This window comes from Lachnospira hominis (ex Hitch et al. 2025) (assembly GCF_040096395.1).
Classification (GTDB): Bacteria; Bacillota; Clostridia; order Lachnospirales; family Lachnospiraceae; genus Lachnospira; species Lachnospira hominis.
On the sequence record NZ_JBBMES010000003.1, the window covers coordinates 230686 to 288356 of the forward strand.

The window sequence follows — 57671 nt, forward strand, 5'->3', positions numbered from 1 at the left end:
AGGATTTTTATTATGTTTGAAAAGATTAGAGATTTAGTAGCAGAGCAGCTTGGAGTAAATAAGGATGACATTAAGCCGGAAAGCAGATTCAAAGAAGATCTTAATGCAGATTCACTTGATTTATTTGAGCTTATCATGAGCCTTGAGGAGGAATATTCAACAGAAATTCCTACAGACGAACTTGAAAATCTCACAACAATACAGTCAGTAATCGATTATCTTGGAGCAAAAGGAATAGCATAATGGAAACAAGAGTAACAAAGCTTCTTGGCATAGAATATCCGATAATTCAAGGCGGAATGGCATGGGTTGCCAATGCAAATCTTGCGGCTAATGTGAGTAAGGCTGGCGGAATCGGATTCATCGGTGCTGCCAATGCACCGGGAGAATGGGTGAGAAGTGAAATAAGAAAAACAAGAGAAATAACAGATAAACCAGTCGGAGTAAATATTATGCTTTTAAGCGAGCATATAGATGAAGTTGCACAGGTTGTTGTTGAAGAGAAAGTATCTGTTGTATCAACAGGAGCAGGAAATCCCGGAAAATACATGAAAATGTGGAAAGATGCAGGAATTAAAGTTATGCCGGTTGTAGCATCAGTTGCACTTGCAAAACTTATGGAGAGAGCAGGTGCTGATATGGTTATAGCTGAAGGAATGGAATCAGGTGGGCATATCGGTGAGCAGACTACAATGACACTTGTTCCACAGGTGGCTGATGCAGTTTCAATTCCTGTAGTAGCAGCTGGTGGAATTGCAGATGCAAGAGGATTCTGTGCAGCATTTATGCTTGGTGCCGAGGCTGTACAGATGGGAACACGTTTTGTTGTTGCCAAAGAATCAGATGTTCATCAGCTTTACAAAGACAGAATAATAGCAGCAAGGGATATAGATTCTGTTGTTACAGGAAGAAGTACGGGACATCCGGTCAGGTCTTTAAGAAATGAAATGACCAGGCAGTATCTTAATATGGAAAAAGAAAATGTATCATTTGAAGAACTTGAACATCTTACACTAGGCGCTTTACGTAAAGCAGTTGTCGATGGTGATGTAAAAATGGGAACTGTAATGGCCGGTCAGGTTGCGGGAATGGTAAAAAAAGAACAGACATGCAAAGAGATAATTACAGAAATAATGGATGATGCACATAAAGTGTTTAACAGTGTAAAATTTTAGAGGAGTTTCGTATGGGAAAGACAGTCATTATGTTTCCGGGACAGGGAGCACAAAAGATTGGAATGTCACAGGAATTTTATGAAAAATATAAAGTGAGCCGTGATTGCTTTGAAAAGGCTGAAAATGTAACGGGATTAGACATGACTAATCTGATTTTTAAAGAAAATGAAAATCTTGATAAGACAGAATATACGCAGATAGCATTGTATACAGCTGAAATGGCAGCTTTTTATGCAGGAGTGGAGGAAGGTCTGACATTTGACTGTGCAATCGGGCTTTCCCTTGGGGAGTACAGTGCAATGACAGCCTGTGGTGCAATAGATTTTGAAGATTGTGCGTCTCTTGTGAGAAACCGTGGAATTTATATGGAAACAGCGGTTCCTGACGGACATGGAGCTATGGCAGCCGTTATCGGACTGGACTCCGGTAAAATAGAAGAAGTTATATGTCGCAGCGGATTAGATAATGTAGGGATTGCAAACTATAACTGTCCGGGACAGATTGTTATTTCAGGTGAGGCTGAAAATATAACAAAAATTATGGAAGACTTAAAAAATGCGGGAGCAAAAAGAGTCCTAAAGCTTAATGTAAGCGGACCGTTTCATTCACCTATGCTTGCACAGGCAGGAGAAAAATTAAAAAAGGATTTGGAAAAGGTAAATATTAAAAATCCACATATTCCATATTATGCCAATTATACGGCGGAACTTATTGATAAAAATACATCTACTGAATATATAAAGAGCATTCTTTCAAAACAGGTCAGCGGTTCTGTCAGATTCGAGCAGTCGGTAAGAAAGCTGATTGAATCGGGATTTGACAGATTTATAGAAATCGGTCCGGGTGATACACTCACAGGATTTGTTAAAAGAATTGCAAAGGACATGAAAGTTGAAGGATTGGTATATGAAAAGATTTGAAAATAAAATTGTGCTGGTAACAGGGGCAGGACGTGGAATCGGTGCGTCAATAGCCAAGCGTTTTGCATCAGAAGGTGCAGAAGTAATAGTTAATTACAGCGGAAATGACGAGGCAGCACAAAAGACTGTTGATGAGATAACAGCGACAGGCGGACAGGCACAAAAATATAAGTGCAGTGTGAATGACAGTGAAAGTGTCAAAGTCATGATAGATGAAATAATTAAAAAATTTGGAAGAATTGATATTCTTGTTAATAATGCCGGAATAACAAAAGACGGACTTATGCTCAGAATGACTGATGAAGATTTTGACAGGGTAATAGATGTCAATCTGAAAGGAACATTTAACTGCACTAAATATGTATCAAAATACATGTTAAAACAAAAGTCAGGAAAAATTATCAATATTTCTTCTGTGGTGGGACTTTCCGGAAATGCTGGACAGGTAAATTACAGTGCCTCAAAGGCTGGAATTATTGGTATTACGAAATCAGCGGCAAAAGAACTTTCAAGCAGGGGAATTACTGTAAATGCAGTTGCACCCGGATATGTTGACACTGACATGACAAAAGTGCTTTCAGACAATATCAGAAATGAAATTCTTAAAAATATACCATTACAAAGAATGGGCAATGTGGAAGACATAAGTAATTGCGTTGCATTTCTTGCATCTGAAGATGCTTCATATATAACAGGACAGGTAATATCTGTAGACGGAGGTATGCATATATAATGAGAAGAGTAGTAGTTACAGGACTTGGTGCAGTCACACCAATTGGACTTAATACAGATGATTTCTGGGATGCGATAAAGAAAAATACAGTTGGTATAGACACAATAACTTCTTTTGATTCATCAGAATATAAAGCACATCTTGCAGCTGAAGTAAAAGGATTTAATGCAGCTGACTGTATGGATTTCAAGGCTTCAAGGAGAATGGAAAAGTTCAGCCAGTATGCAGTAGCAGCTGCATTTGAAGCTTTAAAGGATTCAGGACTTAATATTGAAAATGAAGATGCATATATGGCAGGTGTTTCAGTAGGTTCAGGAATTGGCAGTTTATCAGCAATGGAAAACAGCCACAAAAAACTTCTCGAAAAGGGACCATCAAGAATCAACCCGCTTCTTGTTCCTATGATGATAACTAATATGGCAGCAGGAAATGTATCAATACAGCTTGGGTTGAAAGGTAAAAGCATAAATGTTGTAACTGCTTGTGCAACAGGTACTAATTCAATAGGTGAGGCGTACAGAAGCATACAGCATGGGGAAGCCGATATTATGTTCGCAGGAGGTACAGAAAGTGCGGTTACACCTATTGGCATAGGCGGATTTGCAGCACTTACGGCATTGTCTGAATCAACAGACCCGTTAAAAGCATCTCTTCCGTTTGACAAAAATAGAAATGGATTTGTTATGGGAGAGGGAGCCGGTGTAGTTGTTCTTGAAGAACTTGAGCATGCATTGAAGAGAAACGCACATATCTATGCAGAAGTAGCAGGATATGGATGTACATCTGATGCTTATCATATCACTTCGCCGATGGAAGACGGAAGTGCTGCTGCCCACGCAATGGAACTTGCAATGAAAGAGGCAGGGCTTGCACCGGAGGATATAGATTATATTAATGCACACGGAACAGGCACACATCACAATGACTTATTTGAGACAAGAGCGATAAAATCAGCATTTAAAGAAGATGCAAAAAGAGTTCCGATAAGTTCAACAAAATCTATGATAGGCCATCTTCTTGGTGCGGCAGGTGCAGTCGAGTTTATCGCATGTGTAAAATCAATACAGGATGGATATATACATCCGAATGTCGGACTGACTGAAACGGAAGAAGAGATGAACCTTAATTATGTCAGGGATAAAGGAATTAATTGCGATGTAAATGCAGTGATATCCAATTCACTCGGATTCGGAGGACATAATGCCTCAATACTTATAAAAAAATATATTGCTTAAAGGAGGGCTTATATCATGGAATTAGACAGTGTGCTTAAACTTATTAATGCCGTGTCGGATTCATCGCTTACAAGCTTTACGCTCGATGACGGCAATACCAAACTATCTTTTGCGGCAGACAGGGCCGAGGTTATAAAGAATAATGAATTTTCAATTGTAAGAAATACAAAAGAAGAACAAAACAGTTCTTATGAACATCATGAGAATGATAATATTGCGGTAGACAGTACAAATGTAGTTTCATCACCGCTTGTAGGAATTTTTTACAGTGCCGCATCACCTGATGAAAAAGATTTTGTCAGTGTCGGTGATACAGTGAAAAAAGGGCAGGTTTTAGGAATTGTTGAGGCAATGAAGCTTATGAATGAAATAGAAAGTGAGTATGACGGAGTTGTCAAAGAAATACTTGTAGATAATGAACAGATGGTTGAGTACGGTCAGCCGATGTTTGTTATTGAATAAAATGTAATAGGCAGTCAGTTTATAAAAATATTTAAGGAGTCAGAAATGTTACTTAATACAAAACAGATTATGGAAATCATTCCACATCGTCATCCTTTTCTGCTTGTCGATACAATTGAAAGCATGATTCCGGGAAAAAGTGCTGTTGGATATAAATGCGTCACATATGACGAGCCGTTTTTCAGCGGACATTTTCCTGATGAACCTGTAATGCCTGGAGTTTTACAGATTGAAGCATGTGCACAGGTAGGGGCAGTTGCGATACTTTCGCTTGAAGAAAACAGGGGAAAGACAGCATATTTTGGTGCAATAAACAATGCAAGATTTAAAAGAAAGGTAGTTCCGGGAGACCGTCTTCGCATGGAATGTGAAATCATAAAACAGAAAGGACCTCTCGGTATAGGAAAGGCAGTTGCAACAGTTGATGGGGAAACAGCACTTACAGCTGAACTTACATTTATGATTCAATAAGTGATGTGCAGAATTTCCGTAAAAGCCTGCAGCATTGTGTTGTTGTTTTACAGAATTTACAAAAATGGAGATATATTATGTTTAGTAAGGTTTTAATTGCAAACAGAGGCGAAATTGCAGTAAGAATAATCCGTGCATGCAGGGAAATGGGAATAAGAACAGTGGCAGTTTATTCTGAAGCAGATAAAGATGCACTGCATACACAGCTGGCGGATGAAAGTGTCTGCATAGGAAAGGCACAGGCTCTTGACAGTTACCTTAACATGGAAAGGATACTCAGTGCGACAGTTGCTTCGGGAGCTGAGGCAATTCACCCCGGATTCGGATTTTTGTCTGAAAACAGTAAATTTGCAGAGCTTTGTGATAAATGTAATATAACATTTATCGGACCGTCAGCTGAAGTAATTGAAAAAACAGGTAATAAACAGGAAGCAAGAAATACTATGATAAAAGCAGGTGTTCCGGTTATTCCGGGAACTAAAGAACCTGTAATGGATGCCGGAAGGGGAAAAGAGATTGCCGCTTCAATCGGGTATCCTGTTATGATAAAAGCTGCTCTAGGTGGTGGTGGCAAGGGCATGCGTGCTGTATATGATGAAAAAGATTTTGAAAAAGAGTTTAATAATGCACAGCGTGAAGCCATAAATGGATTTGCCGATGGTACTATGTATATTGAGAAGTATATAGAGAATCCACGTCATATAGAATTTCAGATACTTGCTGATAATTATGGAAATGTAATTCATCTTGGGGAGAGGGATTGTTCGATACAGAGAAATCATCAGAAAATGGTTGAAGAATCACCATCTGCTGCTCTTGACGAAAAAACGAGGCAGCAAATGGGCGAGATGGCAGTAAAAGCAGCGAGAGCAGTAGGATATACTAATGCCGGAACTGTAGAATTTCTGCTTGATAAAAATAAAAATTTTTATTTTATGGAAGTAAATACGAGAATTCAGGTTGAGCACGGCGTCACAGAGATGATGACAGGCGTTGACCTTATAAAAGAACAGATAAAAATAGCATCCGGGGAGCATCTTGCAATAAAGCAGCAGGATGTAAAGCTTTCAGGTGCTGCAATAGAAATGAGGATTAATGCAGAAAATCCTTATAAAAAATTTGCTCCATGTCCTGGAAAAATCAGTGATTTGCATATTCCGGGAGGAAATGAAGTGCGGGTTGATACGGCAGTGTATACAGGATATACAATTCCACCGTTTTACGACTCAATGATTATGAAAATTATAGTTCACGATAAAGATCGCAGACAGGCAATCAATAAAATGAAAAGCGTTCTGGGTGAAGTAGTTATAGATGGTATTACAACAAATCGTGATTTTCAATATGAAATCTGCAATAATAAGCGGTTTGAGACAGGTGATATAACAACTGACTTTATTGCACAGGAATTTCCTGACTTTATATAATATATATCAGTATTATTTTATACTGGTATATTGTGTACATGAATTTTGATGTTGTGAAAAGGAGAGAACATCATGCATCTTAATTTTTTATTTAAAAAAGATAATGATAATATATCAAAAAAAGGAAAAGTTAATGTTCCGGACGGGCTGTTTACCAAATGTCCGAAATGCTCAAAGATGATACTTACAGAGGAGCTTTTCCTTGATAATTGTGTGTGCCATTCATGCGGATATTACTTTAAAATAGATGCGAAAACAAGAATATCAATGGTTATAGACAAAGACACGTTTGAAGAATGGGACACAGGCATAGAAGAAAAAAATCCGTGTGATTTTGAAGGATATATACAAAAAACGGCTGATTTAAAGTCTAAAACAGGGCTTGACGAAGCAATAGTTACAGGAAAAGGGAAAATAGACGGAAAAGATACAGTAATAGGGGTCTGCGACACACGTTTTCTTATGGGAAGCATGGGAAAAGTTGTCGGTGAGAAGCTTACAAGGGCGTTTGAAAAGGCTACACAATTAAAACTTCCTGTTATTGTATTTACATGTTCAGGCGGCGCAAGGATGCAGGAGGGCATAATTTCTCTTATGCAGATGGCAAAGACAAGTGCTGCAATAAAAAAACATGATGAGGCAGGACTTTTGTATACAGTGGTGCTTACTGACCCGACAACCGGCGGCGTTACGGCAAGCTTTGCAATGCTTGGAGATATCATTCTTGCGGAACCAGGGGCTCTTATTGGGTTCGCAGGACCGCGTGTAATAAGACAGACAATAGGACAGGAACTTCCTAAGGGATTTCAGCGTGCGGAATTTCTTCTTGAACACGGAATTATTGACAATATTGTTGAAAGAAAAGATTTGAAGCAGACACTGTCGCTTATAATAAAGCTTCACAGTAAATGCGACAATAAAATGGAAGATTATAAAAAATATCTCAGTGATAAGATGAATGAACTGAAATATAAATATGAATATGAATATGATGAAGATAAAAATCATTTGAATTCATGGGAGAAAGTGCAGGCGGCAAGAAGCAGCATGCGTCCTACGGCTCTTGAATATATAGACAGGCTCACAAAGAATTTTTACGAACTTCACGGAGATAGATTATATGGAGATGATAAGTCTATAATTGGAGGAATTGCAATGTTCGGCAAGCAGCCCGTTACCGTTGTCGGACTCCAGAAAGGTATGGATACAAAGGATAATATATACAGAAATTTTGGAATGCCACAACCGGAGGGGTATAGAAAATCACTGCGTCTGATTAAACAGGCGGAAAAATTCCACAGACCTGTAATATGTTTCGTTGATACACCGGGTGCATATCCGGGAATGGGAGCAGAAGAACGTGGACAGGGTCGTGCAATTGCTGATAATCTATTTGAAATGTCAGATATAAAAACGCCTGTACTTACAATTGTGACAGGCGAAGGCGGAAGCGGTGGTGCATTGGCACTGGCTGTTGCTGATGAAGTATGGATGATGGAAAATTCCATTTATTCAATACTATCGCCTGAAGGATTTGCAAGTATTCTTTATAAAGATGCAAAAATGGCAGAAAAAGCAAGCGAAGATATGAAAATCACAGCAAAAGACCTGTTGGACATGGGCGTGATAGAAAAGATAATTCCCGAATATGGAATCATGACAAGAGAAAAATTAGGTTTTATTGGATTATATATGAAAACCGCTATAGCGGATTTTCTTATAAAAACACAGAAAATGATGCCGGAGGAGCTTATTTGTAAAAGATATGACAGATTTAGAAAGTTTTAATAAACATATTTTACTAAAAGAAAAAAATATTATTCCGCTTATGCAGGGCGGGATGGGTGTAGGAGTAAGTTTTTCGGGGCTTGCAGGAGCCGTTGCATCATGTAATGCCATAGGAATTATATCAACTGCACAGGCCGGTTTTGCAGAACCTGATTTTGAGACAAATACGCTTCAAAGCTGCCTTAGGGCAATAGACAGACAGATAAAAAGAGCAAAAGAAATAGCACAGGGACGTGGACTTGTAGGTGTGAATGTGATGACTGCGTTAAGACATTACAAAGAGCATGTAGCACAGGCAGTAAGAAGCGGTGCGGACATTATTGTATGCGGAGCCGGGCTTCCGCTTGATTTGCCGGGAATTGTCCGTGACGAATGTGAAATGTCGGGTGTTAAAAAGCCTCTTATAGCACCTATTGTATCATCTCAGCGTGCGGCTAAGCTTATATTGAAGCACTGGAGTGCAAAATATAATGACAGTCCGGATATTGTGGTTGTCGAAGGCCCTCTTGCGGGAGGACATCTAGGTTATACAAAGGATGAAGCACAGAATCCAGCAGCAGTTGATTTTTATAAGATAATAAAAGATGTAGCGGAATGTGTAAAAGAATATAGTGAAAAATTTTCAAAAAAAATTCTTATAGCAGCAGGAGGCGGCATTTACACAAAAGAAGATGCACAGAAAGTATTAGAGAGTGGGGCGGATATGATTCAGGTTGCAAGCCGTTTTGTTGCCACATACGAGTGTGATGCTGCACCAGAATATAAAAATGCTTATATAAATGCCACTCAAAAAGATATTCAGATTATAAAAAGTCCGGTTGGCATGCCGGGCAGGGCGATAAGAAATAAATTTGTCCAAAGAATCGAAAAAGAAAATATACCTGTAAAAAAATGTCTTTCGTGTCTTTCACACTGTAACCCATCGCAGATACCATATTGCATAACCAATGCACTTATCAATGCGGTAAAAGGTGATGTGGATAACGGACTTATTTTCTGCGGAGGCAGAGTCGGAAGCATTGGCAGGCTTCAGACGGTAAAAGATGTAATTGAGGAACTTGGGATAAATGTATCACAGTAAATATGCGGGTTGATACATATGTCACCTGTTATAAATCTTCCTTTTTTTGTAATATTCTATTGTAAAAATTACAACAAAAGGAGGATTTTTTATGTGTGCAAAAAACAAAAAATTAAAAAAATTTCTTTGCTTGTCTGCGGCGGCCATGCTGGCATTTTTAATGTGTGCAGCATGTCTGTTAGTTCCGGCAAAGGGAGAAAATGGTCCGTGTGATACGGGTGATTGGGCATTTGCTTATATTTCAGTCGGAAACGATGGTGATTCGAGCAATCCGCAGGGAGAATACAAGACTATATATTCTGCCAACTCAAAAGATATTTCAACAGTGGAAGGAATATCTTACGACAGAGCTTCAAACACCCTTACAATCGAAAATTACAATAATACAAAAAACAGAATTGCAATGAATATGATGGGTGATGATTTCAAAATCAACATAAAAGGTGAAAATCATATCGGAGAACTTACTTCATACGGTGATGGCTGGGGCGGAAGCATAACACTTACCGGAAACGGTACGCTGTACATTAACGAAAACAAGTCCTATGAAATGGGCATTTATATGAATGCCGAGAATACAAAATCAGTGATTACTGTCGGACCTGAATGTAGTGTATATGTATATTCGGGACGGAATGCCATCGTATCTTCATCAAATACTACAAGCGATATAATAAAAGCAGAAAGCAAAATTAGTACACAGCTTCAGACAGAAGTAACTCATCCTGTAAAAATGACAATGATATTTGCAGGTTATTTCAGCGATACATTAGAACCTTGGGAAGGTAATGTGTATACAAAGGAAGGCGACAGTGCAAAATATGACTGTTTAAAATCAACAAAATCTGACGGAACAGTAACTTATTGTTATTATGAGTTAAAGAAATACGACGGTTTCGACAAAGGCTATATAGGCGTTAAAAAAGAAGAGTTAAGCGAAAAGTCATCTGATTATAAGATGACAGACGAGATTGTAAAATGGTATAGTGCAGATTCTCTCAGCGGTTCTACTTCAGCTCTCGTAAAAGATACAAAGACAGGCGAAGAAGCATATGCCGTAGTATCAAAATATGAAAATTCTAAGGGCTATCTTTGCAAGATAATCGCAAATTTCGGTATTGATGAATATAATCAGGAGACATGTCTTGTTGATATTGATAATCCTGTTGCTGATATTGAAAATCCTAACGAATATTATGTTAAGCTTCCTGACGGTTACGAGGCTGTCGGCGAGGAGATGACCAATATTTATAATGTGTCTGTAAAGAATGAAAAGGTAGAGTTTATCGGTTCATCTGCAGCTCCGGATGATAAAAATAACGATGTCAAAAAAGATGAAGAAGTAATTGAAATTCCGTCAGATGACAAGACTGTCGAAGCGGACGATTTCAACGAGATAATCAACAAAAATCAGGATTCTGATGTAATTATCAATTCTAATAACGATATTTCGTTTAAGTTTGAAAAAGGTACTATGAATCAGGTTGATGGTGTTGATAAATACGATTTTACAACAGAAGTTGTAAAGGAAGTTGAAAATGCCGGAAAGCTCCCTGCCGGGGTAACATCAGAAAACTTTATTCAGAAAATTGATTTCGCATATTCGGGACAGCTTCCTGCAAAGGCGGAAATCAAGATACCTGTAGGAACACAGTATGCAGGTCGTACACTTTATTACAGCAGACTTTACGATGACGGCACAATCGAAAATATTATGTCGGCAGCAGTTGATGAAAATGGTGTTATAACAGTTGAACAGGACCACTGTTCTGTATATCTTCTTACAACAACAAAGCTTACACAGACTCACGTGAGCGGTTCAGGTACGCAGGCAGCTGCACCTAATACGGGGGACAGTGCACCTTTAGCGTTTATGTTACTCGCAGTTGTTATCAGCAGCTTTGTATTAACTGTTATTGGTATTGTAAAGAAACATAAAAATTCAGTTTTTTATTAAAAACATTGTCTGATTCAGTTTTAGCATACAAAAATATATGATATACTCTGATTAAAGCGACAACAGTGTTAAAGTGCGTGTATGTACGGACTGTGCGGCTGTTGCCGACTATGTAAAACTGAAAGGGACAATAATTAATGGAAAATAAAGAGATAAAAGGTATCATTCATTCAATTGAAAGTTTTGGCTCCGTAGATGGACCGGGTGTGAGGTATATCGTATTTTTGCAGGGCTGCCGTATGCGTTGCAGATACTGCCACAATCCCGACACATGGGCTTTAAATGACAAGAACTCCTATGAGGAAACTCCGGCCGAGACATTAAAGAAGGCTATGAGATTCAAGGCTTATTGGAAGGAAACAGGCGGAATAACTGTGAGCGGCGGAGAGGCACTTTTACAGATTGATTATGTGACAGAGCTTTTCAGGCTTGCAAAAGAACAGGGAGTTCATACGACACTTGACACATCAGGTAATCCGTTTACAAGGGAAGAGCCGTTCTTTAGCAAATTTAACGAACTTTTAAAATATACAGATTTATTCCTTCTTGATATTAAGCATATTGATCCTGTTAAGCACAAGGATTTAACACAGTGGGATAACTCTAATATTCTTGATATGGCAAAATATCTTTCTGATAACGGCAAGAAGATGTGGATTAGAAATGTATTAGTTCCGGGTTATACTGATGGTGAAGAGGATTTACAGAAATTAAGCGACTTTATCTCTTCGTTAAAGACAATTGACCGTGTTGAGGTACTTCCATATCATACACTTGGCGTATTTAAGTGGAAAGAATTAGGAATCGATTATACACTGGAAGGTGTCAGTCCACCTGATGGTGAGCTTATCAAAAAAGCAAATGATATTTTAAAAACAAGTGAATACAAGGGCTACCTTAACAGACAGTAAAATTATTAGCCCATTTTTAGCTTCCCGGTCATTTCATATGGCCGGGAAGTTGATTTATATCGGTAAAAAATGTATAATATAAATATTATAACCTGATACAGAATTTTTTAACAATATATTGAGCAGGAGTGCAAAAGTTATGGAGAGATTAGTGGATTTACATGTGCATCTTGATGGCTCGCTCTCACTTGAAACTGTAAAGGAGCTTGCCGCAAGACAAGGAATTGAGATTCAAAACGATGACATACTTATTAAAAAACTTCAGGTTTCAAAAGATTGCCGTGATTTGAATGAATATCTTACAAAATTTGAATATCCGCTTATGCTGTTACAGACCATTGATTCGATAGAATATGCGGTTTATTCGCTTATGAAAAGGCAGTCGGAACAGAATCTTTTGTACAGTGAGATTCGCTTTGCACCTCAGCTTCACACAAAAAAAGGACTTTCACAGGAAGAAGTTGTAACAGCTTCCCTGAAAGGAAGACAAAAATATTTCGATGAATTAAGGCAGAAAGAAAATATAAAAGAAGGTGACATCCCCTCTTTTTACAGCAATATTATATTGTGCTGCATGAGAGGAAACGGCAACGAGAGGGAAAATGAGGAGACAATAAGGATAGCCGCAGAGTTTCTCAGTGATTCGGATGGGGTTGTTGCAGTTGACCTTGCGGGGGCAGAAGCCCTGTTTCCCACATCGGATTATGAAAAGCTATTTGCACATGCGAGAGCTGAGGGGATTCCTTTTACAATACATGCGGGTGAGGCGGCAGGACCCGAAAGTATCAGACAGGCTGTTGATTACGGCACAGCAAGGATAGGTCATGGGGTAAATTGTATACATGATAAAAATTTGATGAATATTATTGCAGAAAAAGGCATAACATTGGAGTTGTGTCCGACAAGCAATCTCAATACCAAAATTGTCAATGATATAAAAGACTATCCTATAGATAAAATTATAAATAATAAAATTAAAGCTACAATAAACACAGACAACATGACAGTTTCGGGAACTGATGAGGCATCGGAGATGAAGCTTATATGCGATACGTTCGGTTACGATGGGAATATGAGAAGAATATTTGTAAATAATGCGATAGATGCCGCATTTTTATCAGATGAAATGAAAGAGAAATTAAGGGGTAATTTATAAAATGAAGGTAAATGAACTTTTTTGCAGGGAGTGTGTTGAGCAGATATATGTACCTGATGTAGTCAGAGTTGATTTATTAAGTATTATTGAAGAAAAGTTAAAAAAAGCTGGATTTTACTACAGAATTGCTTACAGGGTGAAAGCGGTAGATTCTACAGTTGATAAATTGCAGTTTAAAGATTACAGACGTCCGGGGACGGAAAATGAAGATAAAAAGATGCAGGATTTAATCGGTATAAGAATCATGCTTTATTTTGTGGATGATGTATCAATATGCCGCAGTCTTCTGGACACACTATTTGCAACTCCCGGTGTGTGGGAGACGACAGAAACAAATGAATATGAATTTAAAGCGATGAAAATAAATGGTATTTTCAGGCTTCCGGGTTATCTTGCAAAAACAATAGTTAATCCTATGCTTTCGGATTATATAGATGACACGTTTGAAGTCCAGGTAAGAACCAATTCATTTGAGGGCTGGCATGAGATAGAGCATGATTTAAGATATAAAGGTTCGGCTTTCGGTGAAGGCAATGAAGCTCTTGCAAGAAAAATGAACAGTATTCTTGCAACTCTTGAACTGTGTGATGATTCGGTTGTCAAGCTTCTTGAAGATCTGGGCCATCAGCATTACAAAGATCATAAGTGGGGAGACATGATAAGGTGCCATTACAGACTCAAGATGACAAATGAGCTTATACATCCAGAACTTAAAAAGGTGTTTGATGAAGATACAGAACTTGCAAAAATATTTTTTAAGTTTGACAGAAAGCTTGCTATAAGCAGATTGTGGAATAATACGGCAGACAAGATACCTGAGCTTACAATCAATTACATAATAAAGATTGTCAATCAGATAGGACCTGATGATGAACGTCTTAATAAGGCCTTTGAACTTATAGATAATGAGTCAGGAACAGAAGATAATTTTACAAAGAGAAAGAAGTTTGAGCCGTTCCATATGCTTGGAAGTTACAAAGTATTTACGGCAGATACATATCTTGATACAACGAATCTATCTGAGAAAGATGCTTTTAAAAAGGCATCTTCATACATATATGCATGGATACATTCAAGATATTGTGAGGCATTTTCTGATTTACCTGATACAGTTGATAATTATTACCGCAGTGTTCCGGGATATACTGTCAATGTAGAATATAATGAAGATAATATGCACTTTTATGAATGTTCAACGCATATAGATTCAAAGATTGCAAGCAGGATATGGGTATCGAAAGCATCTTTGGTAAAAAATGATAATGGTATAGAATTTAAGGTGAGCAACGAGTATGCCGAACCAAAAGACAGGTACAGGGATAATGAAAATGTTCTGTTTTCACGCCCTAATTTTTATGGTGAAATTGCTGACAATATAGGTATCTGCGATGTTGTAAGACTCAAAGAAAATGTAAAATATGTTAGCAGTGATAATTATGATGAGATGTGCAGTCTTATAAATAATAAAGACAGAAAATTTCCTGTCATAGTATTTATGGCAAAGGATAATTCATGGATTGACAAGTTTGATGTTAATTATTTTGCATATCTTGTTGGATATTATGCACATATAAAAATGATTGACGGTGATGAGTGCTGCAGAAGATTTATAGAAGAATATGGACTTGATAAGGAAAGATGTGAAGATTCAATCACTGTTTTCTATGACACAGATAATCCGAAAACAAGTTATAAATCCGATATTATTGACACTACATTTGAAGTTATTAAGCTTGAACAGAAGAAGTATTGGAATGAAAATGGCTGCAGGGCATACAGACGCCAGCTTGTTGCTGAAATAAGAGAGAAAAATATTGAAAATGCGGACCTGTAATGATATAATAAATAGGTTTTGTATATGAATAAACGATAAATGGAGGAAAAAATGGATTATAATAAACTTGCACAGATGCTTTTTCCGGATGTAAAGAATTCACCGGAATATTACGAAGAAAAGTTCCCATACAGAAAACTTCCTGCAAAGGCTCAGGTTACACGTATGGCACCAAGTCCTACTGGATTTATACATCTTGGAAATCTTTACAGTGCACTTGCTGACGAGCGTATAGCACACAGACATGGCGGTGTATTTTATTTAAGAATTGAAGATACTGATGAAAAGCGTAAAGTTGACGGAGCAGTTGAACTTATTATTGATACACTTCGTTATTTCGATATCGAATTTGACGAGGGTGCAGGTTTTCCTGATGACGCTCCACAAAATATATACGGACCATATTTCCAGAGACAGAGAGTTGAGATTTATCATGCTTATGCAAAGAGTCTCGTAGAAAAAGGTCTGGCTTATCCTTGTTTTTGTACAGAGGAAGAACTTGAAAGCGTAAGACAGAAGCAGGAAGAGAATAAGGTTCTTACAGGATATTATGGTGAATATGCTGTATGCCGCAATCTTTCTCTTGAAGAGATTGAAAAGAACCTGAATGAAGGAAAGTCTTATGTGTTAAGACTCCGTTCACAGGGCAGTCCTGACAAGGAGATTACATTTGTTGACAGTATCAAGGGTGAGATTAAGCTTCCTGAAAATATACATGATATTGTTTTATTAAAACGTGATGGTATTCCGACATATCATTTTGCACATGCAATTGATGACCATCTTATGCGTACAACAGTTGTTGTAAGAGGCGGAGAGTGGCTTGCATCTGCACCAATCCATTATGAGCTTTTCCATGTGCTTGGGTTTAAGATGCCTGAATATGCCCATACTGCCCACCTTATGAAATTCGACGAGGAGACAGGTGGTAAGAGAAAGTTATCAAAGAGAAAAGATCCGGAACTTTCACTTGATTATTACAGACAGGATGGATATCATCCATATTGTATGAAAGTTTATCTTATGACACTTCTCAATTCTAATTTTGAAGAGTGGCATGAGCAGTTCCCTGATAAAGATATTAATGAATTTCCATTTTCAATTGAGAAAATGAGCCAGTCAGGTGCTTTATTTGATAAAGATAAACTTCATAACATCTGCAAGAATGAACTTTCAAAGCTTTCAGAGGATGAACTTTATGATTTCCTTTACAACTGGGCGTCAGAAAATGCACCTGAAAAGAAGGATATATGGTTTGCCGATAAAGAAAAAATGCTTGCAATATTAAGACTCTACATGGGTGTTGGCATGAAGAGAAGAAGAAAAGATTTTATGTATGCAAAGCAGATATTTAACATGATTTCATATTTCTTTGACGGGGAAAGCACTGACGAAAAAGATGAGTTCAGACTTGATATGTCAGAGGTTAAGAATATTCTTAATGATTATATGGCAGCATATAACCATGATGATGATAATTCAGCATGGTTTAACAAGCTTAAAGAAATTGCTGACAAGCACGGCTATGCATCAGATATGAAAGCTTATAAGGCTTCACCTGAGAGTTTCAAGGGTAATGTGTCTGATATAGCTGAAGTTGTAAGAATTGCCGTTACAGGACGTGCCAATACACCTGATTTGTGGTCAATTGTTCATATAATGGGTGAAGAGCAGATGAAACAGAGGATTGAAAAAGTTATTAACAGATAAAGAATTATGAAATTTATAAGACATTGAATTATAATGGGAAAGCCGTTTATTTGGCTTTCCTTTTTTCTTGTTAGGCAAATCCTATATAAAGACAAAAAAATAACAGCATTAAATGCTGTCTGATAAAATAAATCTTAGGAGATATAGCCTGCAGCCGCCGGTATAAGAGGGGGGATGTGTAGGCGGCTGCCGCTATAATCAAAAATGAGAGGTTGTCATAATTATTGTTGCAGGTGGAGCAACATAATAATGAGGCGTAATATATATCAGTGAATGAGATATATTACGTTATTAATGTTATACCACTATACAAAAACATTGTCAACACTTTTTAAAAAAAATTTTGTTTTTTGTCATTTTTTGAAATAATTTGGATATTTAACAAGAAATTCGTCAAAATGTTCAATGTATCTTTTGGTATGGCGAAGTGAAATTTCATAAGCCTTTTCTTTGTCATGTGCTTCAAATGCATCTACCATGTCAGAGTGATCTTTTATCAGTTTATCTGTATTAATTGATGAAAACATAAGAATTACGATTCTGTCAAACTGGTATGCATTTTCGCGTATTATATTATGCCAGAACTGCTTGCCGCAGGCACAATAGATATACTTGTGGAATTCTTTATCACATGCCTGTGTTTTTGCAAGATTATCATTTTTGAGATGATGTTTCCACTGGACAATATTTTCACGAAGATATGCAATATTATCAGGTGTAAGTTTTTCACATGCAAGTTGTGTTACTGATTGTTCCATCAGATTACGGAGTTCAAGAAATTCATCAATTGCAGCTGTATCTATGTACGATACGAATGTACCCTGTTTTGGATATATGTCAATCATATTCTGCTGATGCAGTTCCAGAATGGCTTCTCGTATGGGCGTTCTGCTTATACCATAAAGCTCACATAAATCTGATTCTGTAATTTTATCTCCTGGCTTCATTTCGAGATTTACAAGATTATATAGAAGAGCTCTTTTAGCGTAATGCTTGGCATTTTCTCCGGGTAATTGTTCAAATACTTCCATCATTAGCACATCCTTTTTCAAGTTTTATAATATATTACATGTATTTTAAGCCTTATAAAGAGCCAATGCAATAGCGTTTATGTTAAAAAAACTGTATTTTGTGTATTTTTTTATGTAATTCTGTAAAATGCAACCAAAATAAAGTAATAAAATTTAACAAAAGAAAGTGACATTTTAAATTTTGTGATGTAAAATGTAAAGCGTATTAAGAAAATCAGATTTATAAATACAGCTATAATTGGATAAAGGAATAAATGTGGAAGAAGAAATATTTAACGTAACGATAGACCGGCCAATAGGAAGTTCACATCCGGATTATCCTTCTTTGGTATATCCGGTGAATTATGGTTATATAGAAGGAGTTATTGCACCGGATGGAGAAAATCAGGATGCGTATGTAATTGGTGTTGATACACCGATTGACCATTTTACGGGAAAGAGGATAGCTATTATTCACAGAAGGGATGATGTGGAAGATAAATGGGTTATTACACCGGAAAATGTTCCATATAATAAACAGCAGATTGAGGATATGGTATATTTTCAGGAACAGTATTTTGACAGTTATGTGGAAATGCTTGATGAAGAAATGTGGGATGCATATAACTGTAAAGGTGAAAAACTTGGATATCAGATTCCCCGAAGTATGGCAAAGTCATTAAGTGAAGGTGTATATCATATTGCAGTTATGATATATGTTAAGCGTGCTGACGGATGCATTCTTGCCACTCAGAGATCAAGAAATAAGACTAATCCTTTAAAATGGGAGGTTACCGGTGGTTCAATTCTTGCCGGTGAGACACCTGTTGAAGGGGCAGCAAGAGAACTTGCAGAAGAAACAGGAATAACAAAGAAAATATCTGAGCTTCGTGAAATTTATAACTGTTATGATGTCAAAAGACACTGTATATATTATATTTATCTTGCAGAGGTTCCTTCTGATATGCCAATACATCTTCAGATAGGTGAGACAATGGATTATGCATTTCTGCCATATGATGAGTTCAGGGAACTTGTATGTTCTGACAGATTTGTGGCCTCTGAGCAGGGAAGATTTATTGAACATGAAAAGCTTATGAAAAGTGTGCTTGATACAAATAATATATAATATACATTTATTATGAATAAAGGAAGTAAATGATATGGAATTATATGATGGCAGACCGGATAATACGGATGGCAGGCAGGATAATGAAATAAGAGTATATGATTTGCTTGACAGTCTGGGAATACAGTATAAGCGTACAGATCATGAACCGGCAACGACCATGGAAGTCTGCCGCGATATAGATGCTGTACTTGATACGCTTATCTGCAAAAATTTATTTTTATGTAACAGACAGAAAACAGCATTTTACTTGCTTATGATGCCGGGTGACAAGCCGTTTAAGACGAAAGAGCTTTCATCGCAGATTAACAGTGCGAGGCTTTCGTTTGCAGACCCGGAATACATGCAGGAATATCTTGATATAAAACCTGGTGCCGTAAGCGTAATGGGGCTTATGAATGATAAGGAAAATCATGTAAGGCTTCTTGTTGATGAAGATGTTTTAAAGGGTGAAAACGTAGGATGCCATCCGTGTGTAAACACATCAAGTCTTAAAATAAAGACAAAAGATGTATTTGATACATTTTTAAAAAGTGTAGGACATGATATGACTGTTGTACATCTTACAGGAGAATAAAATATAATGACAAAAATGGAAGCCGGACATGTTGTCGGACTTCCATTTTGATTTATTTTTTGCAGTCGCTTTAAAAATTATATTTAATAAAGCTTATATGTTTTTACAAGAAGCGGAACTTCCGCAATCAGCATGCCAACCCAGCCTGCAAGGTAAGAAAACGGAAGAGCTTCTATGCCGAGACCAAATATAAATACAAGTGGAAGTGCTGCAAGTACACGCACACCCATATTTACAAAACTGCTTATAAGTGTAATCTTCAAATCGCCTATTCCTCTGAAATATCCCTGGATACCATTGGTTAATGCCGGAAGAAGATACATTATTGAAATAAGATGAAGATATGTAACGCCGTGGCGTATGACTTCCTCGTCTTTGACAAACATAAGCATAAGAGGTCTTGCAAATATGAAACATATAAGGAATATTGCTATTCCGTAGATAATTTCGAGTGTTAGACCGCATCTGAAGCCTTCACGCATACGGTCATTTTTTCCAGCACCCTTGTTTTGTGCCATAAGTGCGGTCATAGCATGTGCAATATTCTGTTCGGGTGTGTATGCAAAATCATCGATCCTGTTTACGACTGCAAAAGCTGCTGCAACAGAAACACCCATTGTATTGACTATAGCCTGAATACCGATTTTTCCAAGCTGTACAGTGGCCTGCTGCATCGCTGAAGCCCAGCCGTATGCAATTGTGCGTTTTAAAAGGCTCATGTCAAATACAAGCCATTTTTTTCCGAGACGTAAAATTGGCACTTTTTTCTGTATATAAATTATACAAAGCAGGCAGCACAGAGCTTCACTGATAACAGTGGAAACAGCACAGCCGTTGCTTCCGGCTTTGAGTACAACTACAAAGAACAGGTCGCCGAAAATATTTAACACGGCACTTATGATAAGAAAATACAGCGGTGAGTTACTGTCGCCGAGTGCCCTCAATGTACTCGAAAAGAAATTATATAAAAATGTAAATACAAGACCGATAAATATAATTCTGAGATATTGTGTTGTCATATTAAGAATTGATTTGTCAACTTGCAAAAGTGTCAGGATTGGAACTGCGAATATAATGCATAGCAGGCTTAATATAATTGAAAATATTACGCCGGAAATCATTGTAGTGCTTATCTGACGGTGAAGTGTGTCATAATCTTTGGCACCAAACTGCATGCCCATAAGAATACTTGCACCCATACACAATCCGTTGAGAAACAGAATCATAAGAGTTGTGACCGGATTGCATATTCCGACTGCTGCGAGAGCTTCTTTTCCGACGAAATGTCCGACAATAATACTGTCCACGGCATTGTATGTCAGCTGAAAAAGGTTGCCAAGTACAAGTGGAATTGTAAATTTTACAAGTATAGGCATGATTTTACCTGTAGTTAAATCTTTTGTCATATTAAATTTCCTTCTGCTTTCATTTGAAATTGTCAAACATATATTATGTATAAAAATTTATGAAAGTCAAGAAAAACAGACAAAATTAAGGATTTTAGAAATAAAGTCCCAATTCTCTTACAATTCCTATTTGACTTGTAGGAATTATTTGTAGTATTATAATAAAGAACGATAGAAATGGAGTTGTAAAACTATGAAAGTTTCGTATAAAGATATGGAGTTGTATGCCATAACTGATAACAGATGGCTTAATGGAAGAAAATTAAGTGAAGTTGTTGAGGATATTTTAAATAATGGTGCAACTTTTTTACAGCTGCGAGATAAGGAAGCAACACATGAAGAGCTTGTTGCAGAGGCTAAAGAACTTAAAGTGATTGCAGCAAAATATAAAGTTCCGTTTGTGGTTAATGATGATGTGCTTGCTGCAAAGGAAGCTGATGCCGATGGTGTCCATATCGGACAAAGCGATACCGCTTATGAAGAAGCAAGAAAGATTCTTGGACCTGATAAGATTATAGGTATGACGGCGAAGACTGTTGAACAGGCACAAATGGCTGAAAAACTTGGTGCTGATTATATAGGTACCGGGGCAGTATTTCATACAAGTACCAAAACGGATGCAAAAGATATGAAATTAAAAACACTTGTCACAGTTGCGGACAGCGTTGATATGCCTGTTGTTGCAATTGGCGGTATAACCTATGATAACATGGACAAAGTCAAAGATACGGGAGTTTCCGGAATTGCAGTTGTTTCGGCTTTGTTTGGTGCAGATAATCCGGGAGCAGCAACTCGTAAGATGAAAGAAAAATGCGATAAGATATTTAATTATAATCCGCGTAATATAATTTTTGATATGGATGGTACGCTTCTTGATTCAATGCCTTACTGGAGACATCTTGCGAGAGAGTATGCATTAAGCCATGTGGAAAGTCTGCCAGATGATTTTGATAGTATGACTTATACGATGGATATGGTAGAGTGCGGAAAATATTTTCAGGATGTACTTGGGATTAATGTTCCATATGATAAAATGCAGGAAGAAATACTGGGGATAATGGGAGAACATTATAAGAATGATATTCCTATGAAACCTGGCATGAGAAGGCTGCTGATTACAGAAAAGGCAAATGGAAGTACGATGAGTATATTTACCAATTCAGATATAAAATGTGCACAGGATGCAATGGAAAGGCTGGGACTTTCAGATTGTTTCCGCTTTATGACTACATCATACATTATAGGAATTAATAAAAAATATCCGGAAAGTTATATAAAAGTCTGCGATATGATGGGATGTAACCCCTGTGATATTTATATTTATGAGGATGTCCTTCACGGCGTCGAAAATGGTAAAGCAGCTGGATGTAAAGTTATTGCTGTATATGATGAAGATTCAAAAGACCATTGGGAAATAATAAAAAATACGGCTGATGATGTAATTGATATCCAGCAGAGGGAGGAATCATGAAAAAGAAAGTTGTAGTTGGAATGTCAGGAGGCGTCGATTCGTCAGTGGCAGCATATCTTTTAAAAGAGCAGGGATATGATGTCATTGGTGTTACAATGCAGATATGGCAGGACGAGTCACAGGAACAGATAGAGGACAACGGAGGCTGCTGTGGGATTACGGCGGTCGATGATGCAAGAAGAGTAGCGATGCAGCTTGATATTCCTTATTATGTTATGAATTTTAAAGATGAATTCAAGAAAAATGTAATAGATTATTTTACTGATGAATACATTCATGGAAGAACGCCAAATCCATGTATTGCATGTAACAGACATGTAAAATGGGAATCTCTTTTAAAGAGAAGCCTTGAAATAGGTGCAGATTGTATCGCTACAGGACACTATGCAAGAATAGCACAGCTTGAAAATGGCAGATATGCGATAAGAAATTCAGTAACTGCTAAAAAAGACCAGACATATGCTCTGTATAATCTCACACAGGAACAGCTGTCACATACGCTTATGCCGGTTGGTGATTATAATAAAGATGAAATAAGAGCTATCGCCGAAAAGATAGGTATTCAGGTAGCACATAAGCCTGACAGCATGGAGATATGTTTCGTGCCTGACAATGATTATGCAGGATTTATCACACGCGAGACAGGATATGTGAGCAGACCTGGTAATTTTGTCGATTTACATGGCAATATTCTCGGAACACACAAGGGTATAATTCATTATACAGTCGGACAACGAAAGGGGCTTGGCCTTGCAATGGGACATCCTGTTTTTGTTGTTGCGATAAGACCGGAGACAAACGAAGTTGTAATTGGTGAAAATGATGATGTATTTTCAACAAAACTATATGCAAATAATATTAATCTCATGTCAGTTGACAAAATTGAAGAACCAATACGTGCAAGAGCTAAAATCAGATACAGCCATGAAGGTGCTGACTGTACAATACGGATGGCTGATGACGGACTGCTGGAGTGCGTATTTGATGAAAAACAGAGAGCTGTAACGCCGGGACAGGCACTTGTAATATATGATGGAGACTATGTTTTAGGAGGAGGAACAATAATATGAAAATATCAACAAAAGGAAGATATGCAGTAAGACTTATGCTTGATCTTGCCATGCATAATACAGGAGAAGCAGTAAGCATAAAAGATATATCAAAGCGTCAGGGGGTATCTGACAAGTATCTTGAGCAGATTATTTCTGTTCTTAACAAAGCGGGATATGTGCGAAGCATAAGAGGTGCACAAGGCGGATACATGTTAAAGAAAGATCCTAAGGATTATACTGTAGGCATGATTTTAAGGCTTACTGAAGGTTCACTTGCACCTGTATCGTGTGTTGATGATGACGATATGGTATGTGAAAGAGAAAACGGCTGTGTTACGTTTTATGTATGGAAAAAACTGAATGATGCAATTAATGGAGTTGTCGATTCGATAACACTTGCGGATTTAGTAGAAATGCAGATGCAGATGAGCGATAATTACGTCATTTAAAAAACATATAAAAATTTTCATTTTTTTATTGACATAAAAAGTGAAAATTGTTATATTATGGTTAATTCATAGCAAACCACTATGAAAACAAGGATATTAATAATTAAGAATATAACAGCGATGTTTTAATTACTCGCGGAAAAGAGGAATGTTATGGCAAAGAAAGCATACAAAGACAGAGATTTAAAATTTGAAACATTACAGCTTCATGTAGGGCAGGAAACTGCAGACCCGGTTACAGATGCAAGAGCAGTACCTATTTATCAGACATCATCATTTGTATTCCACAATTCACAGCATGCGGCTGACCGTTTTGCGTTAAAGGATGCAGGTAACATTTATGGCAGACTTACAAATCCTACAGAAGATGTTTTCGAGAAGAGAATGGCTGCTCTTGAAGGCGGTGTCGCAGCTCTTGCTGTAGCATCAGGTGCAGCAGCTGTTGCTTATACAATTCAGAATCTTGCATTTGCAGGTGACCATATCGTAGCCGCAAAGAATATTTATGGTGGTACATATAACTACCTTGCACATACAATCGTTGATTACGGTGTTACTACAACATTCGTTGACCCTCTTGATGTTAAGAATTTTGAAGATGCAATCCAGGATAACACAAAGGCTCTTTATATCGAGACACTTGGCAATCCTAATTCAGAAGTTGCAGATATTGAAGCTATTGCAAAGATTGCACATGCTCACAACATTCCGCTTGTAATCGATAGCACATTTGCAACTCCATATCTTGTTCGTCCATTTGAATATGGTGCTGATATCGTTATTCATTCAGCAACTAAGTTTATCGGCGGACATGGTACAACAATCGGTGGTGTAATTGTTGATGGAGGTAAGTTTGACTGGAAAGCATCAGGCAAATTCCCACAGTTTACAGAGCCTAACGAAAGCTATCACGGAATCAGCTTTGTTGATGCAGCAGGCCCAGCAGCATTTATTACAAGAATTCGTGCCATTATCCTTCGCGATACAGGTGCTACAATTTCACCAATCCATTCATGGATTTTCATTCAGGGACTTGAGACACTTTCATTAAGAGTTGAGCGTCACGTTGAGAATGCATTAAAGGTTGTTGATTACCTTTCAAAGAATCCATTGGTAGAAAAAGTAAATCATCCGGCAGTTACAGATGACCCTGAACAGCAGAGACTTTATAAGAAATATTTCCCTAACGGCGGCGGCTCAATTTTTACATTTGAAATCAAGGGTGATGCCAAGACAGCTAAGAAGTTTATCGATAATCTTGAATTATTCTCACTTCTTGCCAATGTAGCCGATGTTAAGTCACTTGCTATTCATCCGGCTTCAACAACTCATTCGGAGCTTAACGAAGCAGAGCTTCTCGATCAGGGAATCAAGCCTAATACAATTCGTCTTTCAATTGGTACAGAAAATATTGATGATATTATTGAAGACCTTGACGAAGCATTTAAGGCTATTTCAGAATAAGATTCTGACCGGACATTTTATCGTAATAATTGAAAATTTAGTCTTGTCTTATAAAAACATATGTGATAATATGTACTCAAATATTGAAAAGACTTTGACGGAAAGAGTAGTGTATTTAAGCCATACAGAGAGGATTACATCTGCTGAGAGTATTCCATGAAACTGATTACATGAAAACCACTCCTGAGTTGTATGCGAAAGATTACCGGTTGGTTCCGTTTTCCCAAGCATTACCGCATAGCTGCGTTAAAGGTGTAAGGAATATGTGTTAGTATTCCGTGAGTGAAAGATAAGGTGGAACCGTGTTATATGCACCCTTAGTTAAGCATTTAAGCTTGACTTGGGGTGCTTTTTTCAATATTAATTTTATTAATTTAAGGAGCAGAGTTAAAATGGTAAATTTTAAAGAAGATGAAAATTTAAAAACACTGAATCATTCATGTGCACATTTGATGGCACAGGCTGTAAAGCATCTTTATCCTGATGCAAAGTTCTGGGTAGGACCTGTTGTTGCAGAAGGTTTTTACTATGATATCGACCTTGGAGACAGAGTTATAAGAGATGAGGATATTGCAGCTATAGAGAAAGAAATGAAAAAGGTTGCAAAGACAGGTAAGAAGATTATCCGCCGTGAGATTTCAAAACAGGAAGCTATGGAACTTTTTAAGGATGATGAATATAAGATTGACCTTATTTCAAAACTTGAAGACGGTACTATCACATGCTACGATCAGGGAGATTTCACAGACCTCTGCCGTGGACCTCATGTTGATAATGTAAAGCTTTGCCGTAACTTCAAGCTTATCAAACATTCAGGCGTTTACTGGAAGGGTGACAGCAAGAATAAAGTATTGCAGAGAATTTATGGTGTATGTTTTCCTACAGCAGAGGAACTTGAGGCTCATCTTGCACTTCTTGAGGAAGCAAAAGAGCGTGACCACAGAAAAATCGGTAAGGATATGCAGCTTTTCATGTCTGATGACCTTATTGGACGCGGTCTTCCGATGTTCCTTCCAAAGGGTTATGTAATATGGCAGGAACTTGAAAATTATATCAAGGCAAAAGAAAGAAAGAACGGATATCTTCATGTAATGACACCTTGTATTGGTACAGTAAACCTTTATAAGACATCAGGCCACTGGGATCATTACAAAGAAAATATGTTCCCTGCAATGGAAGTTGAAGGCGAATCATTCGTATTAAGACCTATGAACTGTCCTCATCACATGATGATATATGCTAACAGAATGCACTCATACAAGGATTTACCTATAAGAATAGGTGAGATTGCACACGATTTCAGATTCGAGGCAAGTGGTACACTTAAAGGTATCGAGAGAGGCAGACATTTTTGTCAGAATGATGCACATCTTTTTGTTGCACCAGAGCAGATTGAAGATGAGTTCAAGAAAGTAGTTGATCTTATTTTCAGCACATACAAGGATTTCGGAATCACAGATTACCGCTGTGTACTTTCACTCAGAGACCCTGAGGACAAGGTAAAGTACCATGATGATGATGAGATGTGGAATAATGCAGAAAACGCTCTCAGACGTGTTCTTGATGATATCGGAATTGAGTATACAGAAGAAATCGGTGAGGCTGCATTCTACGGTCCTAAGCTTGATGTAAATGTTAAGCCGGCTATCGGTAACGAATATACACTTTCAACATGTCAGCTTGATTTCTGCCTTCCGGCTAAGTTTAATCTTTCATATATTGACAAGGACGGCGAAAAAAAGACACCTGTTGTACTTCACAGAGCTATTCTTGGTTCTCTTGACAGATTTATGGCATATATACTTGAGGAGACAAAGGGTAACCTTCCGTTATGGCTTGCTCCTGTTCAGGCAAGAGTTATGCCTGTAACTACAGATAACGAAGAACTTGTTGCATATGCACAGAAAGTATGCGACGCACTTGAAGCTGAGAACGTAAGAGTAGAGCTTGACGCAAGAGCAGAAAAACTCGGATATCGTATGCGTGAAGGACAGGTTCAGAAAGTTCCATACCTTCTTGTAATCGGTAACAATGAAAAAGAAGAAAATACAGTATCTTACAGACTTCACGGTGAGCAGAAAACCACAACGGTATCACTTGATGAATTTGTCGAAAAAGTTAAGACTCAGATTGCAACAAAGGCATTAGAGATTAACTAATACGTATGTCTTTATGAAAGCCCTGCCTTTTGAGCAGGGCTTTTTTGATAATAAATCAGGAGGAGTTATGGGCAGATATATTATGGCACTTGACCAGGGGACAACAAGCTCAAGGTGCATTTTATTTGATAAAAAGGGAAATATTATATCAAAATCATCAAAAGAATATGAACAGATTTATCCGAAAGAAGGCTGGGTTGAGCACAATCCGATGGAGATATGGTCATCACAGCTTGGTGTTGCCATTGAAGCTATGGCAATGGTTAATGTTCCGGCAGATGATATTGAAGCAATAGGAATTACAAATCAGAGAGAAACGACAATTATATGGGATAAAAAGACTGGAAAACCTGTATACAATGCGATTGTGTGGCAGTGCAGAAGAACAGCTGATTCAGTTGAAAAAATAATGCATGATGATAATATGGCAGATACTATCAAAAAAAAGACAGGGCTTATTCCTGATGCGTATTTCAGTGCGACAAAGATTGCATGGATATTGGATAATGTTGACGGAGCAAGAGAAAAAGCAGAAAATGGAGAACTTGCATTTGGAACAGTTGATACATGGCTTATCTGGAATCTTACTAAGGGAAAAGTTCATGCGACAGATTATACCAATGCTGCAAGAACAATGCTGTTTAATATCCATACACTTGAGTGGGATAAAGAACTTCTGGAATATTTTAATATTCCTGAAAACATGCTGCCGCAGGTTAAGCCATCAAGCTGTATATATGGTGAAACTGATAAATCAGTATTTGGCAGTTCAATTATAATTGCCGGTGCTGCAGGCGACCAGCAGAGTGCATTGTTTGGACAGTGCTGTTTTAATCCGGGTGAAGTGAAAAATACATATGGAACAGGATGTTTTTTGCTTATGAATACGGGAAATAATCCTATTTATTCAGATAACGGACTACTCACAACTCTTGCAGCAGGAAGTACAAAAGATAAACCTGAGTATGCACTCGAGGGAAGCGTATTTGTTGCCGGAGCAGTTGTACAGTGGCTCCGTGATGAATTAAGGATGATTAAAGATGCAGCATCAACAAAAGAGTATGCCATGAAAGTTGAAAATACGGCCGGAGTATATATTGTTCCTGCATTTTCAGGGCTTGGTGCACCATATTGGAATCCGTATGCAAGAGGAACGGTTGTGGGTCTTACAAGAGGTACAAAAAAAGAACATTTTATAAGAGCTGCACTTGAATCAATAGCCTATCAGGCTGATGATGTTATACGTGCAATGGAAAAGTCAGCAGATATTAAGCTTAGTGGACTTAAAGTAGATGGTGGTGCCAGTGCAAATGAGTTTCTTATGCAGTTTCAGTCTGATATAACAGGTGAGAGCGTAATACGCCCATCATGTATAGAGACAACAGCTCTTGGTGCAGCATATCTTGCAGGTCTTGCAACGGGATATTGGAAAGATAAAGATGAGATAAAGAAAAACTGGCGTCTTGGTGCAGAATACGATGCCCATATGAGTCCGGATGAAAGAAGAAAACTTCTTAAAAACTGGAAACATGCTGTTAATTCGGCTTTGTTCTGGGCAGAGGCAGCTGAGAAATAGTCCGTAGGTATGTGAGAATGTAATAATTAGTAAGAAAATCCGCTGGACAAATAATATTATTATTGCTATACTGTTTATAGTAACTATTGAACGTGATTATTTGGGGAGGGTAAGTCCTTTCACCGAAAAATTGGGATTTTGCTATGCAAAATAAGGAGGGTTTTTGGATGGAATTACAATTAGAGCATTTAAGCAAAACATATGGAACAGTTCAGGCACTTAAAGATATCTCTTATACTTTTAAGCCGGGAATATATGGAATTCTTGGTGCTAATGGTGCCGGTAAGAGCACGATGATTAATCTTATTACAGATAATGTCGCAAGAGACAAAGGAAGTGCCGGTGGAAGTATACTGTATGATGGTCAGGATATATTAAAGCTTGGCAGCAGATTCAGGGGCATAATCGGATATATGCCACAGCAACAGGGATTTTATGAGGATTTCTCGCCTAAAGCATTTTTAAGATATATGGCTGAGATAAAGGGAATAAAAGGAAAGAATGAAAAAGGGCAGACGGTAAAAGAACAGATTGATGAGCTTCTTGAAGTTGTTAATCTGACCGGTGTTGCATATAAAAAAATCGGTGGATTTTCAGGAGGCATGAAACAAAGAGTCCTTTTGGCACAGGCACTGCTAGGTGATCCTGATATTCTTATTCTTGATGAGCCGACTGCCGGTCTTGACCCTAAAGAGAGAATTGCAATCCGCAATTATATTGCAGAACTTTCACGCAATAAGATTATACTTTTTGCAACACATGTTGTAAGCGATATAGAATGTATAGCTGATTATGTTCTTCTTCTGAAGAAAGGTGAGATTATTGCAATGGGAACACCTGTAGAACTTATAGAGAAGATGCATGGAAAGGTAGCAGAGATTACATGTACTCTCGATGAAGTTGGCAAACTGCAGGAGAAGTATCATATTGGTAATATCAGACAGAGAAAGAATGGTATTGCATTACGCCTTGTTGGAGATGAGCTTCCGGATGAGGCTGTTATGGTTGATGAAAATATTGACCTTGAAGATGTTTATTTATATTACTTTGAATAGAAGAGGTGTTTGGTAAGATGAAGTTTGCTCATATAGCTGATTTACATATAGGTAAAAGAGTAAATGACTTTTCCATGCTTGAAGAACAAAGGTATATTTTTAAAGAAATAATTGAAATCATCAGACATGAAGATGCAGATGCTGTGCTGGTGGCTGGAGACATATATGATAAGTCACAGCCATCAGCGGAAGCTGTAGCATTGTGTGATGATTTTTTTTATTCTCTATCCAGGCTGGATAAGGATATTTTTATAATAAGTGGTAACCATGACTGTCCTGAAAGAATTGCATATGGTGCAAGACTTCTTGAAAATACAAAGTTTCATATAGCTCCTGTATTTAATGGCGAGATGAAAAGAACCGAATTTTTTGATGAATTTGGGAAGGTTAATGTATACATGCTTCCGTTTGTAAAACCTGTAGGAGTAAGAAAATATATTGGCACAGCAGATAACTATACACAGGCGGTTAAAGCTGTCATTGACAAAGCTGATATTAATCAGGAAGAGAGAAATATTCTTGTTGCACATCAGTTTGTTACAGGTGCATTAAGATGTGACTCCGAAGAACTGACAGTTGGAACACTTGATAATGTAGATGCAACAGTTTTTGACAAATTTGATTATGTTGCACTTGGACATATTCACAGACCGCAATGTGTTGGAAGAGAAAGTATAAGATACAGCGGTTCGCCGTTAAAGTATTCATTTTCTGAGATTAATCATACGAAGTCTGTAACAATAGCAGATGTTGGAGACAATGATATTACAATAAAAACAGTACCACTGAAACCATTCCATGATATGGTTCATCTTAAAGGTGAATTTAAAGAATTGATGACGCCGGGCAGCCACATTTTTAATACAGATGATTATATATATGTTACACTGACAGATGAGCAGGATATACCTGATGCAATTGGAAGACTGAGAATATTATATCCGAATATAATGAAGCTTGATTATGATAATACAAGGACAAGAAAATATAATGATTCATTTGATGCTGATATTGAGCAAAGACAGGAAAAACAGCCAATTGAACTGTTTGAAGAATTATATGAACTTCAGAATAATCAACAAATGGATAATGAGCAGAGAGAATATATCAATCATATAATAGAGGAGATCTGGGTATGAGACCATTATATTTGGAAATGTCTGCATTTGGACCATATGCAGATGTCACAAAACTTGACATGGACAAGCTTGGAAATAAAGGACTTTATCTGATAACAGGTGATACAGGAGCAGGTAAGACTACAATTTTTGATGGAATTACATATGCATTATATGGTGAAGCAAGTGGAAGTAACAGGACATCAGCAATGTTAAGATGCAGGTATGCCCTACCTGATATTGCAACATATGTTGAGATGGAATTTGAACTGCGTGGTGAAAAGTACCGTATAAGACGTAATCCTGAATACATGCGTCCATCAAAAAGAGGACAATCAGAAGGCAGGATGGCAAAAGAACCGGCAAGAGCAGAAATCTCACTTCCGGATGGAAGCATAGTTACAGGGATTTCTAATGTCAACAGACAGGTTATTGAACTTATGGGTTTGGATAAAAACCAGTTTACCCAGATTTCGATGATAGCACAGGGTGATTTTATGAAGTTGCTGTTAGCCGGTACTAATCAGCGTATGGAGATTTTCCGTGAAATATTTAAAACAAAACCATATCTTGATTTACAGGAACGATTAAAGCAGGAATCACTTGAATTAGGGCGAAAAATGCAGGAATCATCAAGGATGATCAGTCAGTATATTTCATCAGTTATGTCGGATAGTGAAGGGTATGAGCTATCTACAGATTCAGAGATAAGTACAATTATTGCAAGGGATAAAATGCGTCTTGGTGGTCTTGAAGAAGAAAAGGCTGCAACAGACAGAAGAATAACAGAATTAGATGTTTATTCCGGTAAGCTTACACAAGCTGTCAATGTTCTTGAAAATTATAATAAAGCGAGTAATGATTTAAAAAAGTATGAAAAAGAATATAATAACGTTGAAGAAGAATATAAAACATATGATGAGCGTGCAAAGATAAGCAGTCGTATGGCACTTGAAGTGAGTGAGCATACAAAAGACCTTGAAAAATACAATAAGGCAGCAGACCTTAATCGGGATAACAGACAGCTGGAAAATGAGATAAAAAAAGAAGAAAATAATCTTATTGATGAATCTGAAAAGATGAAAAAAATGGTTGAAAAACTTTCAGAGTATGAGATATTGTATAAAAAGCTTGATGATTGCAATGCAATGCTTGAGAAGGAAAATGCTGTTTATGAAAATTTGAATCAGCGGAGGCAGGTAATTGCAAAGGTTATTCTTAATTGTGATGCTGACAAAGAAAATATTAATAGTGCCTATAAATATGCAAAAAAATATAATGAGGCGGATGAATCATTAAAAAAACAGCAGATAAAATATACAATGCTTGAGAATGCATATTATGACGGACAGGCGGGAATTCTGGCTCAAAGATTAAAGGATAATGAGCCATGTCCTGTATGTGGTTCTATAGTTCATCCTGATATTGCAAAGCTTGCAGATGATATTCCTGATAAAGATACTCTGGACAATGAAAAGAAGAAAACAGATGAATTATCGAAAATACGTTCTGAACTCAGTTCAAAATCAGGAGTCGCACAAGGAAAAGCAGAAACTTCACATAGTACACTTTTGCTTGAATGGAATTCGATTTCCGGTGAAACTGTGCCGGGAACTATGGTTGAACAGACGCGTGCTATATCAGAAGGTCTTATAAAGTATGAGAATGAAAATAATAATAAAATAAAAGAGAGTGAATATAAGATTGCTGATATAAAAAGACAGGTGCTTCTAAAGCAGGAATATGAACAGACAATTACAGAATGTAAAGATAATATTGAAAAAAAGAAGCAATTTATTTCATCGCTTGAGAAATCTCTGGAAGTAAAAAAAGAGACGTTAAGACAGCAGACTGGACAATATGTTGAGATTGTAAAAATGCTTAAATATGAGGATATTGAAAAGGCTAAAAAAAAGCTTGAAGAAGAAATTGCGGCAAAGAAGTCTTTTGACGAGGAACTTAATAAGATAAAAAGTGATTATGATAATGCTAAGTTTAATTTTATTACATGCAGACAGCGTGCGGATGATTTGAAAAAACAGATTGAATCATTTGATAATATTGAAAATATTGAGCAGAAAGTCAGCGATTGCAACATAAAGAGAAAAGAAAATGCAGACTTATCATCAAAGCTGGGAGAGCAGATTAATACAATAAAATTAAGAATAAGCAATAATACAAAGATTTTATCAGAAATTGAAAAAATCAATAAGGACATTGAAAATACAAGCAAAAAGTGGCAGATAGTAAATTCATTGTCTTCGACGGCAAACGGAACAATATCGGGAAAAGAAAAAATACTCCTTGAAACATATGTCCAGATGTCATACTTTGACAGAATTATTAAAAAAGCCAATATCAGGTTTATGATGATGACATCAGGAAGGTATGAGCTTGTAAGAAGTGTAAATCCTGAGAATTTACGCAGTCAAAGCGGATTGGAACTCGATGTTTATGACCATTACAATGCTGTTGTAAGAAGTGTTAAGACATTGTCAGGTGGAGAGTCATTTATGGCATCTCTTTCACTTGCACTTGGTTTATCTGATGAGGTTCAGTCGTCATCTGGTGGTATTCAGGTAGATACGATGTTTGTAGATGAAGGATTTGGCTCACTTGATGAAGAGTCTTTAAATCAGGCATTAAATGCTCTATGGCAGCTTGCAGATTCAAACCGTCTTATCGGCATAATATCACATGTTGGTGAGTTGAAAAACAGAATTGAGAACCAGATTATAGTAAAGAAAAAAAGAACCGGTGGAAGCGAAGCAGTTATAATAACTGGTTAGAAAAAATACAGGATTGTAATGATGTGGCTGCACATTACAATCCTGTATTTTCATAATATTTATGACTCTAAACTTTATCTGGTTGTAAAGTTTTAGAGACTTTCATCTTTTGGAAGACTTTGCATATATTCATGCATTGATTCTGCAACAATTTTGCTGTGTGCAACTGCCTCAACAACAGTTCGTGCACCATTGACAACATCACCGGATGCAAATATTCCCGGGCGTGATGTATGTCCAGTCTCGTCAGCTTCAAGAAGTCCTCTTGCATTGGACTTTAATCCGTTTGTGTTGCTTACAAGACGATTCTGAGGTCCCTGGCTTATTGATATAATAATACTGTCAGATTCGTATAATGTCTCGGTTCCGTCCACTTCTGTAAAAGAACCATCCTCATTTTCTATTACATCTTTAAATATTACACCATTGTCTTTGATTTCTATTGGCTTTTTATTATATTCAAACTGGACACCCTCAAGCTGAGCATAGCTGAATTCATAATGACTTGCTGCAACTTCTTTTGTAATAGAAAAGCATGTAAGATGGCGAACTCCTTTTCTTATGGCTGTTCTTGCAACATCCATGGCAGCATTGCCGGCACCTATTACGATAACACGTTCACCAAGCCTATAGCTGTCGGGGTTATTAAGATAATTAATGCCAAAATGAACATTTCCGAAAGTTTCACCCTTAATATGGAGTGAATTAGGTTTCCATACACCTGTTCCAACGAAGATTGATTTGTAGCCGTCACGGAATAAGTCATCAATGCTTATCGCACTTCCGATAAGCGTGTTAGGACGAATTTTAATTCCTTTTAACTCAAGGTGTCTGTATTCGATATCATCAAGTACGCTCTTTGGGAGTCGGAATTCTGGAATTCCATAACGAAGAACACCGCCTATTTTGTCTTTACCTTCAAAAATAGTAACCTGATATCCATATCTTGCAAGTATAATTGCAATAGTAATTCCGGCAGGACCGGAGCCTATGATTGCAACACGCATGCCGTTAGACTTTGCAGGACCATTTGTCATCATATTTGCATATGTTGTTGATATGTAATTTTCAATTGATGAAAAATGAACAGGAGCACCTTTTCTTCCGAGAACACAATGACCTTCACACTGTTTTTCATGATTGCATACAAGACTGCATACAGTAGTCAGAGGATTATTTTCAAAAAGCATTTTACCAGCTTCGTTTAATTTATTTTCCTTTAAAAGTCTTATTGCTACCGGAATATTTGTATTGATAGGACATCCTTTCTGACATTGTGGAACTTTGCATTGGAGACATCTGTTTGCCTCATCCATAACATGTAATGCCATGTAAAAACCCTCCTGATATAATTAATTTGTGCAGTCAAAAGCTTGTCCACACATATAAATAAAATCTTATTTAATATAATTATATGCCATATGTTTTAAAAATACAACGAAGATATTTATTTAACAAAGCTTGGTCATTTTTTAACAATGTTGGTAGACAATTTACGATAAACTGTAAAATACATAGTTGCAAAACATGCAATTCCGCCTATGAAATTAGAAACAGGTTCTGCCATAAACACACCGTTTACACCAAGATTTCCAATATGCGGTAGAATATATATCAGTGGAATTACGATAACAACTTTTCTGAATAATGAAAAGAAAACCGCCTGCTTTGAGCGTCCGAGTGCTGTGAATGTTGATTGTCCTGCAAATTGGAATGACATCATAAAAAATCCCTGAAAATATATATGCATGGATGTTACTGTAACATTCATAAGAGCCGGATTATCATTAAAAAGCAGAATAAGCGGCTTTGAAAAAAGCATTACCAGTATCCATGCGGACACAGTATAAATAAGCAAGGCAAAAGACATATAACGTATGGCTTTTTTAACACGTTCGGGTTCGCCGGCACCATAATTAAAGCTTATGATTGGCTGTGAACTGTTGGAAATTCCCTGAACAGGCATATGTACAACTTCACGTATTGAGTTAATAACAGTCATTGCACCTATGTATAAGTCGCCGCCCCATACAGAAAGAACAGCGTTGTTGACCATCTGTACGGCACTGTTTGTAATTGACATTGTAAAGCCTGAAAGTCCGAGTCCAAATATTTTCATTGTCCTTTTAAAGTTAGGTATAAGACAGTCTTTTTCAATTTTTATAATAGTTTTTTTACCTGTCAGAAATGTAAAAGTCCATAAGGCAGCTATAAACTGCGAAATAATGGTTGCGAGTGCAGCTCCTTTAACGCCCATTCCAAGGATGAAAATAAATACAGGGTCAAGAATCAGGTTGCATGCCGCTCCGATTGATACCGTCAGCATACCGGTTCTGGCAAATCCCTGTGCATTGATAAAAGAATTAAGACCAAGACTTGACATTACAAAAATTGTTCCGCAAAGATATATTGTTATATATTGATTTGCGTAGTCAAATGTTGCACTGCTTGCACCAAGAAGATATAACAGCGGTTTTTTGAAGATTAATCCTGTAACACCTGTAAGCAGCCCCAATATTATAAGAAGGGAAAATGAATTTCCGAGTAGCTTTTTGGCTTCATCTTCATTGCCTTTGCCTCGTTCAATTGAAAAGAGAGGTGCCCCGCCCATTCCAACAAGGTTGGCAAATGCAATTGTTACAGTACATATAGGAAATGCAACCCCAAGACCGGTAAGTGCATTAGTTGCGTCATTTGGGATTTTACCTATAAAAATTCTGTCTATAATATTATAAAGAACATTAACGAGCTGTGCCAGTGTCATAGGTCCGGCAAGTCTAAGCATATGTCCTATGATACTTCCTTTTGAAAAATCATTTTCTTTTTTTGCATTGTTGATATCAGACATGATAACCCTCGATTCCATATATGTTTTAATGCTGTAAATATTTTATTATTTTAACACAGTTTTTGAATTTGTTTAATAAAAATTTTATTGACGTAGATTATGTAGTTTGATATTATTTAATAATACATATAATGTACTAATATTTTTTAACATATCGAAATTGATAAATTTATGTAATTATATATGGAGTTGTTATGAAAAAGCTGTTAAAAGATAACCTTGTTAAAAGAATAGTTTTCTCGGGTATTGTATTGATATTCGTATATTGGATATTTAATAATCTTGCTATGTTTGGTTCAGTTATTGGTAATTTTGTTGGAATTATAATGCCATTTATAACCGGACTTGTTATAGCTTTTATATTTAATGTTCCTATGCGTTTTATTGAAAAACATCTTTTCAAAGGAGAAAAATTTGAAAAAAAGCCGCGTATCAAAAGATTATGTTCGTATCTTATAACATTAGCTGCTATTATTTTCATAATGACAGTTGTGTTAATTGTGTTGATACCACAGATTGGAAAGACGATTGCAGAGATTATTAAGGTTATTCCGGTGGCAGCGGCTCAGCTTCAACAGTGGGCTGTTGGTAAGCTTGTTGAATTTCCTGAGATTGAAGAATATATAAAAGGAATCAATATTGACTGGTCAGCTCTGCTCCAATCCGTAGCATCTTTTCTTACAGATGGAACTAAAGGTGTCATATCCGGCGGCATTGATGCTGTCAGCGGAATAATATCAGGTGTTACAACATTTTTTATTGGATTTGTTTTTTCAGTATATGTATTATTTCAAAAAGAAACACTTGCAAGACAATTGAAAAAAGTAATGTATGCACTTATGCCTGAACAGACCAATAAAAAGATTCTTGAAGTTATGCAAATTGCGGATACAACATTTTCCAATTTTCTATCCGGACAATGTCTTGAAGCATGTATACTTGGAAGCCTGTTTGTTATAAGCATGACGATATTACGAATGCCATATGCAGTGCTTATTGGTGTTCTTATAGCAGTTACGGCTTTAATTCCTATTGTAGGTGCGTTTATAGGGTGCATAGTTGGAGCACTGCTTATATGTATGTCTAATCCGCTTCAGGCGTTGGCATTTATTATATTATTTCTCGTATTACAGCAGATAGAAGGAAATCTTATATATCCTCATGTGGTAGGCAGTTCAGTAGGACTTCCCGGGATATGGGTACTTGTTGCAGTTACAGTCGGTGGAAGTCTGTTTGGTGTTGCCGGAATGCTTACTTTTATACCATTATGTTCGGTTGCATATGCTCTTTTCAGGGTATATATTAACAGAAAAGCAGATGAAAAATCAGTTAAAAACACTGAAATATAGAGTTTGGTGGAAGAAATAAAATGAAGGTATCAAAAATTATCAAAAATTTTTTTGGACATTTGACAACAATTAATGAGCATAGATTTCTGGTTATGAAACATTGTTTCCGTGTCGGACTGTATAAGCAGGGGCTTACACATGATTTGTCAAAATATTCACCGACGGAATTTATACCGGGAGTTAAGTATTTTCAAGGAGACAGAAGCCCCAATAATGCACAGCGTGAGCATGAGGGGTATTCATCAGCGTGGCTTCATCATAAAGGAAGAAACAGACATCATTATGAATATTGGATAGATTATTCCTCAAAAAAAGATACACCTGAGCTTGTAGGAATGAAGATGCCGTTAAAATATGTCATTGAAATGTTTTGTGACAGGGTTGCAGCAAGTAAAACTTATAATAAAGAAAAATATACAGATGCAGATTCTTTAAAATATTATATGAGAGGAAGAGGGCATTATGTTATACATCCTGATACTGATGAACTTCTTCATAAGCTGCTTGAAATGCTTGCACAAAAAGGTGAAGATGAAACTTTTTCTTATATAAAAAAGGAATTACTTACTAAGAAAGGATATTGATTATGGCTGCAATGACAGAGATTGAAGCTTATTATAACAAGTTTAATGAAGAAAAAAGACTTGATTCGAGACATGGAAGGGTCGAGTTTAATACATCAATGAAGTATATACATGATTATATTAACGAGTGTAGATATAGAGGAACAGCTGACAGTAATATACATATATTAGATATAGGTGCGGGAACCGGAAGATATTCAGTTCCATTGGCAGATGAAGGCTATGATGTTACTGCTGTTGAACTTGTAAAGCACAATCTTGGGATTTTGAAAGCAAAGAAAAGTTCAGTAAAAGCCAGACAGGGAAACGCATTAAATTTATCAAAGCTTCCGGAAAATTTTTATGATGTAACACTTTTATTTGGTCCAATGTATCATCTTTTTGATGAAAATGACAAGTTAAAGGCATTAAATGAAGCAAAACGTGTCACTAAAAAAGGCGGTGTTATTCTTGTAGCATATGTTATGAATGAATACGGGGTTATTACATATGCTTTTAAAGAACGCAATATACTTGATGTAATGAAAGATAAACGTCTTACTGATGATTTTCACACAATTAATTCAACAAAAGATTTGTATGATTATGTAAGAATTGAAGATATTGACAGATTAAACAGCAGGTGTGAAGGCATAGAAAGAATTAAGATTCTCTCGCCGGATGGTGCTGCAAATTATATGAGACCATTTCTTAATAAGTTAAGCGAAGAGGAATTTACGTACTTTCTTGATTATCAGCTTGCAATATGTGAGAGAGCTGATTTAATTGGTGCAGGTGCACATACAGTAGATATTTTAAGAGTGAAATAATTAAAAAAACAGGCAGAAAAAGTAAAGAAAAATATTGACTTATATATTGTAAGTGCTATAATATAATCAAACATATGAATGATTGTTCATATGAAACAATGAATAAAAGTTAATCAGATTTTGCTTCGCAAAACAAGGAGGACAAATCCTCTGCTCCCAAGAGTGGTCGCATTTGTTCTTCGAAAAAAAAAGGAGGCTAAATCCTCTCCTCATCAGTGGATTCGGATTTTGCTTCGCAAAACAAGGAGGATTATTATGAAGAAGACTTACAAAATTGAGGTTGATTGTGCTAACTGTGCTAACAAGATGGAAGAAGCAGCAAAAAAGACTGCAGGAGTTAAAGATGCAGTAGTCAATTTTATGACACTTAAAATGAATGTGGAATTTGAAGATGGTGCAGATATAAAGGCTGTTATGCAGGATGTTTTAAAGAACTGTAAAAAGGTTGAAGATGATTGTGAGATTTACATCTAATCATTTCATTTAGAAAGGGTGATTGTATGACTAAAAAACAGAAAAAAGTTCTGATAAGAATTATAATTGCATTTCTTTTACTTATTGTTTTACATTTTGTTCCGGTAAAAGGATGGCTTAGCCTGGTTTTATATCTTGTTCCATATTTTGTAATAGGATATGACATTTTAAAGAAAGCATTTAAAGGCATTTTAAACAGACAGGTATTTGATGAGAATTTTCTTATGGCAGTTGCAACTGTAGGTGCTATTATTCTAGGTGAGTATACTGAAGGTGTAGCGGTTATGCTTTTTTATCAGATTGGCGAACTTTTTCAGAGTTATGCTGTAGGTAAAAGCAGAAGAAACATCAGCGAACTTATGGATATAAGACCTGATTATGCTAATATTGAAAAAGATGGAAAGCTTGAAAAAGTTGACCCGGATGAAGTTGAGGTTGGAAGTATTATCGTTGTTAAGCCTGGCGAAAAGATTCCTATTGACGGTATTGTTGAATATGGAACAACAACTCTTAATACGGCTGCCCTTACAGGCGAAAGTCTTCCAAGAGATGCAAAAGAGGGTGACGAGGTAATAAGCGGCTGTATCAATATGACAGGGCTTATAAAAATTAAGACAACAAAAGAATTTGGTGATTCTACAGTTTCAAAGATTCTTGATCTTGTTGAGAATTCAAGTTCAAAGAAATCACGTTCAGAGAATTTTATTACCAAATTTGCAAGATATTACACACCGGCGGTTTGCTATGGTGCATTGGCACTTGCTGTTTTACCACCGATTGTCAGTCTTATAATAGGATTTGACCCGGCGTGGAATCAGTGGATATACAGAGCACTTACTTTCCTTGTAATAAGTTGCCCTTGTGCTCTTGTTATAAGTATTCCGCTAAGTTTTTTTGCCGGAATTGGAGGTGCGAGCAAAGAAGGTGTTCTTGTAAAAGGATCTAACTATCTTGAGGCATTGTCAGAAGCAAAATATATTGTTTTTGATAAGACAGGAACACTTACAAAGGGTGTATTTGAAGTCGCTGGAATTCATGATGCAGTAATTCCGGAAGATAAGTTGCTTGAATATGCTGCTTATGCGGAAAGCTTCTCATCACATCCTATAAGCAGAAGTCTTTGTAAGGCTTACGGAAAAGAGATAGACCAGACCAGAGTTTCAGATGTCAATGAGATAAGCGGCGAGGGTGTTACAGCAGTTGTTGATGGAACTAGTGTTGCAGCTGGAAATATAAAGCTTATGAAGCGTCTTGGCATTGAATGTAAAGAATGTGGCAGCGTTGGAACTGTTGTTCATGTGGCAGTTAATGGTTCATATGCAGGACATATTCTTATATCTGACCAGCTTAAACCGCATACAAAGCAGGCTCTTGAAGAGTTAAAGAAACTTGGAATGAAAAAACTTGTAATGCTTACAGGTGATGCAAAGAGAGTAGCTGAAAGTGTTGCAAAGGAAGTTGGAGTTACAGACGTATACAGTGAATTGCTTCCTGCCGATAAAGTATCAAAAGTTGAGGAACTTCTTGAAAAGAAACCGGTAAAAGAAAAACTTGTATTTGTCGGTGATGGAATAAATGATGCACCGGTACTTTCGCGTGCTGATATTGGTATTGCCATGGGTGCACTTGGTTCAGATGCAGCGATAGAGGCAGCTGATATTGTATTGATGGATGATGATCCTTTAAAAATTTCAAAAGCAATTCATATATCAAAGAAATGTATCAGAATTGTATATGAAAATATATATTTTGCTATTGGAATCAAGATAATATGTCTTGTGCTTGGAGCTTTAGGTATTGCCAATATGTGGGCTGCAATATTTGCAGATGTTGGAGTTATGGTGATTGCTGTATTAAATGCAATACGTGCATTAAATGCCGGCAAATGATAAGATTAAGAAACGGAGTGACTGGATGAGAACAGAGGATATTAAGCCTATTAAAGTTGGCAGAACTGAAGATGCAGAGACATGCGATGCAATTGAGGTTCACAGCGATTTATTAAAGATAGTCAACACAACACTTCCGGAAGAGACAGAATTATATGATTTGGCTGAACTGTTTAAGGTGTTTGGGGATTCGACCAGAATAAGAATACTGTTTGTATTGTTTGAAGCAGAAGTATGTGTATGTGATCTTGCAGCTGCACTGAATATGACACAGTCAGCTATTTCACATCAGCTAAAGATTTTAAAACAGAGTAAACTTGTAAAGAGCAGAAGAGAAGGCAAATCAGTGTTTTATTCTCTTGCGGATGGTCATGTGAGAACAATAATTGCACAGGGAAGAGAACATATAGAAGAAGATTTATAAAAACAAAAGTAAAAATTAAGATTATTATAAAAACGGCGTATCAGTTCACATCAGTGAGTGATACGCCATTTTTGTCATGGAGATAAGGAAAGTGCTGAGTATTAATATAATCTACATATGAAATTTTGCTTTTTTGTAAAATATGACGGAGAGAGTAGTTGCTATTGACCATCCTATCGGCCATGCACACCATATTCCGGTTGAGCCGAATTGTTTTGAAAGGATTATAGCAAGAACAACTCTTAATATGAGGTCAGTAAATGTTGTTATCATAAATCTGCTCATGAGTCCTGCACCTCTTAAAATTCCGTCAGCGACAAGTTTTGTCGATACAACAAAATAAAATGGTGATAATATACACAGAAACATAATTCCGGTATGAATTGCTGTATTTGTAGGATTATCAAGAAACAGATATAAAAGCTGTTTTCCTGCAAAGAAATATAAAAGTACCAGTGGTATGCTTATAATCCAGACCATTTTGAGCCCTGCCTTAAATCCATCACGGATTCTTTCGCTTTTACCAGCACCAAGATTTTGTGCGGTAAAATTAGAAATACCATTTGCGAGAGTTGTAAATGATGTTATGACAAGATTGTTTAATTTGACGGCAGCAGAATATCCGGCAATAGTTCCGGCACCGAATTCATTAATTACACTTTGGATAATGATATTGCCTATTGAGATAAAACTTTGCTGCAAAATACTTGGAATAGCAATTTTTAAAAGTTTTACAAGTATGATGAATGAAAAAACAGGACATCTTTGTTGGACTTTTATTTTCGATAATCTTATAAATACTACAATTACAGCAAGGACGGCACTTATGCCCTGACATATGAATGTTGCCCATGCAACTCCGGCAATACCCATATTAAATGCTTTGACAAAAATTATATCAATAAAGATATTTGTTACGGAAGACACGGCGAGAAAAATAAAAGGTGTTTTTGAATCGCCAAGAGCGGAGAATATTCCTGTTGCCATATTGTAAAAGAACATGAAGGGAAGTCCGTATATGTATATATCAAGATAAAGTTTTGAATCGTTAAGAATTGCAGATGGTGTTTTTATAAGTTTTAATAAGTTACCACAAAATAAGACACCGAAAAGCATAAGTACGGCACAAAGTACGGCAGTTGAAATCATTGCCGTGTAAACAGAAGTTTTCATGTTCTTGTAATCCTTCGCACCAAAAAACTGTGATACAATTACTGAACAACCGATATTGCAGCCGAATGCAAATGCAATAAATATGAGTGTGATTTCGTAACTGTTACCGACAGCTGCAAGTGCATTTTCGCCGATAAATTTGCCTGCAACAAGGCTGTCAGCGATGTTATAAAGCTGCTGGAATATGATGCTTGCAAATAGTGGCAGACAGAATTTCCAAAGGACAGATTCCGGTTTGCCTACAGTTAAATCTTTGTTCAATGTATTTTCCTCCTCATAATAAATAAGTAATTATTTGTAGTTATATTAAAATGTTCTTAGTTAGTATAATTCATTCAACTTTTTTGTCAAATAAAATTATAAAATTGTTGAAAAATAGATGAAAAAATTATAAAATATATACGTATTTTTTAAATATTATATGGAGGAAAAAATGGAACAATTTTTTAAAGTCAAAGAACATGGCTCAACTGTAAAGATTGAGGTTATGGCCGGTATTACAACATTTATGGCCATGGCTTACATTCTTATGGTAAATGCCGGTATGTTCGCAAATCTTGAAGGAGTTTCATACAATGCAGTTTATATTGCAACAGCTCTTTCAGCAGTAATTGGTACATTTCTTATGGCATTTCTTGCGAATCTGCCATTAGGACTTGCATCAGGAATGGGGCTTAATGCGTTTTTCGTATATACAGCCTGTTTTACATTTGGACTTTCTTATGCTAATGCATTAGTATTAGTCCTTCTCGATGGTATTGTATTTACAATTCTTACAGTTACCGGAATCAGAGCCAGATTATTCTCAGCAATTCCAGATTGCGTAAGAAAGGCAATTCCAGCAGGTATTGGTCTGTTTATTGCATTCTTAGGTCTTCAGAATGCCGGTATTGTTGTGAATGATCCTTCAACATGTGTTAATCTTGCTTCATTTAATGTATTAAATGGTAATGCAACATGGGCAACTATAATGCCGAGACTTGTTACTATCGCAGCAGTAATTATTATTGCAGTTATGACATACAAGAAAGTAAAAGGTTCAGTTCTCTGGGGAATTCTTGGAGGAACAGTTTTATATTATGTTCTTGGTATCACAGTTCCGGGATTTTATAATGGCTTTACAGAAAATTTAAGCTTTAATCCATTTAGTGCTTTTGGTGCATGGGCTAATGAATCTTTCTTAAAAGTATTTACTGATGGATTTAATTTCTCTGGATACCTTGCAAATCATTCAACAGCAGACCTTGTTCTTATCATAGCAACTACAGCACTCGCTTTTTGTATGGTTGATATGTTTGATACACTTGGTACACTTTACGGTGCATGTTCAAGAGGCGATATGCTTGATAAGGATGGTAATGTTCCTAATTTTGAAAAAGCTATGCTTTCAGATGCAATTGCAACATGTGCAGGTGCTATCTGTGGTACATCTACAGTTACCACATTCGTTGAGTCTTCATCTGGTGTTGCTGAAGGTGGTCGTACAGGTTTATCTGCATTTACAACTGGTGTTTTATTTTTTATTGCAATGTTTTTAAGTCCTGTTGCAGCTTTAATTCCAAGCAGTGCAACAGCAGCAGCACTTATTTATGTAGGTGTTCTTATGATGGGCGGGGTTACTAAGATTGACTGGAATGATATTTCAGTAGCAGTACCTTCATTTCTTACAATTGCATTTATGGCATTTACATACAATATCAGCTATGGTATTGCATTTGGTATGATTTCATATATTTTCATTATGTTATTTACTGGCAGAGCAAAGGAAATAAAGGCATTTGCATGGCTTATTGCCGTATTATTTACACTTATGTTCTTCCTTACTCATTAATTGAAGACTAAATATAATCATTTTAAGTTTAAAGGCGGTAATCTCTAGTGGGATTACTGCCTTTAATAATTTATAATATCTGGGGACTTTCTTATGGTTTGACGTATTTCAAAATATTGGTATAATAAAAGATATAAATGAGATTGGAGAATTTGTATGTCTGCAAATGGAAAAGAAAAGATTATTGAATATCTGAAGAGTAATATTCTGGTTACTGATGGTGCAATGGGAACTTATTTTGCATCATTGTATGATACAAAAGAACCACCGGAATATTGCAATATTAAGGATAGTAAAAAAATATATGATATACACAGACAGTATATTGAAAAAGGTGCTAAGATTATAAGAACAAATACATATGCATGTAACACATTTACACTTAATTATGAGATTGAAGATGTTAAAGAAAGTATTAAATGTGCATGTAAAATTGCAAGAGAAGCTGCAAAAGGACATGAAGATATTTTTATTGCCGGAGATATTGGACCTATAACATATAATCATAATGATATGCAAAAGCAAGTTAGTGATGAGTATGTAGTTATTGCAAAAACTATGATAGAATCAGGTGTTGATGCTATTGTTTTTGAAACATTTCCTGATATGGATGATATAAAAGAAGCTTTAAAATATATTGCAGAAAAAGGTAACATTTTTGTTATTGTGCAGTTTGCTGTAAATCAGTTCGGATATAGCAATTCGGGACTTTCTGCTAAAAAATTGATATCAGATGCATTAGACTGTGAATATACGGATGCTGCCGGACTTAATTGTGGTGTTGGTCCTGGGCATATGTATGGAATATTTGAAAAACTGGGTATTAATACCGTAAAATATCTTACGGCATTGCCTAATGCAGGCTACCCACAGTCAGTCAGCAACAGAATGGTATTTGCTGCAGATAATTCTGAATATTTTTCTGTTAAAGCATCAGATATGGCAGAAAGAGGTATTAATATTGTAGGTGGATGCTGTGGAACAACACCTGAATATATAGCTAAACTTGAAAATGCAGTAAAAAATATGCATCCGGTAAAACATTTTAGCGAAGAGCATGAGAAAAAAATTATGTTTAAGCCGATAGATAAGTCATTTTATAAAGATAAATCAGGCAAAAAACTTATAGCTGTTGAGCTTGCACCGCCAGTTGACAGCGATGATGAAAAGCTTATGGATGCAGCACATATTCTGCAAAAGAGCGGTGTTGATGTTCTTACATTCCCTGATTCTCCGTCAGGACGAACAAGGGCAGATTCAATTCTTATGGCAGAAAAGGTTCATAAAGAAACAGGGATGACTGTTATGCCGCATATATGCTGCCGCGATAAAAATGCTATTGCTATGCGTTCGCAGCTTTTAGGTGCACATCTTAATGATATAAATAATTTTCTTGTTATTACAGGAGATCCTATACCATCAATGGTAAGACAGTCAGTTAAGGCTGTTTTTAACTTTGATTCAGTTGGTCTTATGAATATAATTAAAGATATGAATGAGAGCCAGTTTGAAAATTCACCTATTGTATATGGTGGTGCAATTAACCAGACACGAAGAAATCTTGATGTAGAAATATCGAGGGTAAGAAAAAAGATGGACGCCGGAGCAACATTTTTCCTGACACAGCCTGTATTTGATGATAAAGGCATTGCACGTTTAAGGCAGATAAAGCAGGAAACAGGTGCAAGGATTCTTTGTGGAATAATGCCATTTGTAAGCCTGAAAAATGCCATGTTTATGAAAAATGAAATGACAGGAATTGAAGTATCGGATGAAATAATTGCACGTTATAAAGAATGTGTTACGAAAGAAGATGGCGAATCGGTTGGTGTTGAAATTGCAAAAGAAGTAATAGAAAAAACTTCAGATTTTGTAAATGGTTATTATTTTTCATTCCCATTTAACAGAGTATATCTTCTTGAAAGAATTATATAGAATTGTAATAATTGCCAGGATGTTGTGTATACACATTTCTGGCAATTATTTTTTGACAAACTAAAAGCACTTCCCGGAGTAGAAGTGCTTTTTAGTTTAGTGTTTATTATTTTCTAATAGGGAGGAGAAAAATCAAAGAACTATGTCTTTGAACAATTATTATAGTACAGTAGAAATGTGTCTAAAATAAGACTTTTCTCTGAATAAAAAATAATAATGATTAAATTAATCATAAGAAAAACGTAAACAAATTATAAACTTTACTTGTAGAATATAGATATATTATGTTATAATAAACATAAATTAACGATTGTATTGTTACAATTGATGAGCGTGTTAGAATTAAATATTGATATAAGTGAGGTTTTTGTAATGAATGATGCACAGATTCGTTATTTTATCGAAATGGAAAGAAAAAAAGGCACAACTACGGATGAACTTATATTTATTCTGAGTGATAATGGAATTCCAATATACGAGATTTCTAATTATCTTGATATTTCAGTTAAGCATGTTGAAATGGTGCTTTCTGATGGCTAAGATTTATTTGTAATTGGATAACACATAACTTCGTCAAATCCGGGTTTAACGAAGTTATTATTGGATTAAATTATATAACCCTGCATTTTCTTAGTCTATTGTTAGATTTTTCTTATATCTGTTATATTGAACCTGCCTTAATGCAATCATGTTTTCAATTCCCATATTTTTAAGAGTTGCATTGAATGAATCAAGTTCTGATAACGGCACCAAACAGTATAAATCCGAACTTCAATTCAAAACGCAAAAATTAAATTCGGAGGTTACTTATTATGAAAACAGAACTTAAAAACATCAGTGCTTGAGGCAGACTGCATTATGATTTTCTTTACCGCAATAATCGGACGGTCATCAATGTTATGCGGCTAAACGGAACCCTAAACAATTATCTTGCTATGTGCTCCGAACAGTCCGAAAAACAGGCTTAAGAAAAATGAAACCCATTTGTTCTTAGGCATTATTATCTACCATCCATTCGATTTCATATTCCACCCCAGTAAGAGATCCTACATTTAATATGTAATCCTTAATGGTATCTTTGGCCCTTTGTGTAGCCTGTGACAACAAAGCGGTATTGCTTTCAGCTTTCGCTTTCATATCTTCCTGAGCTTTCTTTTGCGTCTCTGCACGCTCCTCGGTAGTTATTTTTGTGAACCAGCCTGTTTCGGAAACCGCCTCCGAAATAGACGCAACATCAACATCCACACCCAATATTGTTGCATTCGGGACATAAACTTTTACTTTATTACCGTTTGGCTCTATTTTCACCTTAGAAGCGTCAATGCCCAATTTGACTATCCCGTCATATTCGATCCACGCTTTTTTATAACCTATGTTTCCAAACCACTTTCCTATACCCGAAGAATCCTGCTTTAACTCGCTTGTGTTATGATAATAGCACTTTAGCGTCGCTAATTCGCATATTGCTTTTGTTTCTGAGAAATCCGCTTCCTTTTTTTCGCATCCTGCAAGCGGCAATGCTATTACCAACGATAGTATTAACAAGAGTATTTTTTTAAACATTTTCTTTTCCTCACTTACCACATAATTTTGTATCCTGCTTCTTTTAAAAGCGGTGTTAAGAGTGCAGTTATTGAATCCTGTAAGTTTGATTTGGCAGTTTCTACAAGCTTTTCATTTTGATTGGCTTCTTTCAGCGCATCCTCTTTACAATATGATAATGTATCTTTTAACTTAGCCGTGGCGTTTTCAGGTATCGTGCTGATTGAACCATCATTGATTATAACGTCGTTAATTTTAATTTCGGGTATAATTGGCGTAACAGACTTATTTTTTCTATCAATTTTAAAGTCAATATCTTTGGCATCTATTCCAGCCTTCACTGTGGAATCGTATTTTACAGAATAATCAGTTTTTTCCGGATTATTTTTTTCAGGTATGGATACAACGCCGTTGTAACAAAACTCCCCCGTTGAAAGTTCGCTTATAGATACTACTTCCCGTAATGTTGAAGTCGTGATGATTGTTCTTTTAACCGATGGCCCAAAGAAAATGAAAGCAACAATGACAACGACTATTATCGCTACCGCTGCAATTATTGATTTTAATAGTTTTTTGCTGAGCTTCATTTGTTTTCCTCCTAAAAATTAAGCGATTATTGTTTTGAAATAATTGCAATTAAAGCTTAGTCAACAATTCTGCCTTTTTATTACTGAATTCTTCCTCTGTAATAATGCCATTATCCTTTAATTCAGATAACCTTTTTAGAGTTTCAAAGACATCGTTATCTCGTGAGGTTTCATGCGGTTGTTTTTTTGTAAATAGTCCTGAAATGCCGCTTATTGTTTTTTTACCACTATCAACAAATTTGGATTTAATATCTTTTTCTTCAGCGGAATTATCAGCAGTAATGTTTTCGATTTCAATAATGTCTTTTTCCAAGTCATCTTCTGTATATCCAAAAGCTGCACTGTCGAGCGTTTTTTGCAGACGATTGGCCATAGGCATCATGGACGCAAAATTTATACTGCCTGATATAACACCGCCAATTACTGGAATCGCTTTAGAAAAGCTTTGTGCCACGGTGGTTTTTGTAACCTTGACACCTATTGCTTTCCCGATTTGCTTAACAATTGGATACCAAAAAGTTTTTGTTAAAGCTTTTTGAGGTAATTTTTTAAGTGTTGTTTTTGCAATCTGTGTAGATAAAACCCGTACCCCCGACACAGCACCGGAAACGCCAAACATAACACCGCAATATAGCAGCAGTTGGTTTTTTACTTTTTCATCATCAACCTGACCATCTCGCCAAAGATCTTGTGCACCATATAGGTAAGACAATTCTTGTGCCAACCTTAACGACATACCAAAAACTGTAGTACATCGGCCGGTATAGTGGCAGCCATTGCCAATCCACCGGGAATTCCGGCAGCAAACGAAGCAACGGAGGATTGGCTTGTGCGTTTCAATATCAGTTTGTTTGAAATAGCAGCTAATTTTTCTTTAGATACTTTTGCCTCTACCGGTCCGAAATCCAAAACATCTTCTGTAGCAAAAGTTTCAGCCAGAAACTTATCACGGCTGACTTTCACCCCGGGGATTTATACCGCTGAAGTAATAATATTTTCTAATGCTACTTCTTTTCCTGCATTGTTTTGTTCAGTCATTGTTAACATTGTTAAGCTTATTTTATATGTAATAAAACTGCAATATTACTAAGCACATTATACCATATCGTTTTCTAAATAGCAAATTAGGTTACACTAAATCACTTATGGCTCATATGCATTCGCGAAAATTACAAGCTCTTTTTCGGACGAAAGAATTGTCCGGAAAGGAGCATTTTTTATGGAATTCCTCATTCAACGTAAACCATTATACTGCAAAATAAGTGACAAATACAATGACAATGTCATTTGTTATGCCGTGTCGGAGATGGTACTATGTCATTAAACCGTTACTCGGTCGAAACTCCGGAGGTGGCATTCTTGAAAAAAGACCTTGACGGCCTTAATGGTGTGTACAGAGATATTGCCGATGAAATCGGTGTTGAAAACGCATTGGCGATATACAGGTTGTTTCGCGGAACGCAAATTTCATTCCCGAGCAGATTGTTTTCAAAGGAATACATACACAAGGCCATTATCAGTGAATATGACGGCAATAACATACCGCAATTGGCACAAAAGTATAACTACTCTGAGCGAAGCGTATGGCGCATCCTAAAAACAATGAAATAAATCTTAGGGGGATATTATGAAAAATAAAAAGAAAATCATTATTATATCGGCAGTCGGTGTTGCCGTTTTGGCGGTGGTATTGGTTTTAACGCTTGTGTGTTTTCACAGCTGGGCCGATGCCACCTGTGATGCACCGATGACCTGCAAAAAATGCGGCAAAACAAAAGGTGAAGCATTATCACATGAATGGATTGCAGCAACCTGTAAGTAAGCGAAGCATTGTTCACGGTGTGGGCTTACCGACGGCGAACCGCTTGCACACAGCTTTAACGAAGCGACTTGCAAATTACCGAAAACCTGTTCGGTCTGCGGCACTACAGAGGGGGAGCCTATCGGTAATGCCGTCAACGACTGGAAAATCACCAAAGCAACAAGCTGTTCGGAAGAAGGATAAAGAGTCGGCACTTGTGGCAGTTATAGTACCTGTGGCTGAATACTGGCATCCGCCAAGAGTAATCTTTGTTGGACCGCTTACTGCTATTTCTAAGGCATTGCCGTCATTAAAACGTACCCCATGAGCTGCATCATTATATTTAAATGCATTTTTAGTTCCAACTTTGATTGTAAGTCCACCATAAGATATGTCTTTTTTTCCGTCTGTGTCTGTTGGAACGATTGAACCATCCCTGAAATCATAGAATTTCTTCAATGATTTTACAGAAAGGCAAGGAACATATGTCTGACCTGTAAATGAAATAGTGATTGTTGTAGCTGTTTCACCTGTATAATTAAATGAAACAGAGTAATCATCTTCATTGGTATAATTTGAAGCATTGTGATAACAATCTTTTGTTTTAGCTTCTTTTGTCTCTGTGTAAGAACCATCTGCACTTGAAGCTGTTATAGAACCAGACTGGGAATACTGACAGCCACCGAGAGTGATTTTTGTAGAACCATTTACTTTGATTTCAAATGAGTTACCATCCTTAAAAAGTGTACCATGGGAACTACCATGATAGTTAAATGCATTCTTTGTACCTACTTTGATTGTTAGATTTCCGTAAGTAATGTCAGATTTACCGTCTGTATCGGTAGGAACGACAGAACCATCTCTGAAATCATAGAAAGCGTCACCGTCTTTCGTCTCAGATGTCAGTCCTTCGGCTTTGACAGTCTGTGACGAGAATGAAACTCCGGCAGGGATTGCCAGTGATACCGCCATAATCACGGCAAGTCCCGCAGAGAGTTTCTTTCTCAGATTTCTGCTTAATTTGCTCATAAAAAGCCTCCTTTTTTATAAATTTGGGTTCGCCGGATTCCTTTACGATTGGATTGTATTTATTGGCGTACCTGTTTTTATTAATATTATACAAGAAATTTTATATAACAAAAGGTTCACTTTTTTCATGGTTCAAAATTTTCCAAAAATCTGCAAAGCCGTATATTTACTGCGTTAAGCGTTACTCTTTTCAACGAATCTTTCAAGCTGTTTTTTAGCCGCACCACTTGTGATTATATCTCTTGCCTTTTCTATTGCATCTTGCATTGTGAGGTTATCAGAGGCAAGATAGATTGCTGCACCGGCATTAAGAAGCACTGCATTCATTTTTGGACCTTCTTTTCCGTCAAGAATTTCACGGGCAATTTTTGCATTTTCTTCCGGCATGCCGCCGATAAGATCTTCTTTTTTGCATCTTTTAAGTCCAAACTGTTCAGGTGTGATTTCATATGATTTGAATTCATCGCCCTTGAATTCGCAGACCTTTGTAGGTGCAGAAAGCGAAATCTCATCAATAGAATCTGTTCCGTAAACAACCATAGCACGTTTTACGCCCAGATTTTTTAGAACGTGTGCAAGCGGTTCAACAAGATCTTCACTGTATACACCAAGAAGCTGCATTGTTGCACCGGCAGGATTTGCAAGAGGTCCGAGGATGTTAAAAAGTGTCCTGATTCCCATTTCTTTTCTGACACCACCGACAAATCGCATGGCTGTATGATATTTCTGTGCAAAAAGGAAACATATGTTAATTTCTTTTAAAAGCTGTGCACTGAGTGCAGGGGCAATATCAATTTTTACACCGAGAGCCTCAAGGCAGTCAGCAGTTCCACATTTGCTTGAAGCAGCTCTGTTGCCGTGCTTTGCAACAGGAATTCCGGCTGCCGATGTAACTAGTGCAGACAATGTTGATATGTTAAATGTGTTAGAACCATCTCCGCCGGTTCCCACAATTTCAAGTACATCCATATCATTTAAAAATCTTTCACAATGGGCACGCATAACCTTTGCTGCCGCTGTTATTTCACCGATAGTTTCGCCTTTCATGGCAAGAGCAGTTAAAAATGATGCTTTCTGTGCATCAGTTGCCTGATTTGTCATAATTTCTTCCATAACATCAGACATCATTTCAGAACTTAAATCCTTACGCTGAACCAATAAACTAATAGCTTCTTTAATCATAATAATCCTCCTAGTTTTTCCGAAGGAAAAATGCGACCACTCCTGGGAGCAGAGGATTTGTCCTCCTGGTTTTTCCGAAGGAAAAATGCGACCACTCATGGGAGCAGAGGATTTGTCCTCCTGGTTTTTCCGAAGCAAAATCCGTTTTTATGCAAATAAAAAAGTCCCTGACCGAAAAACATATACAATGCTTTCCAGTCAAGGACGGTTAAAATGTACACCGCGGTGCCACCTTGATTCATAATTACTTACACACTTATTAAGATACAAACATATCTTTGGCAATTAACGTATGCCTTACGTCATGGAATACTAAGATTAAGTAAAAATCCTTTGACCATGCCCTCCGTGGTCCATTTAATGAATTGTTGCTGCCAGGTTCTCAGCTTCCCTGACTCTCTGTGAGTACATCTTTCATTTTTATCTCCACTTCAACGGTTTGCTTTATTAAATTGTCTTTATTATACGCCGTGATTTATAATTGTCAATAACTAAAATTGAATAATTTTATAATATTTTCAGATTTGAATATATCATCAAATATGAACTCCTCGGCAAGTGTTTCAAGATTATCTTCAGAATATTCAACTTCACGCGAAAAGATATGAATAATATCCATTCGGTCATCAGATGAAAAATTGTTGCCATTTTGGATGAAACGATAAATTTCCATATCACGCAGAATTGCAATATTCGCAGCTGCAAGCTGTATTTTTCCGAATAAATCATGGTCATATGAGGCTTTTAACAGATATCTGAAAATATAATATTTTAAAATATTTTCAAGCTCAGAAGTATTTTCGGCATAATATGAATTAAGATATTTAGTATATTCTTCAAAAGCCTGATTGTACTGTATTTTCATGCTTTCATGTTCGTTATTTTCAGAAGCATTCGAATTTTCAGGATGAAGAAAATCCATTATTTTATCTGTAAAATCAGGCCATTCATCTCCCAGAGTTTCTAGTTCAAGATATGCATACCATACAGATGCCATATTTTGTTCAAGTTCATTAAATGAAATCTGGCGGAAATCGCTGATAAAGCAGCTATTGAAGTCGTGCTGTTTTATTTTTTTGTATAGTTTGTTCATTGAATTGTAATCATTGTTATTAATATGGTTTTGAAAATCTGCAGCTATATTAATAATGATTATCATTTTTTGATTAAAAGTATAATCAGTTTTTTCAATTACATACATAAATTCGTCACGTAACAGCATAAGCATATCTGCAAGACTGCTGTCAAATTCACTGTCATCAAAGACATCTTCGTCGGTATCTGTTTCTGAATAAGAAAAATTGCTGCGGTCCGTTAAAATTATTTTTGCAGCCTCTTCACAGGCAAGACCGATTCCGCGTTCTTTTACATTACCGAAATATTCTGTAAAACGTGGAAACTGATCACAGACAATTCCGATATGTTCTTCCCCCAGTTCTTTATAGATGCCACACAGATTATTATTGTCAAGAAAAGGACATTTTCCGTCTTTGAGTCTGAAGCAAAGATTATCATAATCAATATTGTCACGTAATTTTTTTCCGAAATCTCCGTTTACTGTGCTGTAATACTCTGCGGTTTCTTCGTCAATGTCAATCTGCCAGCCGCCAACACAGCAATTATCTTTACATTCTGAGGAAATGCAGTGAAAATTTTTATAGTATCCCGGAGTGCGTAATTTTATTTTATTATTCATTAACATTCTCCTCAATGACTATATCTGCCGTCTGATATCGGATTATTTTTGAAAGTGAAGATAAAGGCATCTCTACCTGATAGCCTATTTTTCCGGCACTGAATATGATTGTATCAAAGTTTTCGGCTTCATGTTGAAATGTTGTAGGGAAAACTTTTTTCATTCCGATAGGTGAACATCCACCATGAATATAACCTGTAAGAGGCAGAAGCTCCTTTGATTTTAACATGTCAATTGATTTTTCCCCAACAGCCCTGGCTGCTTTTTTCAAATCAAGTTCTTTTGCAACAGGAATTACAAAAACGTAATTTTTGCCTGATTTTGCAACTGTTACAAGTGTTTTAAAAACTTTATCCGGATTTTCATTTAAGGCAGCCGCAACGTCAACACCACTTACCGCATCAGTGTTGATATAGCTGTGTGCTGTATATTTTATTTTTTTTTGTTCAAGGATACGCATTACATTAGTTTTTTCTTCCATAATTGATACTTCTTTCTTTAAATTCAACTGTCATGCCGAAGCACATGAAAAATTACATTTTTGATTAATATTTTAAACTGAGAGTGTTGTCCATTTGCTGCAGTCCCATACTTCATTTACCAGACCATCGTAAAATTCAGGCTCATGGCAGACCATCAGTATGCTTCCTTTATATTCCATTAAAGCACGCTTTAGTTCATCTTTGGCATCAACGTCAAGATGGTTGGTTGGCTCATCGAGCACAAGGATGTTGCTCTCGCGGTTAATGAGTTTACAAAGTCGGACTTTCGCCTGCTCGCCACCGCTTAATACACGAATCTGACTTTCAATGTGTTTTGTTGTGAGACCACATTTAGCGAGTGCCGAACGTACTTCATATTGTGTGTATGAAGGAAATTCTTCCCATATTTCATTGAGGCATGTATTTGTGTTATCAGGAGAACTTTCCTGTTCAAAATAACCGATTTCAAGGTAATCTCCAAGCTCAACTTCGCCGGAAACCGGTTGTATTATTCCAAGAATACTTTTTAAAAGTGTGGACTTACCAATCCCATTTGCACCAACCATGGCTATTTTACTGCCGCGTTCCATTGAAATATTGAGTGGAACCGAGAGTGGTTTGTCATATCCGATTACAAGATCTTTTGTTGTAAAAATGTATCGTCCCGGAGTACGGGCTTGTTTGAAATAAAATTCAGGTTTTGGTTTTTCAGCAGCAAGCTCAATTATATCCATATTGTCAAGCTTTTTCTGGCGTGACATAGCCATGTTTCTGGTTGCAACACGTGCCTTATTTCTTGCAACGAAATCTTTCAAGTCGGCAATTTCTTTCTGTTGCCTGTTGAATGCTGCTTCCATCTGTGCTTTTTTCATCGCATAAACTTCCTGAAATTTGTCATAGTCGCCAACATAACGGTTGAGCTGCTGATTGTCCATATGGTAAATCAGGTTAATTACACTGTTTAAAAATGGTATATCATGTGAAATCAAAATGAAAGCATTTTCATAATCATTTAAGTATCTTTTAAGCCATTCTATATGTTCGGCGTCAAGATAATTGGTAGGCTCGTCGAGAAGCAGAATATCAGGTTTTTCAAGAAGAAGCTTACCAAGTAAAACTTTTGTACGCTGTCCGCCGCTTAATTCGGTTACATCCTTGTCAAGCCCGAGGTCGAGAAGTCCTAGTGCCCTTGCAACTTCTTCAACTTTGGAATCTATCATATAAAAATCATGCATTGTGAGCATGTCCTGAATTACGCCGAGTTCTTCCATTAGGGAATTCATCTCATCCTCGTCTACATCACCAAGCTTTGCACATATTTCATTCATGCGTTCTTCCTGGCTGTAAAGAAAATCAAATGCTGATGCAAGAACTGAGCCAATAGTCATTCCCGGTTCAAGTACGGCATGCTGGTCAAGATAACCGACACGCACATTTTTCGACCATTCAACTTTTCCTTCGTCAGGCATAAGCTTTCCTGTTATTATATTCATAAATGTGGATTTACCCTCACCGTTAGCACCAACTAATCCGATGTGTTCGCCTTTCAGCAGCCTGAATGAGACATCTGAAAAGATTGCTCTGTCTCCAAAACCATGTGAGAGATGTTCTACGTTTAAAATACTCATAAATACCTTACCTTTTTATTATTTGTTATGTCTTTTTAACCTATAGTATCATATTAAATATTGAAATAAATATCAACTTAAATTTTTGTACACAGCAGGTTTTATGGAAATTGTGCTGTAATCTGCAGCATAAAGCTTTGCACTGTCATTTACTACCTGACGATAACGGTGCATCCATTTTGTTGTTATCCCTCCATATTTTGCAACATCATCCTCGCTTGCACCACCACTTAACATGTATTTAAATGCACAATGTCTCATATCCTGCATTGTAAAATCCGGAAAATCATTAT

53 protein-coding genes and 1 other annotated feature (1 of these 54 running past the window's edge) are annotated in these 57671 nt (G+C 36.7%); of the genes, 38 read left to right on the top strand and 15 right to left on the bottom strand.

Features of this window, described 5'->3' with window-relative positions:
- The first annotated feature begins 12 nt into the window (after positions 1-12).
- The 15 genes from acpP (at position 13) to gltX (ending at position 16860) form a co-directional block, all read left to right on the top strand.
- On the top strand, positions 13-243 hold the full coding sequence (acpP, locus tag WMO38_RS04630; RefSeq protein ID WP_021865688.1) for an acyl carrier protein: 231 nt from the start codon (positions 13-15) through the stop codon (positions 241-243).
- Complete coding sequence (fabK, locus tag WMO38_RS04635) at positions 243-1175, top strand: enoyl-[acyl-carrier-protein] reductase FabK (RefSeq protein ID WP_349161721.1); 933 nt, start codon at positions 243-245, stop codon at positions 1173-1175. Before acpP ends, fabK begins: the two co-directional genes overlap by 1 nt.
- A gap of 11 nt (positions 1176-1186) precedes the next feature.
- Positions 1187-2095, top strand: coding sequence for an ACP S-malonyltransferase (gene fabD / locus WMO38_RS04640; protein WP_349161722.1), 909 nt, complete (start codon positions 1187-1189; stop codon positions 2093-2095).
- Positions 2082-2828 (top strand): 3-oxoacyl-[acyl-carrier-protein] reductase, encoded by a 747-nt coding sequence (gene fabG, locus WMO38_RS04645; RefSeq protein ID WP_349161723.1) that lies wholly within the window; start codon positions 2082-2084, stop codon positions 2826-2828. Before fabD ends, fabG begins: the two co-directional genes overlap by 14 nt.
- Positions 2828-4063, top strand: coding sequence for a beta-ketoacyl-ACP synthase II (gene fabF / locus WMO38_RS04650; RefSeq protein ID WP_435390973.1), 1236 nt, complete (start codon positions 2828-2830; stop codon positions 4061-4063). The genes fabG and fabF overlap by 1 nt, the downstream gene beginning before the upstream one ends.
- Before the next feature lie 15 nt (positions 4064-4078).
- Positions 4079-4525 carry an acetyl-CoA carboxylase biotin carboxyl carrier protein gene (gene accB / locus WMO38_RS04655; protein WP_021865683.1) on the top strand — a complete coding sequence of 149 codons (447 nt, stop codon included), beginning with the start codon at positions 4079-4081 and terminating at the stop codon, positions 4523-4525.
- Positions 4526-4570: 45 nt separating this feature from the next.
- Positions 4571-4996, top strand: a complete 426-nt coding sequence (gene fabZ, locus WMO38_RS04660) for a 3-hydroxyacyl-ACP dehydratase FabZ (protein WP_021865682.1) — start codon at positions 4571-4573, stop codon at positions 4994-4996.
- 77 nt (positions 4997-5073) lie between these two features.
- Complete coding sequence (locus tag WMO38_RS04665) at positions 5074-6423, top strand: acetyl-CoA carboxylase biotin carboxylase subunit (RefSeq protein WP_349161724.1); 1350 nt, start codon at positions 5074-5076, stop codon at positions 6421-6423.
- 72 nt (positions 6424-6495) lie between these two features.
- Positions 6496-8211 (top strand): acetyl-CoA carboxylase, carboxyltransferase subunit beta, encoded by a 1716-nt coding sequence (gene accD, locus WMO38_RS04670; RefSeq protein ID WP_349161725.1) that lies wholly within the window; start codon positions 6496-6498, stop codon positions 8209-8211.
- Positions 8189-9292, top strand: coding sequence for an NAD(P)H-dependent flavin oxidoreductase (locus WMO38_RS04675; protein WP_349161726.1), 1104 nt, complete (start codon positions 8189-8191; stop codon positions 9290-9292). Before accD ends, WMO38_RS04675 begins: the two co-directional genes overlap by 23 nt.
- 91 nt (positions 9293-9383) lie before the next feature.
- Entirely contained in the window at positions 9384-11249 is a 1866-nt protein-coding gene (locus WMO38_RS04680; RefSeq protein ID WP_349161727.1) for a hypothetical protein, read from the top strand.
- 137 nt (positions 11250-11386) lie between these two features.
- Positions 11387-12160, top strand: a complete 774-nt coding sequence (gene pflA, locus WMO38_RS04685) for a pyruvate formate-lyase-activating protein (RefSeq protein WP_349161728.1) — start codon at positions 11387-11389, stop codon at positions 12158-12160.
- A 139-nt stretch (positions 12161-12299) separates the two neighbouring features.
- Complete coding sequence (gene add, locus WMO38_RS04690) at positions 12300-13316, top strand: adenosine deaminase (RefSeq protein ID WP_349161729.1); 1017 nt, start codon at positions 12300-12302, stop codon at positions 13314-13316.
- 1 nt (position 13317) lies between these two features.
- Positions 13318-15150 (top strand): RelA/SpoT-related domain-containing protein, encoded by a 1833-nt coding sequence (locus WMO38_RS04695; RefSeq protein WP_349161730.1) that lies wholly within the window; start codon positions 13318-13320, stop codon positions 15148-15150.
- Positions 15151-15201: 51 nt separating this feature from the next.
- Positions 15202-16860, top strand: coding sequence for a glutamate--tRNA ligase (gltX, locus tag WMO38_RS04700; protein ID WP_349161731.1), 1659 nt, complete (start codon positions 15202-15204; stop codon positions 16858-16860).
- A gap of 353 nt (positions 16861-17213) precedes the next feature.
- On the opposite strand, the gene WMO38_RS04705 is transcribed toward gltX, so the two are convergent.
- Complete coding sequence (locus WMO38_RS04705) at positions 17214-17894, bottom strand: GntR family transcriptional regulator (protein WP_349161732.1); 681 nt, start codon at positions 17892-17894, stop codon at positions 17214-17216.
- A 253-nt stretch (positions 17895-18147) separates the two neighbouring features.
- On the opposite strand from WMO38_RS04705, the gene WMO38_RS04710 reads away from it, so the two are divergent.
- A complete protein-coding gene (locus tag WMO38_RS04710; protein ID WP_349161733.1) occupies positions 18148-18999 on the top strand; it encodes an NUDIX domain-containing protein in 852 nt (283 codons plus the stop codon).
- Positions 19000-19033: 34 nt separating this feature from the next.
- Positions 19034-19576 carry a prolyl-tRNA synthetase associated domain-containing protein gene (locus tag WMO38_RS04715; protein WP_186836715.1) on the top strand — a complete coding sequence of 181 codons (543 nt, stop codon included), beginning with the start codon at positions 19034-19036 and terminating at the stop codon, positions 19574-19576.
- An 83-nt stretch (positions 19577-19659) separates the two neighbouring features.
- On the opposite strand, the gene WMO38_RS04720 is transcribed toward WMO38_RS04715, so the two are convergent.
- A complete protein-coding gene (locus WMO38_RS04720; protein WP_349161734.1) occupies positions 19660-20982 on the bottom strand; it encodes an MATE family efflux transporter in 1323 nt (440 codons plus the stop codon).
- 193 nt (positions 20983-21175) lie between these two features.
- On the opposite strand from WMO38_RS04720, the gene thiE reads away from it, so the two are divergent.
- From thiE to WMO38_RS04765, 9 genes are all read left to right on the top strand, one after another.
- On the top strand, positions 21176-22453 hold the full coding sequence (thiE, locus tag WMO38_RS04725) for a thiamine phosphate synthase (RefSeq protein WP_186836717.1): 1278 nt from the start codon (positions 21176-21178) through the stop codon (positions 22451-22453).
- Positions 22450-23523, top strand: a complete 1074-nt coding sequence (gene mnmA, locus WMO38_RS04730) for a tRNA 2-thiouridine(34) synthase MnmA (RefSeq protein ID WP_349161735.1) — start codon at positions 22450-22452, stop codon at positions 23521-23523. The genes thiE and mnmA overlap by 4 nt, the downstream gene beginning before the upstream one ends.
- Positions 23520-23954, top strand: a complete 435-nt coding sequence (locus WMO38_RS04735) for an RrF2 family transcriptional regulator (RefSeq protein ID WP_021866305.1) — start codon at positions 23520-23522, stop codon at positions 23952-23954. Before mnmA ends, WMO38_RS04735 begins: the two co-directional genes overlap by 4 nt.
- Positions 23955-24107: 153 nt before the next feature.
- On the top strand, positions 24108-25418 hold the full coding sequence (locus tag WMO38_RS04740; protein ID WP_349161736.1) for an O-acetylhomoserine aminocarboxypropyltransferase/cysteine synthase family protein: 1311 nt from the start codon (positions 24108-24110) through the stop codon (positions 25416-25418).
- 392 nt (positions 25419-25810) lie between these two features.
- Positions 25811-27577, top strand: coding sequence for a threonine--tRNA ligase (gene thrS / locus WMO38_RS04745; RefSeq protein ID WP_349161737.1), 1767 nt, complete (start codon positions 25811-25813; stop codon positions 27575-27577).
- A 67-nt stretch (positions 27578-27644) separates the two neighbouring features.
- Positions 27645-29153 carry a glycerol kinase GlpK gene (gene glpK / locus WMO38_RS04750; protein ID WP_186836720.1) on the top strand — a complete coding sequence of 503 codons (1509 nt, stop codon included), beginning with the start codon at positions 27645-27647 and terminating at the stop codon, positions 29151-29153.
- 167 nt (positions 29154-29320) lie between these two features.
- Positions 29321-30208 (top strand): ABC transporter ATP-binding protein, encoded by an 888-nt coding sequence (locus WMO38_RS04755; protein WP_021866301.1) that lies wholly within the window; start codon positions 29321-29323, stop codon positions 30206-30208.
- 17 nt (positions 30209-30225) lie between these two features.
- Positions 30226-31347 (top strand): exonuclease SbcCD subunit D, encoded by a 1122-nt coding sequence (locus WMO38_RS04760; RefSeq protein ID WP_349161738.1) that lies wholly within the window; start codon positions 30226-30228, stop codon positions 31345-31347.
- Positions 31344-34115 (top strand): AAA family ATPase, encoded by a 2772-nt coding sequence (locus WMO38_RS04765; RefSeq protein WP_349161739.1) that lies wholly within the window; start codon positions 31344-31346, stop codon positions 34113-34115. The genes WMO38_RS04760 and WMO38_RS04765 overlap by 4 nt, the downstream gene beginning before the upstream one ends.
- Before the next feature lie 92 nt (positions 34116-34207).
- Here WMO38_RS04765 and WMO38_RS04770 read toward each other — a convergent pair whose 3' ends face one another.
- Both WMO38_RS04770 and WMO38_RS04775 read right to left on the bottom strand, forming a co-directional pair.
- Positions 34208-35446: an NAD(P)-dependent oxidoreductase gene (locus WMO38_RS04770; protein ID WP_349161740.1), complete on the bottom strand. Its 1239-nt coding sequence runs from the start codon at positions 35444-35446 to the stop codon at positions 34208-34210.
- Between the two features lie 134 nt (positions 35447-35580).
- Positions 35581-36981, bottom strand: a complete 1401-nt coding sequence (locus tag WMO38_RS04775; RefSeq protein ID WP_435390974.1) for an MATE family efflux transporter — start codon at positions 36979-36981, stop codon at positions 35581-35583.
- Between the two features lie 176 nt (positions 36982-37157).
- Here WMO38_RS04775 and WMO38_RS04780 point away from each other — a divergent pair, with 176 nt between their 5' ends.
- The 6 genes from WMO38_RS04780 (at position 37158) to WMO38_RS04805 (ending at position 42492) form a co-directional block, all read left to right on the top strand.
- Positions 37158-38312 (top strand): AI-2E family transporter, encoded by a 1155-nt coding sequence (locus tag WMO38_RS04780; protein ID WP_349161742.1) that lies wholly within the window; start codon positions 37158-37160, stop codon positions 38310-38312.
- Between the two features lie 20 nt (positions 38313-38332).
- Positions 38333-38896 carry a DUF5662 family protein gene (locus tag WMO38_RS04785; protein WP_021866295.1) on the top strand — a complete coding sequence of 188 codons (564 nt, stop codon included), beginning with the start codon at positions 38333-38335 and terminating at the stop codon, positions 38894-38896.
- An 11-nt stretch (positions 38897-38907) separates the two neighbouring features.
- Complete coding sequence (locus WMO38_RS04790) at positions 38908-39705, top strand: class I SAM-dependent methyltransferase (RefSeq protein WP_349161778.1); 798 nt, start codon at positions 38908-38910, stop codon at positions 39703-39705.
- Between the two features lie 255 nt (positions 39706-39960).
- The gene (locus WMO38_RS04795) at positions 39961-40179 is read left to right on the top strand and encodes a cation transporter (protein WP_349161743.1); all 219 of its coding nucleotides are present in this window, start codon (positions 39961-39963) and stop codon (positions 40177-40179) included.
- A 26-nt stretch (positions 40180-40205) separates the two neighbouring features.
- Positions 40206-42068 (top strand): heavy metal translocating P-type ATPase, encoded by a 1863-nt coding sequence (locus WMO38_RS04800; protein ID WP_349161744.1) that lies wholly within the window; start codon positions 40206-40208, stop codon positions 42066-42068.
- A gap of 25 nt (positions 42069-42093) precedes the next feature.
- On the top strand, positions 42094-42492 hold the full coding sequence (locus WMO38_RS04805) for an ArsR/SmtB family transcription factor (RefSeq protein WP_021866291.1): 399 nt from the start codon (positions 42094-42096) through the stop codon (positions 42490-42492).
- 111 nt (positions 42493-42603) lie between these two features.
- Here WMO38_RS04805 and WMO38_RS04810 read toward each other — a convergent pair whose 3' ends face one another.
- A complete protein-coding gene (locus WMO38_RS04810; RefSeq protein ID WP_349161745.1) occupies positions 42604-43926 on the bottom strand; it encodes an MATE family efflux transporter in 1323 nt (440 codons plus the stop codon).
- A gap of 172 nt (positions 43927-44098) precedes the next feature.
- Here WMO38_RS04810 and WMO38_RS04815 point away from each other — a divergent pair, with 172 nt between their 5' ends.
- The 3 genes from WMO38_RS04815 to WMO38_RS04825 all read left to right on the top strand — a co-directional run bounded on the left by WMO38_RS04815 (position 44099) and on the right by WMO38_RS04825 (position 47971).
- Positions 44099-45496, top strand: coding sequence for an NCS2 family permease (locus WMO38_RS04815; RefSeq protein WP_349161746.1), 1398 nt, complete (start codon positions 44099-44101; stop codon positions 45494-45496).
- A 156-nt stretch (positions 45497-45652) separates the two neighbouring features.
- Positions 45653-47431, top strand: coding sequence for a bifunctional homocysteine S-methyltransferase/methylenetetrahydrofolate reductase (locus WMO38_RS04820; protein WP_349161747.1), 1779 nt, complete (start codon positions 45653-45655; stop codon positions 47429-47431).
- A gap of 372 nt (positions 47432-47803) precedes the next feature.
- Complete coding sequence (locus WMO38_RS04825; RefSeq protein WP_186836729.1) at positions 47804-47971, top strand: hypothetical protein; 168 nt, start codon at positions 47804-47806, stop codon at positions 47969-47971.
- A gap of 90 nt (positions 47972-48061) precedes the next feature.
- On the opposite strand, the gene WMO38_RS04830 is transcribed toward WMO38_RS04825, so the two are convergent.
- The 4 genes from WMO38_RS04830 to WMO38_RS04845 all read right to left on the bottom strand — a co-directional run bounded on the left by WMO38_RS04830 (position 48062) and on the right by WMO38_RS04845 (position 50284).
- The gene (locus WMO38_RS04830) at positions 48062-48184 is read right to left on the bottom strand and encodes a hypothetical protein (RefSeq protein WP_349161748.1); all 123 of its coding nucleotides are present in this window, start codon (positions 48182-48184) and stop codon (positions 48062-48064) included.
- 237 nt (positions 48185-48421) lie between these two features.
- Entirely contained in the window at positions 48422-49015 is a 594-nt protein-coding gene (locus WMO38_RS04835) for a DUF4230 domain-containing protein (protein WP_349161749.1), read from the bottom strand.
- Positions 49009-49560 carry a DUF4230 domain-containing protein gene (locus WMO38_RS04840; RefSeq protein WP_349161750.1) on the bottom strand — a complete coding sequence of 184 codons (552 nt, stop codon included), beginning with the start codon at positions 49558-49560 and terminating at the stop codon, positions 49009-49011. Before WMO38_RS04840 ends, WMO38_RS04835 begins: the two co-directional genes overlap by 7 nt.
- Before the next feature lie 49 nt (positions 49561-49609).
- Positions 49610-50284 (bottom strand): SHOCT domain-containing protein, encoded by a 675-nt coding sequence (locus WMO38_RS04845; RefSeq protein ID WP_349161751.1) that lies wholly within the window; start codon positions 50282-50284, stop codon positions 49610-49612.
- A gap of 42 nt (positions 50285-50326) precedes the next feature.
- On the opposite strand from WMO38_RS04845, the gene WMO38_RS04850 reads away from it, so the two are divergent.
- The 3 genes from WMO38_RS04850 to WMO38_RS04860 all read left to right on the top strand — a co-directional run bounded on the left by WMO38_RS04850 (position 50327) and on the right by WMO38_RS04860 (position 51382).
- Positions 50327-50650: a hypothetical protein gene (locus tag WMO38_RS04850; RefSeq protein ID WP_349161752.1), complete on the top strand. Its 324-nt coding sequence runs from the start codon at positions 50327-50329 to the stop codon at positions 50648-50650.
- Between the two features lie 224 nt (positions 50651-50874).
- A complete protein-coding gene (locus WMO38_RS04855) occupies positions 50875-51171 on the top strand; it encodes a Mor transcription activator family protein (protein WP_349161753.1) in 297 nt (98 codons plus the stop codon).
- 16 nt (positions 51172-51187) lie between these two features.
- Complete coding sequence (locus tag WMO38_RS04860; RefSeq protein WP_349161754.1) at positions 51188-51382, top strand: hypothetical protein; 195 nt, start codon at positions 51188-51190, stop codon at positions 51380-51382.
- A gap of 75 nt (positions 51383-51457) precedes the next feature.
- Here the strand turns inward: WMO38_RS04860 and WMO38_RS04865 are convergent, their stop codons facing one another.
- The 6 genes from WMO38_RS04865 to WMO38_RS04890 all read right to left on the bottom strand — a co-directional run.
- Positions 51458-52390 carry a hypothetical protein gene (locus tag WMO38_RS04865; RefSeq protein WP_349161755.1) on the bottom strand — a complete coding sequence of 311 codons (933 nt, stop codon included), beginning with the start codon at positions 52388-52390 and terminating at the stop codon, positions 51458-51460.
- A gap of 174 nt (positions 52391-52564) precedes the next feature.
- Positions 52565-53572 carry an anthranilate phosphoribosyltransferase gene (trpD, locus tag WMO38_RS04870; protein ID WP_349161756.1) on the bottom strand — a complete coding sequence of 336 codons (1008 nt, stop codon included), beginning with the start codon at positions 53570-53572 and terminating at the stop codon, positions 52565-52567.
- A 197-nt stretch (positions 53573-53769) separates the two neighbouring features.
- Positions 53770-54016: a binding site (T-box leader), on the bottom strand.
- 40 nt (positions 54017-54056) lie between these two features.
- Positions 54057-55268 carry a flagellin lysine-N-methylase gene (gene fliB / locus WMO38_RS04875; protein ID WP_349161757.1) on the bottom strand — a complete coding sequence of 404 codons (1212 nt, stop codon included), beginning with the start codon at positions 55266-55268 and terminating at the stop codon, positions 54057-54059.
- Positions 55261-55749, bottom strand: coding sequence for a Cys-tRNA(Pro) deacylase (gene ybaK, locus WMO38_RS04880; protein ID WP_021866603.1), 489 nt, complete (start codon positions 55747-55749; stop codon positions 55261-55263). Before ybaK ends, fliB begins: the two co-directional genes overlap by 8 nt.
- Positions 55750-55821: 72 nt before the next feature.
- The gene (locus tag WMO38_RS04885; RefSeq protein WP_186836738.1) at positions 55822-57378 is read right to left on the bottom strand and encodes an ABC-F family ATP-binding cassette domain-containing protein; all 1557 of its coding nucleotides are present in this window, start codon (positions 57376-57378) and stop codon (positions 55822-55824) included.
- Between the two features lie 72 nt (positions 57379-57450).
- Positions 57451-57671 carry the 3' portion of a tyrosine-type recombinase/integrase gene (locus tag WMO38_RS04890; RefSeq protein WP_349161758.1) on the bottom strand. 724 nt of this gene lie beyond the right edge of the window, so 221 of the gene's 945 nt are visible here — the last part of the coding sequence; its start codon lies beyond the right edge, outside the window — the gene reads right to left on this strand; its stop codon occupies positions 57451-57453.

Bases quoted from the DNA above. Each gene is read 5' to 3' on its own strand.
- acpP (WP_021865688.1), top strand. From the start codon at position 13: ATGTTTGAAAAGATTAGAGATTTAGTAGCAGAGCAGCTTGGAGTAAAT.
- fabK (WP_349161721.1), top strand. From the start codon at position 243: ATGGAAACAAGAGTAACAAAGCTTCTTGGCATAGAATATCCGATAATT.
- fabD (WP_349161722.1), top strand. From the start codon at position 1,187: ATGGGAAAGACAGTCATTATGTTTCCGGGACAGGGAGCACAAAAGATT.
- fabG (WP_349161723.1), top strand. From the start codon at position 2,082: ATGAAAAGATTTGAAAATAAAATTGTGCTGGTAACAGGGGCAGGACGT.
- fabF (WP_435390973.1), top strand. From the start codon at position 2,828: ATGAGAAGAGTAGTAGTTACAGGACTTGGTGCAGTCACACCAATTGGA.
- accB (WP_021865683.1), top strand. From the start codon at position 4,079: ATGGAATTAGACAGTGTGCTTAAACTTATTAATGCCGTGTCGGATTCA.
- fabZ (WP_021865682.1), top strand. From the start codon at position 4,571: ATGTTACTTAATACAAAACAGATTATGGAAATCATTCCACATCGTCAT.
- WMO38_RS04665 (WP_349161724.1), top strand. From the start codon at position 5,074: ATGTTTAGTAAGGTTTTAATTGCAAACAGAGGCGAAATTGCAGTAAGA.
- accD (WP_349161725.1), top strand. From the start codon at position 6,496: ATGCATCTTAATTTTTTATTTAAAAAAGATAATGATAATATATCAAAA.
- WMO38_RS04675 (WP_349161726.1), top strand. From the start codon at position 8,189: ATGACAGATTTAGAAAGTTTTAATAAACATATTTTACTAAAAGAAAAA.
- WMO38_RS04680 (WP_349161727.1), top strand. From the start codon at position 9,384: ATGTGTGCAAAAAACAAAAAATTAAAAAAATTTCTTTGCTTGTCTGCG.
- pflA (WP_349161728.1), top strand. From the start codon at position 11,387: ATGGAAAATAAAGAGATAAAAGGTATCATTCATTCAATTGAAAGTTTT.
- add (WP_349161729.1), top strand. From the start codon at position 12,300: ATGGAGAGATTAGTGGATTTACATGTGCATCTTGATGGCTCGCTCTCA.
- WMO38_RS04695 (WP_349161730.1), top strand. From the start codon at position 13,318: ATGAAGGTAAATGAACTTTTTTGCAGGGAGTGTGTTGAGCAGATATAT.
- gltX (WP_349161731.1), top strand. From the start codon at position 15,202: ATGGATTATAATAAACTTGCACAGATGCTTTTTCCGGATGTAAAGAAT.
- WMO38_RS04705 (WP_349161732.1), bottom strand. From the start codon at position 17,894: ATGATGGAAGTATTTGAACAATTACCCGGAGAAAATGCCAAGCATTAC.
- WMO38_RS04715 (WP_186836715.1), top strand. From the start codon at position 19,034: ATGGAATTATATGATGGCAGACCGGATAATACGGATGGCAGGCAGGAT.
- WMO38_RS04720 (WP_349161734.1), bottom strand. From the start codon at position 20,982: ATGACAAAAGATTTAACTACAGGTAAAATCATGCCTATACTTGTAAAA.
- thiE (WP_186836717.1), top strand. From the start codon at position 21,176: ATGAAAGTTTCGTATAAAGATATGGAGTTGTATGCCATAACTGATAAC.
- mnmA (WP_349161735.1), top strand. From the start codon at position 22,450: ATGAAAAAGAAAGTTGTAGTTGGAATGTCAGGAGGCGTCGATTCGTCA.
- WMO38_RS04735 (WP_021866305.1), top strand. From the start codon at position 23,520: ATGAAAATATCAACAAAAGGAAGATATGCAGTAAGACTTATGCTTGAT.
- WMO38_RS04740 (WP_349161736.1), top strand. From the start codon at position 24,108: ATGGCAAAGAAAGCATACAAAGACAGAGATTTAAAATTTGAAACATTA.
- thrS (WP_349161737.1), top strand. From the start codon at position 25,811: ATGGTAAATTTTAAAGAAGATGAAAATTTAAAAACACTGAATCATTCA.
- glpK (WP_186836720.1), top strand. From the start codon at position 27,645: ATGGGCAGATATATTATGGCACTTGACCAGGGGACAACAAGCTCAAGG.
- WMO38_RS04755 (WP_021866301.1), top strand. From the start codon at position 29,321: ATGGAATTACAATTAGAGCATTTAAGCAAAACATATGGAACAGTTCAG.
- WMO38_RS04760 (WP_349161738.1), top strand. From the start codon at position 30,226: ATGAAGTTTGCTCATATAGCTGATTTACATATAGGTAAAAGAGTAAAT.
- WMO38_RS04765 (WP_349161739.1), top strand. From the start codon at position 31,344: ATGAGACCATTATATTTGGAAATGTCTGCATTTGGACCATATGCAGAT.
- WMO38_RS04770 (WP_349161740.1), bottom strand. From the start codon at position 35,446: ATGGCATTACATGTTATGGATGAGGCAAACAGATGTCTCCAATGCAAA.
- WMO38_RS04775 (WP_435390974.1), bottom strand. From the start codon at position 36,981: ATGGAATCGAGGGTTATCATGTCTGATATCAACAATGCAAAAAAAGAA.
- WMO38_RS04780 (WP_349161742.1), top strand. From the start codon at position 37,158: ATGAAAAAGCTGTTAAAAGATAACCTTGTTAAAAGAATAGTTTTCTCG.
- WMO38_RS04785 (WP_021866295.1), top strand. From the start codon at position 38,333: ATGAAGGTATCAAAAATTATCAAAAATTTTTTTGGACATTTGACAACA.
- WMO38_RS04790 (WP_349161778.1), top strand. From the start codon at position 38,908: ATGACAGAGATTGAAGCTTATTATAACAAGTTTAATGAAGAAAAAAGA.
- WMO38_RS04795 (WP_349161743.1), top strand. From the start codon at position 39,961: ATGAAGAAGACTTACAAAATTGAGGTTGATTGTGCTAACTGTGCTAAC.
- WMO38_RS04800 (WP_349161744.1), top strand. From the start codon at position 40,206: ATGACTAAAAAACAGAAAAAAGTTCTGATAAGAATTATAATTGCATTT.
- WMO38_RS04805 (WP_021866291.1), top strand. From the start codon at position 42,094: ATGAGAACAGAGGATATTAAGCCTATTAAAGTTGGCAGAACTGAAGAT.
- WMO38_RS04815 (WP_349161746.1), top strand. From the start codon at position 44,099: ATGGAACAATTTTTTAAAGTCAAAGAACATGGCTCAACTGTAAAGATT.
- WMO38_RS04820 (WP_349161747.1), top strand. From the start codon at position 45,653: ATGTCTGCAAATGGAAAAGAAAAGATTATTGAATATCTGAAGAGTAAT.
- WMO38_RS04825 (WP_186836729.1), top strand. From the start codon at position 47,804: ATGAATGATGCACAGATTCGTTATTTTATCGAAATGGAAAGAAAAAAA.
- WMO38_RS04840 (WP_349161750.1), bottom strand. From the start codon at position 49,560: ATGAAGCTCAGCAAAAAACTATTAAAATCAATAATTGCAGCGGTAGCG.
- WMO38_RS04855 (WP_349161753.1), top strand. From the start codon at position 50,875: ATGTCATTAAACCGTTACTCGGTCGAAACTCCGGAGGTGGCATTCTTG.
- WMO38_RS04860 (WP_349161754.1), top strand. From the start codon at position 51,188: ATGAAAAATAAAAAGAAAATCATTATTATATCGGCAGTCGGTGTTGCC.
- WMO38_RS04865 (WP_349161755.1), bottom strand. From the start codon at position 52,390: ATGAGCAAATTAAGCAGAAATCTGAGAAAGAAACTCTCTGCGGGACTT.
- trpD (WP_349161756.1), bottom strand. From the start codon at position 53,572: ATGATTAAAGAAGCTATTAGTTTATTGGTTCAGCGTAAGGATTTAAGT.
- fliB (WP_349161757.1), bottom strand. From the start codon at position 55,268: ATGAATAATAAAATAAAATTACGCACTCCGGGATACTATAAAAATTTT.
- ybaK (WP_021866603.1), bottom strand. From the start codon at position 55,749: ATGGAAGAAAAAACTAATGTAATGCGTATCCTTGAACAAAAAAAAATA.
- WMO38_RS04885 (WP_186836738.1), bottom strand. From the start codon at position 57,378: ATGAGTATTTTAAACGTAGAACATCTCTCACATGGTTTTGGAGACAGA.